Source organism: Streptomyces sp. NPDC048349, from assembly GCF_040651925.1.
GTDB lineage: Bacteria > Actinomycetota > Actinomycetes > Streptomycetales > Streptomycetaceae > Streptomyces.
The window spans coordinates 1-49,702 of the sequence record NZ_JBEZLA010000058.1; the positions used below are offsets into that span (position 1 = coordinate 1).

The 49,702-nt window shown below is 74.3% G+C and carries 40 protein-coding genes and 1 tRNA gene; 19 read left to right on the plus strand and 22 right to left on the minus strand.

Translation table 11 applies throughout. The features are described 5' to 3' along the window. Positions 1–137 precede the first annotated feature (137 nt). The 4 genes from AB0D44_RS26875 to AB0D44_RS26890 form a co-directional block, all read right to left on the minus strand. Positions 138–1,427: a hypothetical protein gene (locus AB0D44_RS26875; RefSeq protein WP_362595507.1), complete on the minus strand. Its 1,290-nt coding sequence runs from the start codon at positions 1,425–1,427 to the stop codon at positions 138–140. 199 nt (positions 1,428–1,626) lie between these two features. Then, positions 1,627–2,802, minus strand: a complete 1,176-nt coding sequence (locus tag AB0D44_RS26880; RefSeq protein ID WP_362595508.1) for a S8 family peptidase — start codon at positions 2,800–2,802, stop codon at positions 1,627–1,629. Positions 2,803–2,891: 89 nt separating this feature from the next. Beyond that, the gene (locus AB0D44_RS26885; protein WP_362595510.1) at positions 2,892–3,305 is read right to left on the minus strand and encodes a GNAT family N-acetyltransferase; all 414 of its coding nucleotides are present in this window, start codon (positions 3,303–3,305) and stop codon (positions 2,892–2,894) included. Between the two features lie 49 nt (positions 3,306–3,354). After that, positions 3,355–4,053 (minus strand): 4'-phosphopantetheinyl transferase superfamily protein, encoded by a 699-nt coding sequence (locus AB0D44_RS26890; RefSeq protein ID WP_362595512.1) that lies wholly within the window; start codon positions 4,051–4,053, stop codon positions 3,355–3,357. Positions 4,054–4,172: 119 nt separating this feature from the next. Here AB0D44_RS26890 and AB0D44_RS26895 point away from each other — a divergent pair, with 119 nt between their 5' ends. Then, positions 4,173–4,970, plus strand: a complete 798-nt coding sequence (locus AB0D44_RS26895) for an alpha/beta hydrolase (protein ID WP_362595514.1) — start codon at positions 4,173–4,175, stop codon at positions 4,968–4,970. 81 nt (positions 4,971–5,051) lie between these two features. Beyond that, complete coding sequence (locus AB0D44_RS26900) at positions 5,052–5,525, plus strand: phospholipase (protein WP_362595516.1); 474 nt, start codon at positions 5,052–5,054, stop codon at positions 5,523–5,525. Between the two features lie 99 nt (positions 5,526–5,624). Here AB0D44_RS26900 and AB0D44_RS26905 read toward each other — a convergent pair. After that, positions 5,625–5,697 (minus strand) — tRNA-Arg (locus AB0D44_RS26905). A 332-nt stretch (positions 5,698–6,029) separates the two neighbouring features. On the opposite strand from AB0D44_RS26905, the gene AB0D44_RS26910 reads away from it, so the two are divergent. The 8 genes from AB0D44_RS26910 to AB0D44_RS26945 all read left to right on the plus strand — a co-directional run bounded on the left by AB0D44_RS26910 (position 6,030) and on the right by AB0D44_RS26945 (position 16,185). Continuing rightward, on the plus strand, positions 6,030–7,640 hold the full coding sequence (locus AB0D44_RS26910) for a dynamin family protein (protein WP_362595518.1): 1,611 nt from the start codon (positions 6,030–6,032) through the stop codon (positions 7,638–7,640). A gap of 4 nt (positions 7,641–7,644) precedes the next feature. Continuing rightward, complete coding sequence (locus tag AB0D44_RS26915; protein WP_362595520.1) at positions 7,645–9,486, plus strand: GTPase; 1,842 nt, start codon at positions 7,645–7,647, stop codon at positions 9,484–9,486. Between the two features lie 99 nt (positions 9,487–9,585). Beyond that, entirely contained in the window at positions 9,586–9,993 is a 408-nt protein-coding gene (locus AB0D44_RS26920; protein ID WP_362595522.1) for a single-stranded DNA-binding protein, read from the plus strand. 257 nt (positions 9,994–10,250) lie between these two features. Further along, positions 10,251–11,399 carry a thioester domain-containing protein gene (locus AB0D44_RS26925; RefSeq protein ID WP_362595524.1) on the plus strand — a complete coding sequence of 383 codons (1,149 nt, stop codon included), beginning with the start codon at positions 10,251–10,253 and terminating at the stop codon, positions 11,397–11,399. Between the two features lie 234 nt (positions 11,400–11,633). Beyond that, positions 11,634–13,115 (plus strand): phosphatase PAP2 family protein, encoded by a 1,482-nt coding sequence (locus AB0D44_RS26930; RefSeq protein ID WP_362595526.1) that lies wholly within the window; start codon positions 11,634–11,636, stop codon positions 13,113–13,115. A 220-nt stretch (positions 13,116–13,335) separates the two neighbouring features. Next, positions 13,336–15,000, plus strand: coding sequence for an energy-dependent translational throttle protein EttA (ettA, locus tag AB0D44_RS26935; RefSeq protein WP_362595528.1), 1,665 nt, complete (start codon positions 13,336–13,338; stop codon positions 14,998–15,000). A gap of 10 nt (positions 15,001–15,010) precedes the next feature. Next, complete coding sequence (locus AB0D44_RS26940) at positions 15,011–15,478, plus strand: thioesterase family protein (protein ID WP_362595530.1); 468 nt, start codon at positions 15,011–15,013, stop codon at positions 15,476–15,478. Further along, positions 15,475–16,185 carry a hypothetical protein gene (locus AB0D44_RS26945; protein WP_362595532.1) on the plus strand — a complete coding sequence of 237 codons (711 nt, stop codon included), beginning with the start codon at positions 15,475–15,477 and terminating at the stop codon, positions 16,183–16,185. Before AB0D44_RS26940 ends, AB0D44_RS26945 begins: the two co-directional genes overlap by 4 nt. Positions 16,186–16,219: 34 nt before the next feature. On the opposite strand, the gene AB0D44_RS26950 is transcribed toward AB0D44_RS26945, so the two are convergent. Next, a complete protein-coding gene (locus tag AB0D44_RS26950; RefSeq protein ID WP_362595533.1) occupies positions 16,220–16,624 on the minus strand; it encodes a globin in 405 nt (134 codons plus the stop codon). Between the two features lie 91 nt (positions 16,625–16,715). Between AB0D44_RS26950 and AB0D44_RS26955 the strand changes: the two genes are divergently transcribed. Beyond that, positions 16,716–17,717, plus strand: coding sequence for a methyltransferase domain-containing protein (locus tag AB0D44_RS26955; protein WP_362595535.1), 1,002 nt, complete (start codon positions 16,716–16,718; stop codon positions 17,715–17,717). Between the two features lie 52 nt (positions 17,718–17,769). Here AB0D44_RS26955 and AB0D44_RS26960 read toward each other — a convergent pair whose 3' ends face one another. The 14 genes from AB0D44_RS26960 to AB0D44_RS27025 all read right to left on the minus strand — a co-directional run bounded on the left by AB0D44_RS26960 (position 17,770) and on the right by AB0D44_RS27025 (position 36,455). After that, complete coding sequence (locus AB0D44_RS26960; RefSeq protein WP_362595537.1) at positions 17,770–18,753, minus strand: FHA domain-containing protein; 984 nt, start codon at positions 18,751–18,753, stop codon at positions 17,770–17,772. Positions 18,754–18,797: 44 nt separating this feature from the next. Next, on the minus strand, positions 18,798–20,120 hold the full coding sequence (locus AB0D44_RS26965) for a VWA domain-containing protein (protein ID WP_362595539.1): 1,323 nt from the start codon (positions 20,118–20,120) through the stop codon (positions 18,798–18,800). 35 nt (positions 20,121–20,155) lie between these two features. Beyond that, the gene (locus tag AB0D44_RS26970) at positions 20,156–21,595 is read right to left on the minus strand and encodes a PP2C family serine/threonine-protein phosphatase (RefSeq protein ID WP_362595541.1); all 1,440 of its coding nucleotides are present in this window, start codon (positions 21,593–21,595) and stop codon (positions 20,156–20,158) included. A gap of 3 nt (positions 21,596–21,598) precedes the next feature. Next, complete coding sequence (locus tag AB0D44_RS26975) at positions 21,599–24,418, minus strand: tetratricopeptide repeat protein (RefSeq protein WP_362595543.1); 2,820 nt, start codon at positions 24,416–24,418, stop codon at positions 21,599–21,601. Further along, positions 24,415–25,662 carry a hypothetical protein gene (locus AB0D44_RS26980; RefSeq protein ID WP_362595545.1) on the minus strand — a complete coding sequence of 416 codons (1,248 nt, stop codon included), beginning with the start codon at positions 25,660–25,662 and terminating at the stop codon, positions 24,415–24,417. The genes AB0D44_RS26975 and AB0D44_RS26980 overlap by 4 nt, the downstream gene beginning before the upstream one ends. 71 nt (positions 25,663–25,733) lie before the next feature. Next, positions 25,734–26,687 (minus strand): glutamate ABC transporter substrate-binding protein, encoded by a 954-nt coding sequence (locus AB0D44_RS26985; RefSeq protein ID WP_362595581.1) that lies wholly within the window; start codon positions 26,685–26,687, stop codon positions 25,734–25,736. A 125-nt stretch (positions 26,688–26,812) separates the two neighbouring features. Next, positions 26,813–28,219: a hypothetical protein gene (locus AB0D44_RS26990; RefSeq protein WP_362595547.1), complete on the minus strand. Its 1,407-nt coding sequence runs from the start codon at positions 28,217–28,219 to the stop codon at positions 26,813–26,815. A 175-nt stretch (positions 28,220–28,394) separates the two neighbouring features. Then, a complete protein-coding gene (locus AB0D44_RS26995; RefSeq protein WP_362595549.1) occupies positions 28,395–29,393 on the minus strand; it encodes a BadF/BadG/BcrA/BcrD ATPase family protein in 999 nt (332 codons plus the stop codon). After that, positions 29,384–30,685, minus strand: a complete 1,302-nt coding sequence (locus tag AB0D44_RS27000) for a 6-phospho-beta-glucosidase (protein ID WP_362595551.1) — start codon at positions 30,683–30,685, stop codon at positions 29,384–29,386. Before AB0D44_RS27000 ends, AB0D44_RS26995 begins: the two co-directional genes overlap by 10 nt. Positions 30,686–30,687: 2 nt before the next feature. After that, positions 30,688–31,530, minus strand: a complete 843-nt coding sequence (locus AB0D44_RS27005) for a carbohydrate ABC transporter permease (protein WP_362595553.1) — start codon at positions 31,528–31,530, stop codon at positions 30,688–30,690. Next, positions 31,527–32,471 (minus strand): sugar ABC transporter permease, encoded by a 945-nt coding sequence (locus tag AB0D44_RS27010; RefSeq protein WP_362595555.1) that lies wholly within the window; start codon positions 32,469–32,471, stop codon positions 31,527–31,529. The genes AB0D44_RS27005 and AB0D44_RS27010 overlap by 4 nt, the downstream gene beginning before the upstream one ends. A 6-nt stretch (positions 32,472–32,477) precedes the next feature. Beyond that, positions 32,478–33,821: an ABC transporter substrate-binding protein gene (locus AB0D44_RS27015; protein ID WP_362595557.1), complete on the minus strand. Its 1,344-nt coding sequence runs from the start codon at positions 33,819–33,821 to the stop codon at positions 32,478–32,480. Between the two features lie 190 nt (positions 33,822–34,011). Further along, positions 34,012–35,229 (minus strand): ROK family transcriptional regulator, encoded by a 1,218-nt coding sequence (locus tag AB0D44_RS27020; protein ID WP_362595559.1) that lies wholly within the window; start codon positions 35,227–35,229, stop codon positions 34,012–34,014. Positions 35,230–35,366: 137 nt separating this feature from the next. Continuing rightward, positions 35,367–36,455 (minus strand): mechanosensitive ion channel family protein, encoded by a 1,089-nt coding sequence (locus AB0D44_RS27025; protein ID WP_362595561.1) that lies wholly within the window; start codon positions 36,453–36,455, stop codon positions 35,367–35,369. Positions 36,456–36,740: 285 nt separating this feature from the next. Between AB0D44_RS27025 and AB0D44_RS27030 the strand changes: the two genes are divergently transcribed. After that, positions 36,741–37,277: an HNH endonuclease gene (locus tag AB0D44_RS27030; protein WP_362595563.1), complete on the plus strand. Its 537-nt coding sequence runs from the start codon at positions 36,741–36,743 to the stop codon at positions 37,275–37,277. A 102-nt stretch (positions 37,278–37,379) separates the two neighbouring features. On the opposite strand, the gene AB0D44_RS27035 is transcribed toward AB0D44_RS27030, so the two are convergent. Next, the gene (locus AB0D44_RS27035) at positions 37,380–40,379 is read right to left on the minus strand and encodes a beta-N-acetylglucosaminidase domain-containing protein (protein WP_362595565.1); all 3,000 of its coding nucleotides are present in this window, start codon (positions 40,377–40,379) and stop codon (positions 37,380–37,382) included. 236 nt (positions 40,380–40,615) lie between these two features. On the opposite strand from AB0D44_RS27035, the gene AB0D44_RS27040 reads away from it, so the two are divergent. Both AB0D44_RS27040 and AB0D44_RS27045 read left to right on the plus strand, forming a co-directional pair. After that, on the plus strand, positions 40,616–42,586 hold the full coding sequence (locus AB0D44_RS27040; RefSeq protein WP_362595566.1) for a 4-alpha-glucanotransferase: 1,971 nt from the start codon (positions 40,616–40,618) through the stop codon (positions 42,584–42,586). Between the two features lie 56 nt (positions 42,587–42,642). Beyond that, entirely contained in the window at positions 42,643–42,879 is a 237-nt protein-coding gene (locus AB0D44_RS27045) for a hypothetical protein (protein WP_362595568.1), read from the plus strand. Between the two features lie 113 nt (positions 42,880–42,992). Here AB0D44_RS27045 and AB0D44_RS27050 read toward each other — a convergent pair whose 3' ends face one another. Further along, the gene (locus tag AB0D44_RS27050) at positions 42,993–43,592 is read right to left on the minus strand and encodes a MarR family transcriptional regulator (protein WP_362595570.1); all 600 of its coding nucleotides are present in this window, start codon (positions 43,590–43,592) and stop codon (positions 42,993–42,995) included. Positions 43,593–43,708: 116 nt separating this feature from the next. Between AB0D44_RS27050 and AB0D44_RS27055 the strand changes: the two genes are divergently transcribed. From AB0D44_RS27055 to AB0D44_RS27075, 5 genes are read left to right on the plus strand one after another with little or no spacing between them, the layout of a single operon-like run. Further along, positions 43,709–44,983 (plus strand): MFS transporter, encoded by a 1,275-nt coding sequence (locus AB0D44_RS27055; RefSeq protein WP_362595572.1) that lies wholly within the window; start codon positions 43,709–43,711, stop codon positions 44,981–44,983. Positions 44,984–45,012: 29 nt separating this feature from the next. Continuing rightward, on the plus strand, positions 45,013–45,945 hold the full coding sequence (locus AB0D44_RS27060; protein ID WP_362595573.1) for an EamA family transporter: 933 nt from the start codon (positions 45,013–45,015) through the stop codon (positions 45,943–45,945). A 52-nt stretch (positions 45,946–45,997) separates the two neighbouring features. Continuing rightward, entirely contained in the window at positions 45,998–46,915 is a 918-nt protein-coding gene (locus AB0D44_RS27065; RefSeq protein ID WP_362595575.1) for an EamA family transporter, read from the plus strand. A 10-nt stretch (positions 46,916–46,925) separates the two neighbouring features. Then, positions 46,926–47,822, plus strand: coding sequence for a LysR family transcriptional regulator (locus tag AB0D44_RS27070; RefSeq protein WP_362595577.1), 897 nt, complete (start codon positions 46,926–46,928; stop codon positions 47,820–47,822). 39 nt (positions 47,823–47,861) lie between these two features. Continuing rightward, positions 47,862–49,589, plus strand: a complete 1,728-nt coding sequence (locus AB0D44_RS27075) for an FG-GAP-like repeat-containing protein (protein ID WP_362595579.1) — start codon at positions 47,862–47,864, stop codon at positions 49,587–49,589. Positions 49,590–49,702 lie beyond the last annotated feature (113 nt).

Sequence of the window (49,702 nt, forward strand, 5' to 3'; positions counted from 1 at the left end):
CGGACCGGTCGGACCGGTCGGACCGGTCGGACCGGTCGGACCGGTCGGACCGGTCGGGCCGGTCGGGCCGGTCGGGCCGGTCGGGCCAGCCGGGCCGGTCGGGCCTGTCGGGCCGGTCGGCCCGGTGGCGGACCGGGTCAGGCGATGGAGAAGGTGACCACCGACTGGTAGGTGTCGGCGAACATGAACGGCGGGAGCTGGATCATCCCCGCGCCGCCGACGGCGAACTCACCACCGGTCAGCTCCTCCCCGCCGGGGGCCTGGGAGGCCACCTTCATCGGGGTGGCGGAGATCGCCCCGGGCGCGCCGGCGGTGCAGGTGCTCGGGCTGTCCGCGTTGGTGACGGTGCAGGTGGGCTGGATGCCGATCTGCGCCTTCGCCATGGAGTGGCCGGTCGTCTCGTTCAGGAACGGCGTACGGGTCGCCGTGACGTCCCAGCCGAGGCTGCCCCCGCGGAAGTCCTGCACGGACATCGCCGTGAACTGGCCGACGACCGACTGGGGCTTGCCGTTGATGGTCACCTTGCCGAAGTTCACGGCCGGGTTGCCGCCCTGCGGGCCGATGGCCAGCGGACCGGGCAGCACCTCGACGTCGACCGGGTTCTTCACGCCCGGCTGGTCCTCGAGGAAGACGAAGTCCTTGTACGGCGTCACCGAGCCGTCGATCCTGATCTGGTCGGCCTTTTTGGTGACGGTGAGCTCACAGGTGGCGGCGCCGCCCGCGGCCGCCGAGCCCGTCCCGGAGTCTCCGGTCGGGGTGCCCGCGAGGAGCGCGGAGCAGGTGACCGCGCCGGGGGCGAAGTTGGCGCCGGTGACGGTGACCGCGGTGCCCGCCTTGCCGCTGTTGGGCGTCAGCCGGGTGGTGATCGGGTCCTTGGGCAGGGCCTCGACGGCGACCGACCCGACGGAGCCGCTGGGGCGCGGGTCCGGCGTACAGGTCGTGGTGTAGACGGTGCCGCCGATGTCGGCGTCCGTGACGATCTGGTCGATCGTGACGTGGACGGTCCGGCCCTCGGTGCCGTCCGGGATCTTGATGGTCCCGTCGAACTTCGGCGGGTCGGCCTTCTGGCCCGCCGTCTGCTGGCTCGGGGTGGGCGGGCTGGTGACGGTCTGGGGGGCGCCGTCGACGAGCAGTTTGGCCTTGGTCGTGTTGACCGTCTCGATCGTGAACATCGGGATGACCGGAGTCAGGCCCGGGTCGATCGAGATCGGCACGGTGTCGCCCGCCTTGGCGCCGTCCGGGAGGGTGATGGTGAAGTCCTGGAGGCCCTCGGCGTCCGGCTGCGGAGCCGGGGCGTCGCACTTCACGTAGACCGCAGTGGTCTTGGTCGCGGCCTGCGCGGAGCCGGCCAGGCCGACCACACCGCCCGTCAGGGCCAGGGAAAGGGCCCCGGCCAGCACTCTTCGTCGATGCGTTCTCGTACTCACTGGGTCGCGACTCCTTCGTCATGACGAACCCCTCCTCCCACCCGCTGTGGGGGGAAGGCCGAGCCGGTGCGGTGGCCGACATTGACGCGTCGCCGTGATGAGAAGTCAATGACTTGTTTTCGCCCGAAGCACACAGAAATTGATGTGCCATCAGAGCCGGTCTGATGGCACATCGAATACCGACTGGTCGGTGGGCCCCTCAGCGCTCGACAGGCGTGTGGAGCAGGAGGTTCGGGGTGCCTGCCGGGAGTCCGGTGATCCGGTCGCGCACGGCGGCGCGCCTCAGCGCCTGCGTCACCTGCTCGGGGGTCCTGGCCGTGCCGTCGGCGCGGATCAGCGCCGCGACTCCGGCCACGTGCGGGGCGGCCATGGAGGTGCCGGAGGAGCGCGCGGTGGCGGTGGTGGAGCCCTTCCACGCCGAGACGACGGACACGCCGGGCGCCGAGAGGTCCACGCAGCGGCCGTGGTTGGAGAAGCGTGCGCGCCGGTCCCGGGAGTCGGTGGCGCCGACCGTGACCGCCTGCGGGACGGAGGCGGGGGACCCGGTGCAGGCGTCCTTGCCGTCGTTGCCGGCGGCCACCACGAAGGTGATCCCGGCGGCGACGGCCCGGGTGACCGCCGCCTCAAGGGCGCGGCTGCGCGAGCCCCCCATGCTCATGTTGGCGACGGCCGGGGTGTCGGGGGACTTCGCGGCGTGCCGCACCATCCACTCGATGCCGCCGACCATGGCCGAAAGTCGCCCGGCGCCGCGGCAGTCGGCCACCTTCACCGAGACGAGGGACACCCCCTTCGCGACCCCGTACGTCTTCCCGCCGACGGTCGCCGCGACGTGCGTGCCGTGGCCGTTGCAGTCGCCGGAGGTCTGGAGGAACATCCCGTTGTAGCCGCCCCGGGCGCGGCCGCCGAACTCGCGGTGGCGGGTGTTGATCCCGGTGTCCACGACGTAGACGGTGACGCCGTCGGCCCGGTTCGAGTACGTGTACGAGCCGTCGAGCGGGAGCTCGCGCTGGTCGATCCGGTCCAGCGGCCAGGGCGCGAGGGGCTGGGTGTCGGTGGTGTGGAACTCGGCGTCCGGCTCCACCGAGGCGACCCGGGGGTCGGTGGCCAGGGCGGCGGCCCGTGCCTCGGTGGTGCGGACGGCGAAGCCGTTCAGGGCGGTGTCGTAGACGTCCGTGACCGTGTCGCCCGCGTCCGCGGCCTCGGCGGCCAGGGTGCGGGCCGGAGCGCGCGGGGCGGTGTCCTTCAGGACGACGACGTAGGGGGCGGTTCCGGCAGCGGGGGCGGGGGCGTCGGGGTGCGGCGGCGGCAGTGCGGTTGCCGTGGTGGCGGTCGCGAGGAGGGTGGCGGCCGGGAGGAGGGCGGCGAGTGCGGTCATGTCGCCGATGCTCGGCGAACGGCGGCGGGGGCGCGCGGAGGGTGCGCCGAGTGGGGGCACGACACGCCGCCGCGGGGGCGACGGCGGAGCTACGGTGCGAGGGGCCAGCCGCGCATGGCGAAGACGCCCTCGTCGCGGGCCCCGGCGGCGGCGTAGGTGGCGAGGGCCGCCTCGTTGTCGGTGTCGACGCCCACCCACATGCCGTAGCAGCCGCGGGCCTTGGCCTCGTCGGCGAGTGCCAGGGTCAGGGCGCGGCCGATCCCGCGGCGGCGGTACCCCTCGTCCACGGAGAGCTCGTACAGGCACATCTCGGTGCCCTTGTCGGGGTGGGTCATCTCGACGCCGGAGACCATCCCGGCGGGCACGCCGTCCACGTAGGCGATGAGCAGGAGATGCCCAGGGGCGGCGAGGAAGCGCTCGGACCAGTCCTCGCGGGCGGGCCCGTCGAAGAGGGACTCGGCGGCGGTGAGCTCGGCGGAAGTGCGGGCCCGGCGGATGTCCATGGCGCTCACGATAGGGCCGGGACGGGGACGGGGAGAGGAACTTCGCCGCCTAGGCCCGCACGGCCAGGGCCGCCGCGTAGTCCGTGGGGGCCGGCAGGTCCCGCAGGGCCCAGCCCGCGACGGGGGCGGGGGCCGGGGCCGAGCCGACGTACGGGTCGGCCGCGCCGAGGGCCAGGCCCGTGCCCTCACCCTTGAGACAGGCCTCCTTGCGGCACCAGACGCGGGCCAGCGCGGCCCGCCGGTCCGCCTCGGGCAGGGCGCCCAGCTCGGCGATCTCCGCCGGGTGCAGCAGCGGCAGTACGTCGGCCAGCGCCTCCGCGCTCGGCGTCTCCTCCACGTCGATGCCGACCGGCACGCCGGCGAAGGCCAGGTAGGCCAGGTCGCCGCTGTGCGACAGGGAGAAGTGGACCGGGCCGCCGGCCACGGCGGGCCGCCCGTGCGGGCCACCGCAGCACGGGCAGGTCTCCCGGACCAGGGCGACCTCGTGCGGAGCCACGCCCAGGTAGCCGCCGAGCAGCACGCGCAGTCCCAGGTGCGAGGCGAGGTACCGGTGCCGGTCGGCGGGCTGCAAGAGCCGTCCCGCACGCTCCCGTTCCGCCGCGTCCAGTACCGCCGCGGCCTCGGCGACCGGGTACCCGCCGACCGACTCCAGCCGGGTGTCCAGGGACCAGACGGCCACGGCCGCGCCCTCGGGGGGCGGGCCCGTCCTCGGTGCGCCGTCACCGAGCCGGTTCACGTAGTCGATCACCTGATCGAGGGTAGACGAGGCCGGTGCGGCCGCGGGGCGCTGGCTATCCTCGTCCCGATCACGATGGGGGAGTACGAGTTCGCGTACGCGTTCGCGTACGCGACAACGGGGGATGGATCGTGCGAAGCGCTGCCGTCACGGCGAACGGTGACCGGATCCGCTGGGTGGAACTGCCGGGGGAGGCCTCGGGTGAGGCGCCGGCCCGGGTGTACGTGCACGGGCTCGGGGCCACCTCGCCCGCCTACTTCGCGGCGAGCGCCGTGCATCCGCTGCTCGCGGGCCGCCGTTCGCTGCTGGTCGACCTGCTGGGCCACGGGCACAGCGACCGCCCCGAGGAGTTCTCCTACACCCTCGAGGCGCATGCCGACGCGCTGGCGGCCGCCCTCACCGAGGCGGGGGCGCAGGGCGCCGAGCTGATCGCGCACAGCATGGGCGGAGCCGTCGCCATCGTGCTCGCCGACCGGCACCCCCACCTGGTCTCCCGGCTGGTGCTCGTCGACGCCAACCTGGATCCGCTGCCCCCCACCCCCGGTTCGGCCGGGAGCAGCGGGATCGCCGCCTACGAGGAGGCGGAGTTCCTGGCCGGCGGCTGGGCCGAGGTGCGCGACCGGGTCGGCGCGCACTGGTGGGCCACCATGCGGCTGGCCGGCCGGACCGCCCTGTACCGCAGCGCCGTGCACCTGGCCGCGGGTACGACGCCGACCATGCGCGAGCTGCTGATGGAGCTGAAGGTTCCGCGCTGCTTCCTGCTGCCCGAGGCGGACGGTCCGCTCCCGGGCACCGACGCCCTGGAGGCGGCCGGTGTCCGCGTGGTGTCCGTCCCCGACTGCGGGCACACCATCATGCTCGACAACCCGGAGGGCTTCGCCCGGGCCGTCGCCGCGGCCCTGGCGCCGACGGGCGGCCCTGCGCGCTGACGCGACGGAGCGGTCGTAACCCTGCGCCACCGGGGGGAGTTGGCCGGGGACGACCCCCGCCCGCTCCCCCCGAGGAACGCCATGCGCCGTCCCGCCGCCCGCCGTCCCGTCCCCGCCCTCGCATCGGCGGCCGCGGCCGCGGTCCTCACCCTCGCTCCGGCCGCCTCGGCGGCCCCCGGGGTCCCCGCCGACAAGCCCCAGGTGCTGAGCCGTTGGACGCAGCCGGACGCCGCCAGCTACGCGGCCTGGGCCGAGGCGCGCGAGAACCGGGCCGCCTGGGCCCCGTACGGCTTCGACTGGTCGACGGACTACTGCACGGGCTCCCCGGACAACCCCTTCGGGTTCCCCTTCCGGCAGGCCTGCGCACGCCATGACTTCGGCTACCGCAACCACCGGGCGGCGGGCCTGTTCCCGGCCGTCAAGCCCCGCCTCGACGAGGCCTTCCACGCGGACCTGAGGAGGGTCTGCACCCGGTACTCCGGCGCCCGCCGGGGTTCTTGCGACAGCACCGCGTGGACGTACTACCAGGCCGTCAGGGTCCTGGGCATCTCCTAGCGCCGGTGGGCTCGGGGTGGCGCTGCGCGGGTCTCGCCGGGGTGCGCCGATCTGCACAAAAGCCCTCCCGGAGGAGGGCTTGCGGCGGTGGAGAAAGAGTGCCCCCGGCAGGACTCGAACCTGCGGCCAAGTGCTTAGAAGGCACCTGCTCTATCCACTGAGCTACGGGGGCCGGAAGGTGGCCTTGGTGGGCCTGGAGCCCCTGGTGGGGGTGGGACTGCGGTCCGTGCCGGGTCAAGGATAGGGCTCCGGTTGCCTTGTCCCGGTTGCTTCACTCGCGTGCCACGATGTGGAGGTTCGGTGAAGCGGTCCCGATAATCGCAGGCAGGTGCGATTCTCGCACCGCTTTTGCGCCGCGGCGCCGTGGGTGTTGTGCACTCGTTATGCCTGCGCCCCACTCGTCCGCCGTGTCCAGGATGTCCCACTGGAGTCGCGGTCGGCGCGCAGAGGACGTATAAGCTTCAAAAATGGTCCTAAATTGGGCATTCTTCGCATGTGGTGACCTTGGATGTTCGGCCTCAGCTGCTCGATGCCCTGTCCGCCCTGCGCGACCGGGTCGCGTCCGTGCGTCTGCCGCTGCCCCTGCCCGGCGCTCCGCGTGCCCGCCAGACCAGAGCCGAGTTGCTCGCGCAGCTCGACGACTACCTCGTACCCCGGCTGAAAGCGCCGGAGGCGCCGATGCTCGCCGTCGTGGGCGGGTCCACCGGAGCGGGTAAGTCCACCCTCGTCAACTCCCTCGTCGGCCGACAGGTCAGCGAAGCCGGGGTGCTGCGCCCCACCACGCGCACACCGGTGCTCGTCTGCCATCCGGATGATCATCACTGGTTCGCCGGAATGCGCGTGCTGCCCGATCTGATGCGCGTCTGGGTGCCCCCCGGCGAAGAGGAGCCCGCCCCGGCCTCCCGGGGCCACGACCGGAGCCCGGGCCACCGGCCCGCCACCCGCGAGATGCGGATCGAGACCGTCTCCACCCTGCCCCGCGGACTCGCCATCCTCGACGCCCCCGACATCGACTCCCTCGTGGTCGAGAACCGGACACTGGCCGCCCAGCTCATCTGCGCCGCCGACGTCTGGGTGATGGTCACCACGGCCTCGCGGTACGCCGACGCCGTCCCCTGGCACCTGCTGCGCACCGCCAAGCAGTACAAGGCCACCCTCGTCACCGTCCTCGACCGGGTCCCGCACCAGGTCCTCGCCGAGGTCTCCCGCCAGTACGGTGCCCTGCTCACCCGGGCCGGGCTCGGCGACGTACCGCGCTTCACCGTGCCCGAACTCCCCGAGTCGGCAGGCGGCGGCGGGCTGCTCCCCGCCAGCGCCGTCGCCCCGCTGGCCGCCTGGCTCGCCCACCACGCCCAGGATCCCGCCGCCCGCCAGTACGCCGTCGGGCGCACCGCGCTCGGCGCGCTGGACTCCCTCGGGCGGCGGATGCCCGAACTCGCCTCCGCCGTCGCCGCCCAGTACGCCGCCGCCGTCCGGCTGACGTCGGCCGTGGAGGACGCGTACAGGAAGGAGGGCAGGCGGGTGCGCAACCGGCTCGACCAGGGCGCCGTACTGGCCGGGGACGCGCTGACGCGGTGGCGCGGCTACCCCCTCGACACGAGCGCCGACGAACTGCTCGACTCGCTGGCCGAATCCCTCGCCGCCCTGCTCCAGTGCGCCGTGGCCGCCGCCGACGAGCGGATCGCCGATGCCTGGCGGCGCGAGCCGGCCGCCGGCGCCGTGCCCCTGCCCGCGCGCGACAGGGAGGCGGGAGAGCGCATCGGCATGGCCGTACGCCGCTGGCGGCGCGTCCTGGAGGAACTCGCCGAGGAGGAGGTCGCCGCGCTCGACCGGCAGCCCTCACCCGACGCGGACGCCGTCGCGGCCCTGCTCGTCACCGCCCTCCTCGGCGGCAAGCGGGCCCGGCCCGCCGGGGAGAAGCTCGCCGAACGCATCGGGGCCCAGGCCGCGCTGCGGCTGCGCGACCGGGGCGCGGAGCTGGTCGGCGACCACCTCGACCAGGTGCTGCGCGCCGAACGCGACCGACGTCTCGCCCCGCTGGAGGCCCTCGAGGTGACCCCGGAACCACAGGCCGAACTGATTGCCGCGCTGTCCCTACTGCAGAAGGAGAGGTGACGCGGTGACTTCCCTGGCCGACCGCACCGAGGACCGCTGGGACGACGGACTCATCGCGCGCTCGCGCCCCCAGGCCGCCGCGGATGACGAGGAGGGGGCCGACGGGGCCGACGAGGGCGACGAGGCGCTCGTACGGGCCGTCTCCGGCGCCGGCGACGACGGGGGGAAGTCGGCCGCACCCCCGCTCAGCCCCGAGGGCCAGGCCCTGCGGCTGCGCCTGGACGCCCTGCGCCAGTTGGTCGGACTGTCCCGGACCAGGCTCGACGGCAAGACCCTCGCCGAGGCCGGCCGGGTCCTGGACGAGGCAGCCGCGCGCCGCGGACTGTCCCCGCAGCACACGGTCGTCGCGATCGCCGGAGCCACCGGAAGCGGCAAGTCCACGCTCTTCAATTCACTCGCGGGGGTGCAGATTTCGGAGACGGGGCTGCGCCGCCCGACCACCGCCGCCCCCATCGCGTGCAGCTGGTCGGACGGCGCGGCCGGACTGCTGGACCGGCTGGAGATCCCCGGCCGGCTGCGACGCCGGCCCCGCGAGACCCCGGAGGCCGAGGCTCTGCGCGGGATGGTCCTCGTCGACCTGCCCGACCTGGACTCGGCGGTCGGCGCGCACCGCGACCACGTGGACCGCGTCCTGGCGCTCGTCGACGCGGTGGTGTGGGTGGTCGACCCGGAGAAGTACGCGGACGCGGTGCTGCACGAGCGGTACCTGCGGCCGCTGGCCGGACACGCGGAGGTGACCTTCGTCGTGCTCAACCAGGTGGACCGGCTGCCCGGGGACGCCGCCGACCTCGTCCTGGACGACCTGCGCCGGCTCCTCGACGAGGACGGCATCGCGCTCGGCGAGCACGACGAACCCGGCGCCACGGTGCTGGGACTGTCCGCGCTGACCGGCGAAGGCGTCGGGGAACTGCGGGAGCTGCTCGGACAGTTCACCCAGGAGAAGGGGGCGGCGACCCGGCGGATCTCCGCCGACGTCGACCGGGCGGCCGTGCGCCTGCGGCCGCTGTACGTGGCCGACGGGCACGCGGGGCCGGAGATCGGGGAGTCGGCGCGCGCCGAGTTCGAGGACCGGCTGGCCGAGGCGGTCGGGGCGTACGCGGCCGGCCTCGCGGCCGAGCGGGCCTGGCGGCGCAACGCCGGGAAGGCCTGCGGGACGCCGTGGCTGCGGCTGTGGCGGTGGTACGAGAGCCGCCGCGCCCCGCGCACGCTGGCGGGGCTGGCCGCCCTCGCGGTGATCGGCGGCCGGGGCACGCCGACCGCGCAGGCCCCGGTCGAGGCGGAGGTGACCGCGCGTCAGCGCGTGGAGCAGGCGGTACGGGCGGTTGCCGACGAGGCCGTCACCGGCCTGCCCGAACCCTGGGCGCAGGCGGTACGGGAGACGGCGGCGCGCGGCGCCGAACACCTCCCGGAGGCGCTGGACGAGCTGGCGGTGACCCTCGGGGCGGCGGTCGCGGTGCCGAGCGCCAAGCCGCCGCGGCCCGCGTGGTGGCCCGCCGCGGTGCTGGCGCAGGCGGCGATGACCCTGCTCCAGATCTACGGCGGGCTGTGGCTGCTGGGGCAGATCGTCGGGATCCTGGATCCGCAGCTGCTGCCGCCGGTGCTCCTGATGGTGGCGGGCATCGTCGGCGGGCCGCTGGTGGAGTGGGCCTGCTCCCTCGCGGCGCGCGGCCCGGCGCGCAGGTACGGGCAGGACGCGGAGCGCAGGCTGCGGCAGGCGGCCGCCGGGTGCGGGCGGGCCCGGGTGCTGGAGCCGGTGGCGGCGGAGCTGCTGCGCTACCGGGAGGTGCGCGAGCAGTACGCCGCCGTCGCCGCAGGGGGGACGAAGTTGTCCACAACCCGCCAGTAATCCACAGGCCGCAGCGGGGACCGGCGGCCGGCCGCAGCATGGTGCGTACCTCGTGCGGATGGTCCGTACGGGTCCGCATCGTGGGGGAGGGCGGCCGGGATGAACGACACCCTGGTGACGCTGGTGGGGTACGTGGCCACGCAGATCGACTACAAGGAGACTCCGAACGGGCCGTCGGCGAGGTTCCGCTTCGCCGTGACGCCGAGGTACTTCGACCGGCGCAAGGAGGCCTGGACCGACGGTTCCACCAGCTTCTACACCGTGTGGGCGCGGCGTGCCCTGGCGGTGAACCTGGCCGGGTCCGTATCGGTGGGCGAGCCGCTCGTGGTGCACGGGAGGCTGAGGGTGCGCGAGGACCCGCCCGACGGGGAGGGCCACCGGTGGGTGGCGGCGGAGATCGACGCGACGGCCGTCGGGCACGATCTGAACCGCGGGACGGCGGCGTTCCGCCGGGTCGTCAAGACCGATACGCCGCTGATGGCCACTCAGAAGGTGGCGGTGGTCTGAGTGTTCGAGGCGGTTAGGATTCCCCGGTACTCACGGGCACCTGGGTCTTTGGCCCGAAGGGGAAGACTGTGTCGATTGCCGTTCCCGCATCCTCCGCTCCTGATTCCACTCCTGCTCCCGCTGCTGCTGTTCCCGCTCCTGCTCCCGTTCCGCTCTCCGTTCCTCTCTCGGCTCCTCTCTGCGTTCCTCGTTCCGGCCCGCGCTCCCTCCCGGCGCCCGCTGCGGCCGTACGGGGCTCCGCGCGCCGCCCGCTGGCCGTGGCCCTGCTGGCCGCGGCCCTCACCGCGGCGCCCGGAGCCCGGGCGGCCGCCGACGCCGACCCGCCCGTCTCCCGCGCGCCGGAGGGCGCGAGCGCCGTGCTGGACGGGCTGAAGACCTACGGACAGGCGGTCCTCCACTCCGGGGACGGGTCGGTCCGGCACATCCCGGCCGGGCTCTACGAGATGCGGGTCGACGGCGGCGGGATGCTCCAGACGTACGGGGTCGGCGTCGAGGGCCACGCACAGCCCCAGGCCCGGTACACCGAGAGCGGCTGGAGCGGCAGCCCGCTGGCCGGGAAGCGGGAGGCGGGCCGTATCCGCTGGGTCCTGGAGCACTCCTACCCGCAGCTGAACGATCTGGCAGGGCTCGCGGAGGCCGCCGGGGCCGGTGCGCTGACCGCGGAGAGCGCGGCGGCGGGGACCCAGGTGGCGATCTGGCGGCTGGCCGAGGGTGTGCGGGTCGAGGCCGCGGACCCGGCGGCGGAGAAGCTGGCCGACTACCTGCAGCGGGAGGCCGGACAGCTGCCCGAGCCGCCGGCCTCGCTCGGGCTGGACCCGGGCGGCGTGTCCGGGCCGGTCGGCACCCGGCTCGGTCCGGTCACCGTGCACACGGGGGCGCGGAGCGTGTCCGTGGTCCCGGACGCGGCGGCGGTCGCCATGGGAGTGCGGGTGGTGGACGCCGAGGGGCGGCCGCTGGACGCCGCCGCCCATGGCACCCGGCTGTACTTCGAGGTGCCCGCGGGCACCCCCGACGGCACGGCCTCGGTCACCGTCCAGGGCGCGACCAAGGTTCCCGTCGGCCGGGTGTTCACCAGCGGGGTGCCGGCCCAGGCGCAGATCGTGGCGGGCTCCAGCGAGTCCGCGGCCGCCGCCACGGCCACGGCGGTCTGGCCGGAGCCCCCGGCGGTCCGGCCGGTCACCGGGGAGGCCGGTCAGCAGCCGGGCATCCCGCCCGCCGGTCAGAGCGGCCAGAGCGCCCAGACCGGTCTGACCACCCCGGACTCCCCGGAGGAGGACCGGCTGGCCACCAGCGGCAGCTCGGCGGCCACCCCGGTGATCGCCTCCCTCGCGGTGGGCCTGGTGGTCCTGGGCGGCCTGGTGGTCCTCCTGCTCCGCAAGCGCCCCCTGGACGAGGAGGACCACTAGGACGACCAGTGACCCGAGCACTTCGGAGTTGCTCGTCTGGGGCCCGGCCCTCTGGCCGGGCCGGCCACGGCGAGACCGGTCGGGCGCCCCGAAGGCCGGTCGGGCGCGCCGAAGGCCGGTGGGGGCGCCGGAGGCCGGTCGGGCGCCCCGGGGGCGGTTCCCGGGAGCCGTCTACCCGGGGGCCGGGCCGGGGCGCGGCGGATTTCGGCGGCGTGCCCGGGGTATGCGCAAGCCATGGCCGATCAAGAGTTGACCTGGCAGGGCGCGGTCGCAAAGTGGGACCGGCAGCTGTTCGACGTGGTGGCCCGGAGGCACTGGCCCGGGGCCGACCGGGTGCTGCCCAGGCTCGGGCGCGCCGCGAACCACGGGGTGCTGTGGGGCGTTGCCGCCGCCGGGCTCGCCGCCTTCGGATCCGCCCGGGCCCGCAAGGCCGCCCTGCGCGGGGCCGCCTCGCTGGCGCTGGCCTCCGCGACCATCAACACCGTCGGGAAGTGGTCCGTACGCCGGGCGCGCCCGCTGCTGGACGGGGTGCCCGCCGTGCGTCAGCTGGCGACGCAGCCGCGGACGACCTCCTTCCCGTCCGGGCACGCGGCGTCCGCCTTCGCCTTCACCGCCGGGCTGGCCGTGGAGTCCCCGGGCTGGGCCGCCGCGGCGGCTCCGGTGGCCGCGTCCGTGGCCTTCTCGCGGGTCTACACCGGGGTCCACTACCCCTCCGACGTGCTCGCGGGGGCGGCGCTCGGCGTGGCCGCGGGCCTCGTCGTGGACCGGCTCTCCCGCGACGCGAAGGAGGCCAGGATCGTGCCGGGCGCCGAGCGGCCCGCCGTCGGCGTCCCCGCGCTGCCCGACGGGGACGGGCTCACCGTCGTGGTCAACACCACCTCCGGCACGGCCGCGACCGCGGGCCTCGACGTGCTGCGCGCCCGGCTCCCGCGGGCCGAGGTGATCGAGTGCAGCGGCCCGGAGCTCGCCGACGCACTGGATTCGGCGGCCTCCCGCGCCACCGTCCTCGGGGTCTGCGGCGGCGACGGCACCGTCAACGCGGCCGCCACCGCCGCCCTGCGCGCGGGGCTGCCGCTCGCCGTCTTCCCCGGCGGCAGCCTCAACCACTTCTCCATGGACCTCGGCCTGGAGGGAACCGAGGACACCTGCCGCGCCGTGGCCGCCGGTCACGCCGTCCACATCGGCGTCGGCCGCTTCACCCCCGGACCGGACGGCGGCCGGCCCGGCTACTTCCTGAACAACTTCAGCATCGGCGCCTACCCGGAGCTGCTGCGCCACCGCCTGCACTGGGCCCCGCGCATCGGCGGCGGCCCCGCCGCCCTGCTGGCGGCCTGGCGGGTGCTGCGCGCCGAGCGCCCCGTGCGGCTGCGGCCGGCCGGGCAGTCCCGGAGCGTCTGGCTGCTGTTCGCGGGCAACGGCACCTACCACGGGACCGGCCCCACCCCCCGCCGCCGCGACAACCTGGGCGAGGGCCTGCTCGACGTACGGCTCGTCCACGGCGGCGGCCGCCCGGGTCCCCGCCTGCTCGCCGCGGCCCTCGCCGGCCCGCTGACCCGCTCCCCGGTCCACGCGGCGACCCGGCTGCGCAGCCTGCGGATCGACGACATCCCGCCGGGCACACCGTTCGCGTACGACGGCGAATACGCCAAGGCCCCCGCCGGCCTCGTCCTGGACTCGCTCCCCGACGCCTTGACCGTCTACCGCCCCCACCCCTGACGGCCACGGCACGGACCCCGCACACGGGGCCCCGGGACGGCCCGCCCACGGGGCCCCGGGACGGCCCGCACACGGGGCCCCGGGACGGCCCCGCACACGGCGCCCCGGGGCGGCCCCGGCCGCAGGGCGGGACTACCGGGACTACCCATTCGCCCGCAGGTATGGACGGCTGGCAAGATGGGGTGTATCTGCCCACCATCGATCTGCCGGACGGTTTCTCTTGGCTGAGTACATCTACACCATGCGCAAGACGCGCAAGGCGCACGGTGACAAGGTGATCCTCGACGACGTCTTCCTGAACTTCCTGCCGGGGGCGAAGATCGGCGTCGTCGGCCCGAACGGCGCCGGCAAGTCCACCGTCCTCAAGATCATGGCGGGCCTCGAGCAGCCGTCCAACGGTGACGCCTTCCTGTCGCCCGGCTACTCCGTCGGCATCCTCATGCAGGAGCCGAAGCTCGACGAGTCCAAGACCGTCCTCGAGAACGTCGAGGACGGCGTCGGCCCGATCAAGCAGAAGCTCAACCGGTTCAACGCGATCGCCGAGGAAATGGCGACGAACTACACCGACGAGCTGATGGAGGAGATGGGCAAGCTCCAGGACGACCTGGACCACGCCAACGCGTGGGACCTCGACGCCCAGCTGGAGCAGGCCATGGACGCCCTGGGCTGCCCGCCCGGCGACTGGCCCGTCACCAACCTCTCCGGTGGTGAGAAGCGCCGCGTGGCCCTCTGCAAGCTGCTGCTGCAGGCCCCCGACCTGCTGCTCCTCGACGAGCCCACCAACCACCTCGACGCCGAGTCCGTGAACTGGCTGGAGCAGCACCTGGCCCAGTACAAGGGCGCCGTCGTGGCGGTCACCCACGACCGCTACTTCCTCGACAACGTCGCCGAGTGGATCCTCGAGCTGGACCGCGGCCGCGCCCACCCCTACGAGGGCAACTACTCCACCTACCTGGAGAAGAAGGCCGAGCGCCTCAAGGTCGAGGGCAAGAAGGACGAGAAGCGCGCCAAGCGCCTCAAGGAAGAGCTGGAGTGGGTCCGCTCCAACGCCAAGGGCCGCCAGGCCAAGTCCAAGGCCCGCCTCGCCCGGTACGAGGAGATGGCGGCCGAGGCCGACAAGATGCGCAAGCTCGACTTCGAGGAGATCCAGATCCCGCCGGGCCCGCGCCTGGGCTCGATCGTGGTCGAGGTCAACAACCTCTCGAAGGCGTTCGGCGACAAGGTCCTCATCGACGACCTGTCCTTCACCCTGCCGCGCAACGGCATCGTCGGCATCATCGGCCCGAACGGCGCCGGCAAGACCACGCTCTTCAAGATGATCCAGGGCCTGGAGAAGCCGGACTCCGGCGAGATCAAGGTCGGCGAGACCGTCAAGATCTCGTACGTCGACCAGGGCCGCGCCAACATCGACCCCAAGAAGTCCCTCTGGGCGGTCGTGTCGGACGAGCTGGACTACATCAACGTCGGCAACGTCGAGATGCCCTCGCGCGCCTACGTCAGCGCCTTCGGCTTCAAGGGCCCGGACCAGCAGAAGGCGGCCGGCGTGCTCTCCGGCGGTGAGCGCAACCGCCTGAACCTGGCGCTCACCCTCAAGCAGGGCGGCAACCTGCTGCTCCTCGACGAGCCCACCAACGACCTCGACGTCGAGACCCTGGGCTCGCTGGAGAACGCTCTGCTGGAGTTCCCCGGTGCGGCCGTGGTCGTCTCCCACGACCGCTGGTTCCTGGACCGTGTCGCCACGCACATCCTGGCGTACGAGGGCGACTCGAAGTGGTTCTGGTTCGAGGGCAACTTCGAGTCCTACGAGAAGAACAAGATCGAGCGGCTCGGCCCGGACGCCACCCGTCCGCACCGCGCCACCTACAAGAAGCTCACCCGAGGCTGAGGCCCGCACCATGGCAAGACACCACTACCGGTGCCCCCTGCGCTGGTCGGACATGGACTCCTTCGGCCACGTGAACAACGTGGTCTTCCTCCGCTACCTGGAGGAGGCGAGGATCGACTTCATGTTCCGGCTGGCGCCGGGGGAGGGCAGCGAGTCCTTCACGGGCGGGTCCGTCGTGGCCCGTCACGAGATCGACTACAAGCTGCCCCTCGTGCACCGGCACGAGCCGGTGCTCATCGAATCCTGGGTGACCCGGATAGGCGCCGCGTCCCTGACCATCGGATACGAGGTCAAGGACGAGGCGACCGAGGACGCGCCCGAGAAGGTGTACGTGCGCGCCTCGACCGTGGTCGTGCCCTACAACCTCGCCGAGGGGCGGCCGCGCCGCATCACGGCCGAGGAGAGGCACTTCCTGGAGAAGTACCTCGACGAGCCGGGTACGTCGGCGGTCCCCTCGGAAGGGCGCCTCGCGGCATGAACGAACGGCTGCACTTCGCCGACTCCGGGGAGGCGGCGGACCTCGCCGCCTTCCTGGGGCGGCTGGTGCACTACGACCGCGCCGCCGCCGTCCGGCTCCAGGCCGGCGGCGGCGCGCTCGCCGTCTTCGGCCGGCCGCCGTCCTTCGAGGTCCTGGCCGTGCGCACGGTGCGGCTCGCCGCGCCCCTCGCCACGCCGCTGGACCTGACCGTCTCGGCCGGAGAGTTCCTGGAATCGGTGGACGAGGCCGCGGCCGAGGCCACCGTGCCCGGGCCCGTCACCGGCCCGCCCTGGGCCGGGGTGCTCCCGCCCCGCGGCGGCTGGCGGCAGCTGCCCGGACTGCCCGGGCCCGAGGAGATGCGGGCGGCCGTGGCGGGCGCCGTCGCCGAGTTCCGCGCCCGTGACGAGGCCCTGCCCGCGCAGCACCGCACCCGCTCCGAGCGCGACCGCATCGGCCGTGAGATCTGGTCCCGCACGCTGGGCGACACCGAGCTCCCGCTGCGCGCCGTGCACGCCGCGCAGTCCCTGGGCTTCCTGCGGCCCGTACGGTCCACCGTGCCCGCCGCGCCGGCGCCCCAGGGCGCCGACCCGGTGGCCCTGCTCGCCGCCGGGAGCTGGCTGCGCCTGCGCACCCCGTTCGGCTCCGTCGCCACGCGCCGCCCCGGCGACAGCGCCGGCCTGGGCGCCCTCCAGGTCCGGCCGCTCTGAGGACGGGCCCCTCAGGGCCCGCGGCCCGGGGGTGTCAGCCCGCCGTGTTGATCATCGACGCGGCGGCGTAGGTCAGGTACTTCCACAGCTGGGCCTCGTGCTCCGGGGCAAGCCCCAGCTCGTCCAGCGCGACCCTCATGTGGCGCAGCCAGGCGTCGTGTGCCTCCGCGTCCACCTGGAACGGGGCGTGCCGCATCCGCAGGCGCGGATGCCCGCGGTGCTCGCTGTAGGTGGTGGGGCCGCCCCAGTACTGCATCAGGAACAGCGCGAACCGCTCCTCGGCCGGGCCCAGGTCCTCCTCCGGGTACATCGGGCGCAGCAGCGGGTCTTCCGCGACCCCCTGGTAGAAGCGCCGGACCAGGCGGCGGAAGGTCTCCTCGCCGCCCACCTGCTCGTAGAAGGTCTGCTCCTGAAGCGTGCCCCGCGGAATCTCATTCACCCGACCATCGTCTCAGACGCCCGGACGGAGGACCGGGGTCCTAGGACCCTGCGCGCTCGCCCCCGGCGGCCGCGCGCAGGACAGTGGAGGCATGGGTGCACACACCGCACGCACCACCGGGGTGCGGGACCTTCGGCAGACCGCGCACGCCGCCCAGGTGCGGGAGCTGACCGCCGCCGGGGTGCTGCAAGACCCCGCCTGGCGCGCGGCCTTCGGCGCCGTGCCCCGGCACGTGTTCGTCCCCTACTTCTGGACCGGCCGCGGAGCCGGCCACGAGCGGCTCTGGGGGCAGGACCCCGATCCCGAGGTGCGGGCCCGCTGGCTGCGCGGGGTCTACGCCGACACCCCGCTCGCGACCCGGCTGCGCGACGGCGAGCTGGTCTCCTCCAGCAGTCAGCCCTCCCTGATGGCGAAGATGCTCCACGCGCTGGACGTGCGCGACGGCGACAACGTGCTGGAGATCGGCGCGGGCACCGGCTACAACGCCGCCCTGCTCTGCCACCGGCTCGGCGAGGACCTCGTCACCACGGTGGACCTCGACGAGGAGATCACCGAGTCCGCGCGGACGCATCTGGCCGAGCTCGGCTACCACCCGCTGGTGGTCACCGGGGACGGCGCGCGCGGCTGCCCCTCCCGGGCCCCGTTCGACCGGATCCTCGTGACCTGCACCCTGCCGATGGTGCCGCACGCCTGGACGGCCCAGTGCCGGCCCGGGGCGCGGATCCTGGCGCCGCTGTCCACCGGACTGATCGCCCTCACCGTGCGCGACGCCGATTTCGCCGAGGGCCGCTTCCTGCACACCGCGGCGTACTTCGTCCCGCTGCGCGGGGCCACGGCGGCGCCGCCGAGGGATCCGGCCGCCGGGGTGCCGCACGGGCTCCCGTACGAGCTGGTGGAGAACGAGCGCTTCCAGTTCATGCTCGTGCTGACCGAGGGCGTCCTGCATCCCCGCGAGGCCCTGGACCTGTGGCGCCGCGAGGACCGGCCGGCCCGCGAGCGCTTCGGGGTCACCGTCAGCGACGAGGGGCAGTGGGCGTGGCTCGACGACCCCCAGGGTCCGTACGTATGGCCCCTGGGGGAGGCGCGCGACTGACCGGCGCGACTGACCGGCCCGACTGACCGGCACGCGACGACCGGCGGACCGGTTACTGGCCCCGGCGGACGGTGATCGTGGTCCAGGCGCCGACGTGTACGCGGTCGCCGTCGGCGAGCGGGACCGGGACGTAGGGCTGGATCGGCTCCTCGCCGCCGTTGATGGTGGTGCCGTTGGTGGAGTTCTGGTCCACCACCGCCCAGCTGAGGTCGGGCTGCTGGACGAGGACCGCGTGCTGGTGGGAGACGCCCGGGTCCTCCGGGGGCACCGACAGGTCGATGTCGGGGGACTCGCCCGTGGAGGTGCGGCGGCGGCCGATGGTGATCTGGCCGCCGACGAGCGGAAGGTGCTGCTCCGGGGAGTATGCGGGCAGGTTGAGCCCGGCCGCCTCGGGGCCGCTGCGCTGCATCATCGCCGTGAAGTACGAGCGGTCCGGGCCGATCGTCGCGGTCCAGGAGCCGCCCTGGGGCGCGAACGACGGCTGCTGCTGATGCGGCTGATGCTGCGGCTGGGGCGGCTGGTACTGCTGCGGGGGCTGGTGCTGGTACTCCTGCTGGTACTCGCGCTGGGGCGGCGGCGGGGGCTGCTGCTGGTACTGCGGCTGCTGCTCGTGCGCCGGAGGCGGCAGCAGCCAGTCGTCCTCGCGCGGGAGCGGCTCGGCCGGCCGGTTGACGCGGGAGGGCCGCGAGCCCTGGTACTCGAAGTGGTCCTGGGCGTACACGGGCGGCGCGGGCGTGGGCGGGGGCGCGGCGGCGGTCCCCGGGGCCCCGGCGTCCTGTCCGGCCGGCGCGTACGAAGTCGCCGAACGCGTCAGGAAGTTGAACCGGCACTCCTCGCAGAACGGGGCCATGGCCTCGCGCGGGGTCCGGCACTGCGGGCAGAGCTCGGCCTGGGCCGTGGGCTCACCGGTGGTCGGGGGGTAGCCGTAGCCGTAGGAAGGCGCCGCAGGGGGCGCCTCGGGGGCAGCCATGCGGTGGCCGCAGACCTCGCACCAGTCGTCGGAGGCGGACTGGTGCCCGTTCGGGCAGGTCGGCATGGCGGCGCTTCCCCCTTCTCCCTGCGTCATCGCGTCAGGTCTTCTCAGGTCTTCTTCACTCGGACGGTCTGCGTCGAACGCGTTTCGAGGGTCATCTCGTCGGCGTCGGCGACCTTCGCTTTCAGCCGCACAGTACCCGCCGCGGCGTCCACGACATCCACCACCTTCGCCAGGAGCTTCGCGGTGTCGGCGTTTCCCGAGACGCTCGCCAGCTGAACGGCGCGGCCGAGCTTGGCGGTGGCCCCGTCCACATCGCCCAGTTTGCGGGCTTCGAGGCCCTGTTGGATAGCCTGCGCCAGTTCCGCCTGACCGGTGTAGTGCGCGACCTGCGGGCTGATGGCGGTGGAGGCGGCCAGATCGTCCGTCCACACGGCCCGCACCAGGCCCTGGGCGAGGACGGTGGGGGGCTCGCCCGCCGCTGCCGGCAGGACGAGAGAGGCGCGGGCGGCGAGCATCTCCTGGCCCACGTCCGCGCTCGGGACGCGCACGCACACGTGGTATTCGCGGGACTCGTCGCCCCAGGCGCCGGTCGGATAGTCCCCGGCGCGCGGGCCCGCCCCGGTACGGCGGGCGGTCAGGTCCTGGACGGTGGGCGCGACCTGTTTGACGTACTGGACCTCCGCACCGACCGGGGTCCACAGGCGCAGCGCTACGTCCGCGACCTCCTTGCCCATGACGTTCTCCATCATGCGGGTGAAGTCCTCGGCGAGGTGGGCCGGGTCGGCCACGATGTCGGCGGAGCCCAGCAGCGCGCTCGCGATGCCGGTCACCTCCTTGACCTCCCAGTCGGTGCCCACCCCGCGGGCGTCGCAGGTGAAGCGGCCCGCGCACGCGTCGAGGGTGGCGCGCAGCTGGGCCGGCTCCTCGTGCTCGTTGCGGCCGTCGGTCAGCAGGATCCCGTGCCGTATGGCGGCGGGCGAGCGGCGCAGCAGGCCGTCGGCCAGCCGCAGCCAGGTGCCGATGGCGGTGCCGCCGCCCGAGCCGAGTCCGCGCAGCGCCTCCTTGGCCTGGGCGCGGGTCACCGGGTCGGCGACGGCGAGGCCGCCCTGGCCCGGGTACACCTCCCTGGCCACGTGCGTGCCGGCGATCACGGCGAAGGAGGTCCCGTCGCGCAGGGTGTCGACGGCCGCGGCCGTGGCCTCGCGGGCGCCGCGCATCTTCTCCGGCGGGTACTCCATCGAGCCCGAGCAGTCGACCATGATCACGACCGCCGCCGTACCCCGGTCCGCCGCCGCGCGGGCGGCGGCGCCCCCGGTGGAGGTGACCGTGACGATGGCGTGGACGTCCCGCCCGCCCTGCGGGAGGAACTCGTTCTGGTACACCTCCACGCTGAAGCGCGGGGCGCTGGGCTTGGCGAAGTTCGCCATCGGTGGGGCTCCTAGGGCTCGGACAGGCGGGCGGGTCAGGCCCGGGGAGACGCTTCCGCTTGCGGTTCCGCTTCCGGTCCCGGTCCGGGTTCCGGTTCGGGCCGGGCGGCGAACGGCACGACGGCGACGGTGACGTTGTCGTGGCCACCGCCGTCCAGGGCGTGCCCCACCAGGACCTGCGCACTGTGCAGGGGCCGGACGGCGGCGTCCGGGGGCAGCACCTGGGCCATGTCCCGGGCGGCCTCCGCGTAGTTCCACAGGCCGTCGGTGCAGACGACGACCACACCGGGGTGGTCCGGCTTGAAGACGGCGGTGTGCGGCTCGAGGTCGTAGGCATCGGCCCCGAGCCAGCCGGTGATGGCGTGGGCCCGGACGTCGGCGTAGGCCTCGGCCTCGCCCATCAGCCCGGCCGCGACCATCTGTGCGGCCCAGGAGTCGTCCTCGGTGAGCCGGCGGGGCAGGGCGGCGCGGTCGTCCGGGACCCAGTACGCACGGCTGTCGCCCACCCAGCCGATGGTGAGCAGGCCGCCGCTGACGACGGCGCCGACCAGGGTGCAGGCGGGGGCGTTCTGCGCGCCGGGGACCTCCGGGGCCAGCGCGTTGACCGCCGCGGCGGCGGCCAGGATCGCCTCGTGCATGGCTTCCTGGGGATGGGCGCCGCGCGGGAGCGCGTCGAGGAGGCACTCGTTGGCCGCGGCGGCCGCGGCGGCCGATGCCTCGTCGGGGCGGCTCGCCGAGGAGACGCCGTCGCAGACGATGGCCACGGTGGCGGCGGAGCCGTCGGGCAGGGCGGTGGCCGCGACCGCGAACGCGTCCTCGTTGCGGTGGTGGCGCAGCCCCCGGTCGCTGACGGCGGCCACGCTGCCGAGCTCCTCCTCCAGGTGGTCGCGCTCCCGGGGCTGCGCGTGCCCGCAGTGCTCGCAGTAGCCGTCGGTGTCGACGTAGCCGGCCCGGCAGGCGACGCAGGTCTTCCCGCCCGAGCCCTGCGGGGCTTCGGCGGGGACGCCTTCCGGCGTGGGGACGTCCTGGGACGTGGTGACGCCCCGGGGCGTCGTGGCGCTCTCGGACGTGGTGGCGGTGTCGCCCGCACCCCACGGGGTCCCCTCGGGGGGTGTCCCGGCGCCGGCGGGCAGGTCGTACCGGGCCGCGGCCGGTTCGTCGACCAGGGTCGGCGCGGCCGCCGCGGTGCTGCCCCACCCGGGGGCGGGGCCGGGAGCCCCGTGGCCCCCGCCGGAGCCGCTCGGCGGCATCGTCGGGAGGGGGATCGTCGGATGATCCGGCTCCGGGCCGGGGTGACCACCGGGCGCGGGGGCTCCGCTCCCGGGCACGGGCGGGGCCGGGGGACCGCCGGCCGGGGGCGCGGGGGGAGCCGGAGCGGCAGCGGAGACGGCGTAGCCGCAGACGCCGCAGAAGAGGTCACCCTCCTCGAGGGGTTCCGCGCAGCTGGGGCAGCCCGACAGTCGATGCATCGACATCAATCACACCCACGTCCGGGGACGGAAACGGTTTGCCCGCTCCACCAGTTCGATCCTCTCCTCGCCCCGCTGCGCCAGCCGAGCGAGCACGCGGTACGAGCGCTCCAGTCCGAAGCGCAGTCCCCGTTCGTCGAGTTGACTGCCGAGCAGCGAGGTGCCGCCGGGAACGGAACCCCGGCTACCCGACAGTACCCAGTCGAGGGCCGAGCCCAGAACTTCCGTCGTGAGCCGCTCGTGGCACTCCGGATCCAGCCCGAACCGCCGCAGCTCCTCCACCTGCCCGGCGGCCGCCGCCAGGTCGGCCAGCAGGGGCTCCTGCGGGGACCGGTCGCGCAGACGTGCGCGTACGGCGGCCACCCGTGCGGCCGTGTAGTGGATGGAGGCCTCGGGCACCGACTCCAGCGTGTGCACGGCGCCGGCCCGGTCACCGGCGGCGAGCTGGACCCGGGCCAGCCCGAAGGCGGCGCTGACGAACCCGGGGTCGGTGGTCCAGACGAGGCGGTAGTACTCCGCGGCGTTGTCGAGTTGGCCCAGGACCTCGGCGCACAGCGCCAGGGCCAGCTTCGGCGCGGGCTCGCCCGGGAAGGCGTCGTAGATCGCGTCGAAGGACAGGGCCGCGATCTCGTCCTCCCCGGAGGCCAGCGAAGCCACGCCGCGGGCCCACACCACCCGCCAGTCGTCCGGATGGTGCGCCTCCAGCTCCCTCAGGGTGCGGCCGGCCGCGGCCAGTTCGTCCAGCTCCAGCCGGGCCCGCAGCTCCCGCAGCCGCAGCTCGGCCGAATCGGCGGGCGCCGCGCCGAGGGCGCCCAGGAGGTCGGCGGGTGCGGAGGCCAGCAGACCGGTCAGGAAACCGGCGTTGGGGTCGGCCGGGTCCACCAGCGGTACGGGCAGCGCCAGCGCCGTGCCGCGCCGGGCCGCTCCCGCGGGGGATACGGACGCGGACACCGGTGCGGGGGCGCCTCCCGTGCTTCCGGCGGCAGCGGACGGCACCGACGGCACCGACGGCGTCGACAGCACCGGCGGGGCCACGGGCGCGTGCCGCGGTCCCGGCACCGGGGCCCCGGCCACGTGCGTGGCACTGGCCCCGATCTCGGCCGCGCCCGCGGGCAGCGGGGCGCTGCCCGGTGGGCTTCCGTCGCCGGACACCTGCGCCGAGGGACCCGGCGAGCCGAGCACGGCGGGGGCCGTCGCGGCGGCGGTGGCGGCCGGCGCGGCCCGGCGCCCGGGACCGCGCACGGCGAACGGGCCCCGCCGCGGGGCGGGCGGCCGCAGACCCAGACGGGACACCACCGGGTCCGCCGTGTCCGCGAAGAGCTGGGTGTCCGGGACCCGGGTCTCCGGGCCGAACAACGTGGACAGCTGCGGCCGCGGCCGTCCTGTCTGCAGGGCCACGACCTCCCGCAGCACGCCCGTCAGCTGGTCCGCCATCTCCTGCGCGGAGGCGAACCGCCGCCCGGGGTCCGGATCGGTGGCCCTGACGAGCAGCCGGTAGAAGGACTCGTAGCGCCGGAAGACCTCGATGTGCTCGGGGTCGGGCAGCGCGTCCGCGAACACGTTGGTGTAGCCCTGGAAGTCGAAGGTCAGCACGGCCAGGGTGCGCGCCACCGTGTAGAGGTCGGAGGCGACCGACGGGCCCAGCTCGGCGACCTCCGGGGCCTGGTAGCCCACCGTGCCGTAGATGGCCGACTCCTCGTCGTCCATCCGCCGTACCGCGCCCATGTCGATCAGCTTCAGCTGGTCCTGCTGCTGGATCGCGTTGTCGACCTTGAAGTCGCAGTACAGGAGGCCTCTGCTGTGCAGGTGACCGAGCGCTTCCAGCGCCTCGATGCCGTACGCGCAGGCCTGCTCCACCGGCAGCGGATCGCGCCGCCCGTCCGGCCGGCGCCGCTCGTTGGCGATCTCCTTCAGCGATTTTCCGCCCACGTACTCCATGACGATGTACCCGTCCAGCGAGCCCGTCCGCTGGTCCAGGTGCTCCACGAAGTTGTAGATCCGCACGATGTTGGAGTGCTCGATCTCCGCGAGGAAGCGCCGCTCCGATATCGCGGCGGCCATCGCGTCCTCGTCCCCGGTGTCGAGCAGGCCCTTGAGCACCACCCACCGGTCCGACACCGCCCGGTCCACCGCCAGGTACACCCAGCCGAGCCCGCCGTGCGCCAGACAGCCGGCCACCTCGTACTGGCGGTGCACCACCTCGCCCGCGCGCAGCTTGGGCACGAAGGAGTACGGGTGCCCGCACTTGGTGCAGAACCCTTCCGTTCGGCCGGGCCGGTCACCGCGGGCCCGCCCGACCGGCGCCCCGCAGTCGGCGCGCGAGCAGAACCGCTTGCGCTCGGGCACCTCCGGGTTCTCCAGGACCGCCGCCGACGGATCCGGACGCGGCACCTCCGGGACGTTGACCAGCCCGGCCCCGAGCCGGCCGCGCCCCGAGGCCGAGGGCGCCGAGCCCGAACTGCGCACCGACACCGAACGGGTGGAGGCGGGTCCCGACAGGGAGCGCGAGAGCCGCCCGGACACGGAGCGCCGGGACGAGGAGGAGCGGGAGGACCGCGCCGAGGCGGAGGACCGCGCCGAGCCGTGCGACCCCTGCGAGCCCATCGACCCCCGGGACCCGGCCGACCCGGCCGACCCGCCGGAGCCCCGCCCCGCGCCGCGAGCCGCGCTCGTCATCCCCGTCGGCGGCGACACCAGCTCCTGCGCACCCGCCGCGACCGCGCCGACGGGCGCCAGCCCGCAGGTGTCGCAGTAGACCTCGCCGCCGCCCATGTCCTCGTACGCCCCCGGGCAGCCGGGCCGCACGCACGCCGTTCCGATCAGGCTCATGCGCCCTCCTTTCCGGGAACCCCGGTGCCCCGCACCGCCTCCGCCGTGGCCTGCTGGTAGCGCAGGACGGCCTGCTCGGCAGCCCGCAGGTCGCAGGGCGCGCTCCACAGCATCCGCCGGGCCGTGTCGTACCGCTCGATCAGCAGCGGATCCTCCGCCAGCCCGTGCCGGGCCACCTTCGCCTTGTAGGCGTCCAGCCGCCCGCGCAGCTCGGCCCGCACTGCGAGGGGGGCCGTCACCGCGGTCAACGATTCCCGGGCCCGGCGCAGTTCCTCCTCGGCGCGTTCCTCCAGGGACTCCAGCAGCGGGGACAGCCGGTGCCAGCGGGAGTGCCGGCGGTGCTCGGCCGCCGCCGCGAGCTGCTCCTGCAGCACGGTCGGCGGACCGCTCACCGCGGGCACCTCCGACGCGGCGATCTTCGCCAGTACCTCGCCGCGCGCCGTCCGCGCCTCCGCCAGGGTCCGGTCGGCCCGCGAGAGCACGTCCCGCAGGCTGATCAGCCGCTGCTCGGCGTCCTGCCGCACATCCAGCACGGCCTCGACCTCGCGGCGTACGTCCTCCAGCGCGAGCGCGGCGCGGTCGTAGCGCCCGGTGTCCGGACGCCCGCCGCCCGGCACCGAACTCCCGGCGGCCGGAACCCAGAACGCCAGCGGATCCGAGATGACCTCCGCCCGCAGCGCCGCCAGCTCGGCGGTGATGGCCTCCAGGTCGTCGCCCGAAGGGTGCTCGCCCGGACGCACCCCCACCGAGTGCGCCAGGGAGCGGGTGCGGTGCAGCTCGGCGGCGAGCAGGTCGATCCGGGCAGGCAGTGCCGACCACACCGCGTCGGCGGCGACCACCACGTCCAGGGAGCGCGCGTACAGCGCGTTCATCCGGGACACCAGTTCGGCGAGCGAGAACCGCTCCGCCAGCCCGGCGCCCTCCACCGCGGCGCCCGCGATCAGCACCCCGGGCCCGCGCAGCCGCTCGGTCAGCTCGACCAGGTCGTCGCGGTTCGGCCAGCGCCGCCGCTCGCGGATCTCCCGGGCGGCGGCCAGCGCCCCGCTGTAGGCGTCGAAGTACGTCCACAGCCGGGTGATGTCCGCGTTGGCGGCCGCCCACCGCTCCTTGGTGACCCCCGTCAGCGAGGCACCCTCCAGCAGCCGGCGCCCGGCGTGGTCCTGGAGGGCCAGCAGCGAGGTCTCGACGGCCTCGTGCTCCGCGACCAGCCGGGCCAGGGCGCGGTCGACTCCGTCCCGGTCCATCACTGCCGACGACCACGACTCCAACGACTGTGCCTCCGCTTCCGTGTCCGACTCCGTGCCCGCCACCGGCCTCAGCCGTCCCGGTACTTGGGTGCGGGCGGCGCCGTCACGCCGGGCAGTACGGGTTGCAGGTGCTTGAGGTACGACTTCATCCACGGGCTGTCATTGCCGCCCGAACGGTACTCCTCCAGCACCTTGTTGACCCGGCGCACCAGGTCGGAGGCGTCCTTGTTCATCGCCACGCCGTAGAACTCGCGGGTGAACGGCGAGCCGACCAGCCGCACCGACGGGTCCTGCGCCGCCTGCCCGGCCGCGAGGGCGTTGTCCGTGACGATGCCGTCCACCTCGCCCAGCTGCAGGCGGACCAGGCAGTCCAGCTGGTTGGGCACGGTGACCGGCACGGAGCCGTACGACTGGGCCCTCAGGGTGGCCTCGGCCGTGGAGCCCGCGGCGAAGCAGATCCGCTTGTCCTTCAGCGAGGTGTCGTACCCGGTGATCGGCGAGCCCTTGGGGGCCAGCACCTGCTGCCCGGCCTCGAAGTAGGCCGTCGAGAAGGCGACCTCCTCCAGCCGCTTGCAGTTGATGGTCATGGTCCGCACGACGATGTCGACGCGGCCCTCCTGGAGTGCCGGGATGCGCTGGCTGGTCGGGATGGCCCGGTAGATGACCGCGTTCGGATCGCCCAGGATGTCCTGGGCTATCGCCTTCACCAGGTCGATGTCGAAGCCGTCGAGCCGGCTGCCCTCCTCGGCCTGGTTGCGGTAGCCCCAGCGGAAGCTGTTCTGGTCCACGCCCGCGACGAGCTTGCCCGCCGCCTTGATCCGCGCGATCGCCGGCCCGTCCAGACCGGACGGGCGCAGGCTCGCCTCCGGGTCCTGGCAGGTGTCGGCGGGCCCGCCGGGGGCGGCCGGGGCCGCCGCCATGGCCGCGGGCCGGCCGGCCGGCGCCGCACCCCCGCCGTCCGGAGTGGCCCGGGCCAGCGGCAGCAGCACGGTCGCGGCGGTCACCGCGCACGCCACGGCCATCGCGCTCACCCCGCCCCAGCCGCGCAGCCGGCCGGCCGGCCGCCGCGGCCCGGACGGCGCGCCCGGGTGGTTCCCGCCGCCTTCGCAGCCCTCGGAAGCCCGCATCGCTCGTGTCCGCATCGCTCTCACCTGTACTCCGAAAGCCTGCGCCCGATGCCGAGCAGCGCCGCCGCCGCGCCGGCCACGACGAGCACCGCCGTCCCGGTCAGCAGGCCGCCCAGCGCGCCCAGCCCGTCCCGGGCCGCCCGGGTGAACTCCCGCTGCTCGTGGGCCACCGCCTGCTCCAGGGAGGCGTCCACCGTGTCGAACGCGGCCCCGCTGCTGTCCTTGTGGTCCTTGTCCCCGACGACCTGGGCCAGTGCGGTCTCGTAGTCGCCCTTCAAGTCCGCCTCCCGGGCCGCCGCGTGCCGCTGCTTCCACAGGTGCACGCCGTCCGCGGCACGGACCACGGGCGCCCGGCCGGCCTCGTCGTCCGCCAGCCGCAGCGCGGTCGCCAGCCCGGCGTCCAGTTCCTTCATGTTGGTCGTGAAGTCCACGTCGTACTTGTCGGACTTGGTGTCCGCGGCCAGGACGGCGCCGCGCGCGATCAGCGTCAGGTTCTCGCCGGCCCGGGCCTGCAGGGAGGCGATCCGCGCGTCGTTGAGCACCTTCAGGGACTCCTGGCCCTGCGTGCGGGCCTCGCTCAGCGACGCCCGCGCCACCGTGTGCCCCACGGCCAGCCACAGCAGCACCACCACGGACGCGGCCGTCGCCGCCAGCAGTCCGTGGTTGAAGACCCGGTTCGTACGCCGGTAGTTGCGGCGCTGCGCCCATACCAGGGCGGCCAGCGCCACCAGGCCTGCGGCGAGCGAGGCCAGCGGCCAGGACCGGGAGTCGTCGTAGTCCGCGTAGAGCCGGCCCGTCTCCGCCTCGTAGAGCCGCTGCGCGGCGGGCAGCAGCTGGGTGGTCATCTGCTCGTTCGCATAGCGGAGGTAGGCGCCGCCCAGCGGCAGGCCCTGCCGGTTTGCGGCCCGGGCCTGCTCGATGAGCCCGGTGTACCGCGGCAGCTGCTCGCTCAGCAGGGTGATCTGGGCGCGGGAGTCCTGGTTGCCGCCGGTGTTGGCGGCCGCGCTGACCAGCAGCCGGGAAGCGTTGGCGATGTCCTTCTCGTACCGCAGGCGGACCTCGCGCTCCTCCTTGGCACCCAGCAGGAAGCCGCTGGAGGAGGCCGTGTCGGCGTCCGCGAGGGAGCGGTAGATGCTCGCCGCGTCCGCGCTCAGCGGCTGGCTGCGGCCCACGACGTCCTCGGCGGCGCTGCTCCGGCCGGAGACCTCCCAGAGCCCCACCGCGCCGAACAGCACGATCAGGGCGGCCAGGGCGGCGCCGATGATCCGCAGCCGGCCGGGCTCGGTGGTCGCCGCTCGGCGCAGCTCCTCCACGCCCTCGGCCCAGGCGGTTCTGCGCCCCGGCGGTGCACCGGGCGGCGCCGCCGGCGCCCCGGCGGGCAGCACGGAGCCGCCCCCGGGCGCGGGCGCGCGTGATGTGACGGCCACCGTGACCTCCCCCTTGGTCCTTGCTCCGCAGCAGTATGGCCGCATCGACGGCCGGCCACACCACCCGGTGCCGGATCTCGGGTGACGTGACCCGGGGCCGCCCCCGACGGCCCTTCAACGTCAATACGTCCGTACCACCGCCACGGTTCCAGGCCGGCGGCCCCCGGGGGCCGGTTCACCCGAAATGGGCACGGAGTTTTCCGTGGGCGGCCTCCGGGGTCCCGAGCGCATCCAGCCCCAGCAGTCCGGCCCCCAGGACCGGGGGAGCCGTGACCACCGACACCCGGGCGTAGGGCGCCCGCTCGGCGAGGCCCGCCGCGATCCGGTCGGCCAGCTGCGGATGCCGGGCGGCCAGCACACTGCCGCCCAGGACCACCGGGGCCTCCCGGCCGAGCAGCTCCAGGCGGGTCAGGGCCACCACGGCCATGGCCACGACCTCGTCCGCCTGGCGGTGCACCAGCGACACGGCCACCGGGTCCCCGGCGGCGGCCACCGCGAACAGCAGCGGCGCCACCTCGTGCCGCCGCTCGGCCGGGATCCGGCCCAGGTGCAGCGACTCGACCAGCGCGTACACGGAGTCCTCACCGAAGTGCGCCGGCAGGGCCCGGGCCAGCTCGGTCGGCTCGCCCCGCCCGTCCTCGGCCCGGGCCGCCCACCACAGGGCCTCCTCGGCCAGTCCGCCCCCGCCGCCCCAGTCGCCGGAGATCCGGCCGACCGCGGGGAAGCGCGCCGTCCGCCCGTCCGGGGTCATCCCGACGCAGTTGATGCCGGCCCCGCACACCACCGCGACGCCGCGCGGCTCGCTGCCCGCGGGCAGTCCGGCGCGCAGCAGCGCGAAGGTGTCGTTGTGCACCGCCGTGGAACGGCCCCAGTTCCGGCCCCGGATCTCGGCCGCCAGCACCCGCTCCTCCACCGGGAAATCGGCGTTGGCCAGACAGGCCGACACGTGCTCGGCGCACGGCCCGTCCGGCGAGCGGGGGTCCAGCCCCGCGTCGGCCAGCGCCTCGGCCAGGACGTCGACGGCCTCGGCCACCCCCGTGCGGAACGGCTGGAAGCCCCCGGCCTGACCGGAGCACAGCACCGAGCCGTCCGGGCCGACGAGGGCCACGTCCGTCTTGCTGTTCCCGGCGTCGACGGCCAGCACCGCCGCGGGCCCCGGCCGGGTCACGCCCATGCCAAGTGCTCCTTGTTGTGCGCGAGGAGCCGGTCCGTCAGCCCCTCGGCACGGTCGATCTGCCCGACCAGCGGGTGCGCCAGCAGCGCACGGAAGACGCGCTCGCGGCCGCCGCGCAGCGCCGCGTCCAGCGCGAGGTCCTCGTACGCCGTCACGTGCGAGACGAGCCCGGCGTACAGCGGGTCCAGCGCGGGCACCGCCAGCGGCCGCGGGCCCGCGCCGTCGACGCGTGCCTGTACCTCGACGACCGCGTCGTCCGGCAGGAAGGGCAGGGTGCCGTTGTTGAGGGTGTTGACCACCTGGACGGCCGGGCCGCCGCCGCCCCCGCCGCTCCCGCCCCCGCCACCGCTCCCGCCGCCCAGGAGCGAGGCCGCCAGGTCCACGGCCGCCTCCGAGTAGAAGGCCCCGCCGCGCTCGGCCAGCAGCGCGGGCTTCTCGGCCAGCGCGGGGTCCCCGTACAGCGCGAGCAGTTCGCGCTCCATCGCGGCGACCTCCGCCGCCCGCGAGGGCTTGACCGCCAGCTCGCGCACGGCCTCGTCGTGCGCGTAGAAGTAGCGCAGGTAATACGACGGTACGACGCCCAGCCGGTCCAGTACCGCCCGCGGCAGGCGGATGTCCTGCGCGACGGCCTCCCCGTGCTCGGCGAGCAGCCGCGGCAGCAGGTCCTCGCCGTCGGGGCCGCCCCGGCGCACCCCCAGCTCCCAGGTGAGGTGGTTGAGCCCCACGTGGTCCAGGTGGATGTCGGCGGGTGCCAGGTCCAGCAGGGCCGCGAACTTCCGCTGGAAGCCGATCGCGACGTTGCACAGGCCGACGGCCTTGTGACCGGCCCGCAGCAGGGCCCGGGTGACGATGCCGACCGGGTTGGTGAAGTCGATGATCCAGGCGTCGGGGCTGGCCCGGCGGACCCGCTCGGCGATGTCGAGGACGACCGGGACGGTGCGCAGCGCCTTGGCGAGCCCGCCGGCGCCCGTGGTCTCCTGCCCGACGCAGCCGCACTCCAGCGGCCAGGTCTCGTCCCGGAGCCGGGCGGCCTGGCCGCCGACGCGCAGCTGGAGCAGGACGGCGTCGGCGCCCTCCACCCCGGCGTCGAGGTCGGAGGTGGTGGTGATCAGCCCCGGGTGGCCCTGCCGGGCGAAGATGCGCCGGGCCAGGCCGCCGACCAGCTCGAGCCGTTCGGCGGCGGGGTCGATCAGCACCAGCTCGCTGACGGGCAGGGTGTCGCGCAGCCGCGCGAAGCCGTCGATCAGCTCGGGGGTGTAGGTGGAACCGCCACCCACCACTGCGAGTTTCATGCCTAGCCTTTCACTCCGGTCAGGGTGACGCCCTCGACGAACGCCTTCTGGGCGAAGAAGAAGAGGACGATCACCGGGGCCATGACCATCACGGTCGCGGCCATGGTCAGGTTCCAGTCGGTGTGGTGCGCTCCCTTGAAGGACTCCAGCCCGTAACTGAGGGTCCAGGCGCCCGGGTTGTCGGAGGCGTAGATCTGCGGGCCGAAGTAGTCGTTCCACAGGGCGAAGAACGAGAACAGGGCGACCGCGGCTATGCCCGGCTTCGCCATCGGCAGGACGACCCGCAGCAGCGCGCGCAGCTCCCCGCAGCCGTCGACCCGGGCCGCGTCCAGGTACTCGTCGGGGATGGTCAGCAGGAACTGCCGGAGCAGGAAGATGGAGAAGGCGTCGCCGAAGGCCAGCGGGATGATCAGCGGCCACAGGGTGCCGGAGAGGTCCAGCTGCCGGGCCCAGAAGAGGTACATCGGGATGATCACGACCTGGGGCGGCAGCATCATCATGGCGATGACCAGCAGCATCGCCAGCCGCTGTCCGCGGAAGCGGAACGTGGCGAGCGCGTACGCCACCGGGATCGAGGACGCCACGGTCAGCAGCGTGCCGAGTCCCGCGTACAGCAGGGTGTTGCGCCACCAGGTCAGGAAGCCCGGGGTGTTCCACACCCTCGCGTAGTTCTCCCAGACCCAGGTGCCGGGCACCAGGTCGCGGGTGAGCGCCTGCTGATCGGTCATCAGCGAGGTCAGGAAGACGAAGACGAAGGGCAGGACGAAGAACAGCGCGGCGGCGATCGCGAGCGAGTGCACGGCGATCCACTGGAGCAGGGCCGTGCGCCGGTGCGCGGGCGTCATCGGGGCCCACCTCCGATCAGGCCGCCGCGGCGGCGCATCAACAGGGCCGTGAAGGCCATGCAGAGGGTGAACAGGACGAGGGCGAGCACGCAGGCGGTGCCGTAGTCGAAGCGCTGGAAGCCGGTGTGGTAGACGATCTGGGGGAGGGTGAGCGTGGACTTGTCGGGGTAGCCCGGCTCGAACTGCTGTCCGGAGCCGCCGATCACCCCGGCCGCCACCTTCCCGGCGACCAGCGGCTGGGTGTAGTACTGCATCGCCTGGATCACGCCGGTCACCACGGCGAACAGGATGATCGGCGAGATGTTCGGCAGGGTGATGTGGCGAAACCGCTGCCATGCCCCGGCGCCGTCCAGCTCGGCCGCCTCGTACTGCTCCTTCGGTACGTCGAGCAGCGCGGCCATGAAGATCACCATCAGGTCGCCGACGCCCCACACCGCGAGCAGGGTCAGTGCGGGCTTGGACCAGTCGGCGTCGGTGAACCAGCCGGGCTGCGGCAGGCCCACTCCGTCCAGCAGGGTGTTGACCGGGCCGGTCCCGGGGTTCAGCAGGAACACGAACGACAGGGTGGCGGCGACCGGCGGGGCCAGGTAGGGCAGGTAGAAGAGGGTGCGGAAGATCCCGGTCCCCGTCTCGACCTTCGTGATGAGCATGCCGATGCCCAGCCCGAAGACGACCCGGCAGGCCACCACCACCCCGACCAGCCACAGCGTGTTCCGCATCGCCGGCCAGAACAGCGGGTACTGCGTGAACACGTACGTCCAGTTGTCCGGGCCGTTGAAGACGGGCGGCCGGAAGCCGTCGTACCGCATGAAGGAGAAGTACACGGTGGACAGGAGCGGGTAGGCGAAGAAGACGGCGAACCCGATCAGCCAGGGCGACAGGAACAACGCCGTGCGCAGCGCCGCCCTCCTGCGTTTCGTGCGCAGCGTGTGCGTGGTCATCGGCGGTTACTTCGCCTTCGCGATGTCCGTGTCGATCTGCGCGTCCGTCGCGGCGAGGGCGGCGGACAGGTCGCCGACCGCGCCCTTCTCGTGCCGGTAGGCCAGGTCGGTGAAGGTCAGCTGGTAGGTGCCGCCGTCCGCCTGCGGCGGGGTGGTGGTCGACTTCGGGTGCCGCGCGATGTCGAGGAAGGTCTTGAAGTTCTCGTCCACCTGCAGGTCCGGCGAGGCCAGCGCCTCGAGGGTGGAGGGCACGTTGTGGATGGCGTTGGCGAAGGCGACCACCGCCCCGGTGTCGGTGGTCATGTACTTCACCAGCTCCCAGGAGGCGTTCTGCTTCCTGCTGCCCGCGGCGATGCCCAGGATCGTGCCGGAGACGTAGCCCTTGCCGTAGTCGGCGAGCCGGTCGTCGGGGACGGGCAGCGGTGCGGTGCCGATGGCAAAGGGCACGCCCGCTTCCCCGGCCATGTTCGCCCGCCACTCGCCGTCGATCTGCATGGCGACCTGGCCCTTGTGGAAGGGGTGCTCGGCGCCCCATTCGTCACCGAAGGAGGCCCGGAACCTCTCCAGCTTCTCGTACCCGCCGAGCTTCTCCACCAGGTCCTTCTGCGCGGTCAGCATCTTCGCGAAGGCCGGGTCCTTGGCCAGGTTGGACTTGCCCTCGGGGGTGAAGTAGGTCGCGTCCCACTGCGCGGCCAGCCGCATCGGGGTGGTCTCGTAGCCGTGGAAGGTGGGCATGATGCCGACCTGCTCGTACGAGTCGCCCTTGCTCTTGGTGAGCTTCTGCGCGGCCTCGACGAACTCGGTCCAGGTCCGGGGCGGAGCCGTGATGCCGGCGGCCGCGAAGGCGTCCTTGTTGTAGACCAGCCCGTAGGCGTCGTTGAGCAGGGGCAGCGTGCACTGGTTGCCCTCGAACGAGGTGTAGTTCAGCAGGGGCTGCGGGAAGACCTTCGCCTTGTCGACCTTCGACTTCTCCAGGAAGGGGTTCAGGTCGGCGAAGGCGCCCGAGTTGCAGAACGTGCCCACGCTGTCGGTGGTGAAGGAGGACACCACGTCCGGGGCCTTGTCGCCGCCCGCCCGCAGCGACTGGTTGATCTTGTCGTCGGTCATGTTGCCGGTGACCTTGACCTTGATGTTCGGGTGCGCCGCCTCGAACCGCCTGATGTTGTCCTCGATGGCCTTGACCTCGCCCGGCGCGGACCAGCCGTGCCAGAAGGCGATGGTGACGTCCTTGGTGGGGTCGTCGCCCGCCGCGCTCTGGGCGGAGCCGGTACACGCGGTGGCGAGCAGGGATATGGCCGTGAGGGCGGCGGCGGTCGCGGCTGCGGTGGTCGGGCGGGAGGTTCCGGGCATGGCGATGTCACTCTCTGCGCGGGGGGACTTCCTCGGAGGTGTGCAGAAGGGGCGAACGGTGGAATGGAACGGCCGTGGGGGGCAGGGCCAGGTGCGCGGGGCGCGGCGGGGAGCGGTGGTCCGGTGGTGCGGTCCGGTGGTGCGGTCCGGTGGTGCGGTCCGGTGGTGCGAGGGGGCGGCGGAGGGCGGTTCAGCGGGTGGTGTCGAAGACCTCTTCGCGGGTGGTCGCCAGCGCGCTCTCCAGCGCGCCGCGCAGCACCGGGCGCTCCGGTACCCCGCCGGAGACCAGCCGGGGCCGGGACGGGGCCAGTTCGGCGAGCTCGGACTCCAGCAGGCCGCGCAGCGGGTCGCCGCCCGCCGCGATCACGGCCCCGGAGAGCACCACGATCTCCGGGTCCAGCACGGCGACCAGTGAGGCGAGACCGGTGGCCAGCAGGGTGGCGTACGACTGGAGGAAGCGCAGGTTCGCCCCCTCGGGCGCGGCCGCGGCCCGCCCCAGCAGGGCCACGGCGGCGGCCACCTCCTCGCTGTGCACGTGCTCGGGCGCCGTCGACGGGGCGGCCTCGACGCCCAGCTCCGCGGCGAGACCGGGCAGCACCTGGGTTCCGGCCAGCTCCTGGTAGCCGCCGGTGTTGGCCCGGGCGACCTGCCGCACCAGCGGGTGCCCCGGTACGGGCAGGAAGCCCACCTCGCCCGCCCCGCCGGTCCAGCCGCGGTGCAGCCGCCCGCCGAGCACCAGGGCGGCGCCCAGGCCCTCCTCGTTCCACAGCAGGACGAAGTCCTGGTGGCCGCGTGCCGCGCCCAGGCGCTGTTCGGCGACGGCGGCGAGGTTGACGTCGTTCTCGTACTCGACGGGCATCGGCAGGGCCGCGGCCAGTTCTTCGAGGAGCGTGGGGGAGTGCCAGCCGGGGAGGTGGCTGGCGTAGCGCAGCCGGCCGGTCTGCGGGTCGAAGGCGCCCGGCGTGGCGATCACGACCCGGTGCAGGTCGGAGCGGTGCAGGCCGGCGTCCTTGACGGCTCCGCCGAGGGCTTCGGTGACCTGCTCGACGGCGTCCTTGCCCGGGGAGTACGGGACCTCGTGGGTGCCGGTCACCGTTCCGGTGAGGTCGGCGACCGCGGCCAGTACGCGGCCCGGGGTGACGTCGAGGCCGCCGACGTACGCGGCCCGCGGGTTGACCTCGTAGAGCTGGGCGTTCGGGCCGGGACGGCCGCCGTCGGTGCCGGTGGCCACGACGAGCCCGGCGGCTTCCAGCCGGGCCAGGAGCTGGGAGGCGGTGGGCTTGGACAGCCCCGTCAGATGTCCGATCCGGGTCCGCGACAGCGGTCCGTGCGTCAGCAGCAGCTCGAGCGCGGCCCGGTCGTTCATGGCGCGCAGCAGGCTGGGTGTTCCGGGCGTGGCGGCGGGCATGATGCTGACTCTCTCTTCTGACCGAGGTGACTGTTAGGTAAGTTTCCTATTGAGGTTCCGGCCGTGTCAATGCCGCTGCCCCGCAGGCTGTGGCACGGCACGAACCTGCGGGGCAGCGGCATGGGGCGCGAAGGCGGCTACTTGGTGATGCGGGGGCCGCCGGGGGAGGCCGGCGGCGGGATCGGCGCGGTGGCCAGGGACTGCGGGGAGGCCGGGTTCGACAGCGCGGACGGTGCGGCGACCGCGGCGGCGGGGTCCGCGGCCTCCTCCTCGTCCTCGCCCGCCGGCAGGCCGCCGATGATCCGGATGCCCGCGGCGTCGAAGGCCTCCTTGATCCGCCAGCGCAGCTCGCGCTCCACGGCGAACTGCTTGCCGGGCATCGTCTTCGCCGACACCTTCACCGTCATCGAGGCGAGCAGCACCTCGTCCAGACCCAGCACCTCCACCGGGCCCCACAGGCGCTCGTCCCACGGGGACTCCTTCGCCACGGTGTCGGCGACCTCCTGGACCACCTCGCGGATCCGGGGCAGGCTCTCCGACGGCTTGACCTGGACGTCCACGGTCGCGGTGGCCCAGCCCTGGCTCAGGTTGCCGATCCGCTTGATCTCGCCGTTGCGGACGTACCAGATCTCGCCGTTGTCCCCGCGCAGCTTGGTCACCCGCAGGCCGACCTCGATCACCTCGCCCGAGGCCACCCCGGCGTCGATCTTGTCCCCGACGCCGTACTGGTCCTCCATGATCATGAACACGCCGGACAGGAAGTCCGTCACCAGGTTCCGGGCGCCGAAACCGATCGCCACACCGGCCACACCGGCACTCGCCAGCAGCGGCGCCAGGTCGATCTTCAGCGCGGCCAGCACCATCAGCGCTGCCGTTCCGAGGATCAGGAACGAGGCCACCGACCGCAGGACGGAGCCGATCGCCTCCGAACGCTGGCGGCGCCGCTCGGCGTTGACCAGCAGCCCGCCGAGCGCGGTGCCCTCCACCGCCTCGGCGCTGGTGTTCATCCGGTTTATCAGCTTGGTCAACGCCTTGCGGACCACCGACCGCAGGGCCGCCGCGATGACGCAGATCAGAAGGATGCGCAGGCCGATGCTCAGCCAGGTGGTCCAGTTCTCCTCGATGAAGCTCGCGGCCTCGGTGACGCTCTCGTGCGTCTCCTTGAGGGTCGTGGACGCGTCCGGGGTGTTGGATGCCAGGGGCAGCAGGGTGGCAGGCCAGGGCACGGCGGAAAACCTCCAGATGTAGCGGTCTGCCCGCCGGGGGTCCCCCGGACGGAGTCCCGGGGCGGATATGCGGACAGACCAACCACACTAACGGGGCATTACCTTCACCCCGACGCAGTGTTCGAGGGAGAGACCAGGCTCACCTGGGGATGACGTGGGTGTGGTTGAAAACACCTCGGACCCGTTACGGGCGCGTGGTGGCGCTTCGACCAGCCATAAGGAGAGACTGGAGAGCAGATCGTCCCGGCGCGAGCCACGCGCCGCCGACGTACAAGGAGGCAGTCCGTGCCGCACGTCCTGGTCCTCAACGCGTCGTACGAGCCCCTCGGCGTCGTACCGCTCCGCCGCGCGCTCGTCCTCGTCCTGGAGAACAAAGCGGTCTCCCTGGAGGAATCCGGCGCCTATCTGCACAGCGCGACCAGAGTCGTCCCCGCGCCCAGCGTGGTCCGGCTCAAGCGTTTCGTGCGGGTCCCCTACCGGGGGCCCGTTCCGCTCACCCGGCGCGCCCTGTTCGCCCGGGACGGCGGCCGCTGCATGTACTGCGGTGCCGTCGCCACCAGCGTCGACCACGTCATCCCGCGCAGCCGGGGCGGTCAGCACGCGTGGGACAACGTCGTCGCCGCCTGCCGCCGGTGCAACCACGTGAAGGCCGACCGGCACCTGGTCGACCTCGGCTGGCGCCTGCGCCACCAGCCGGCTCCGCCGTCCGGACTGGCCTGGCGGATCATCGGGACGGGGCACCGGGATCCGCGCTGGATGCCGTACCTCCAGCCGTACGGGGCCGAGGACGCGCTGGAGCGCATCGGGGTCGCGGCCTCCTGACCCCGCGGCCCGTCCTGCCGGGGGCTCCGCCCCCGGACCCCCGCCTCCCATGCCGGCGGGGCCGAAGGACCGGGCCGGAGCGCCGGCAGCGGCGGCGTGCGCCTACGGCGTGACCGCGTAGGCCTCCGCCGACCAGAGGGAGCAGCCGTAGCGCGTCGCGCGGCGCTCGCACGTGACGCGGACGAAGCGGGTGCCCGGACCGGCGTCCACGCGGACGGTCTCGGCGCCTCCCCGGGACGTGGGGACGGCGGCGGCCCGGTGCCAGGTCGCCCCGTCCGGCGAGGTCTCCACCCGGTACGCCGAGGGGTACGCCTCCTGCCAGTGCAGCTCCAGCCGCCCGATGCGGGCCGGGGCCGGGAGTTCGGCCTGCCACCAGGCGCCGTCCACCGCCGGTGAGGACCAGCGGGTCGTCGGGGAGCCGTCCAGGGCCGCCGAGGCGGGGAAGTCCGCCGTCTCGTTCGCCGACGAGCTCGCCCGCGCCCCGCGCAGCAGGTCCGGCCCGCCGGTACGCGGCACCGCCCGCACCGTCAGCGTGCGGGACTCCCCGCCGAAGACCACCGGCACCTGGTAGGTGCCCGGCGCGACGCCCGCACCGACCACGACCTCGAACGGGATCGACGCCCGGCCGCCGCGCGGGGCCACCGCAGCGGCCGGCAGGCGGACCTCGATGCCCTGCGGCGGCTGCGCCGACAGCGGCCCGCGGACCTCGCCGGGGCCCACGGCGGTCAGCTCCGCCGAGACCCGCCGCGGGGCCCCGCCGATCTCGGCCTCGGCCCGCCCCCCGTCCGCCAGTTCGAAACGGGCCCGGGGGCCGTCCGCCGGCCACGGGACCACCCGGTGCACGGCCGGCGCCGCCCCGGTCCCCGCCCAGGACAGCCGCACCGCGTCGGCGCGCAGCCCCGCCGTGTCCACCTGGGTCCAGCCCGAGGGCGCGGCCTCGCCGACCTTGCGCCATCCCTCGCCCGGGACGTGGGCCTCCACCGCCGCGCCGCGGACCCCCGGCGGCAGCGGTTCCGTCATCACCGTCACCGCGGCCACCGGACGCTCCGCGTCCAGCCGTACCGTCCAGGCCTGCGCGTCCTTCGTCACCTCGCCCGTCGGACGGGCGGCCCCGGTCCAGGCGTCGGCCTCCTCGACCACCTTCGCCAGGAAGGGCTCCATGACGGCCCGGTCCACCCGTGCCGCGCTCTCCTCGGCCAGCGCCTGCCGGGCGCGCGCCAGCGCCTGGGAGGCCTGCCAGGCGGCCGATCCGTCCCCGCGGGCCTGGGCCCGCAGTACGTCGACCGCCAGCTCGCCCGCCGCCCCGTAGCGCGACAGCCGCTCCAGCCACGGTCCCGCCTCGCCCGCCAGCGCCGGAAGCCGGGCGGGGGCCTCGCGCAGGACGGTGAACGCCGTGCGCAGCTCGGTCCCGGCCGCCGGGTCGCCCGCCGCGCGGGCCTTCCAGAACTGCTCGACCAGCGGCGCCAGGTACGCGGATTCCTCCTGCTTCAAACCCGACGCCGCACTGTTCCCGGCCAGCGCCGCGAGCGCCTCGCGCACGCGCGGGTCGGGGCCCGCCACCTCGCGCACCGCCGCCGCCCAGGACTCCCCGGCCCGGTAGCCGCGGGGATTCCACGCGAAGTCCGCCGCCGTGAACAGCGGGATGCGCGACAGGGTGCCCTGCGGCATGCCGTTGGCCAGCAGGGCCGCCGAGCCGCCCGCGACCGCCGGTTCGCGGCCCGTGTACGGCCCGAGGAAGACCCGGCCCGGGTCCCAGTCGTTCACCGGGTAGTTGTCCATGAGGACCAGGGGATGGCCCAGCGCCGAGCGCGCCCCGGCCAGCTCCTTGCCGGTGATCGTGCGCGGCACCACGCCCACGCCCGTCCAGGCCACCTCCACCCGCGCGTCCAACGCGCCCGCCAGGGCCGTCCGGTAGGCGGTGGCGCCCTCCTGGTAGAACTCCGTCGGCAGCAGCGACAGCGGGGCCGCCCCCGGATGCCGCGCGGCCAGGTGCGCCGCCAGCCCGCCCGCGACCTCGGCGTGCGCCCTCGCGGCCGCCTTCGGGCCCTTGCCGAACCGCTCCCGGTCCTCCTCGCAGCCCCACTCGGTGTAACTGACGTCCTGGAACTGCACCTGGAACGCCCGGAAGCCCAGCTCCCACATCGCGTCCAGCTTGCGCGCGAGCGCCGCCCGGTCGGCCGCCGAGGACAGGCACATCGACTGGCCGGGCGTCACCGCCCAGCCCAGGACGACCCGGTTGGCGCGGGCCCGTTCGGCCAGCGCCCGGAACTCCTCCTGCTGCTCGCGCGGGTACTCCTGGCGCCAGGCCGTCGTCCGGTACGGGTCGTCCCCGGGCGCGAGCAGCAGCCGGTTCTGCTTGGTGCGGCCCATGAAGTCCAGCTGCGCCAGGCGCTGTTCCCGCGTCCAGGGCTGTCCGTAGAACGCCTCCGCGATGCCCCGCACCGGCGCGGCGGGCCAGTCCCGCACCAGCACGCCGGGCACCTTCGCGCCACTTCCGGCCAGGAGCGCGCGCAGCGTCTGCGCCGCGTGGAACAGCCCGTCCTCCCCGACGCCGGCCAGCGCGGCGGTGGGCCGGCCGCCGGCCCGCCCCACGCCCAGCCGGTAGCCCCCGTCCGGCAGGTCCCCGGCCTCGGCCGCGCCCAGCGCCCGCAGCGCCTCCTGGGCGTCCGGCCCCTGGAGCCGTACGACGGTGCCGCGTTCGGGCAGCGGCGCCCCGGGGGCCCGCTCGTGCAGGGTCCGTACGCCCGCCGCGCGCAAGGCGTCCCGGACCACCTGGACCGCGTACGGATCGGCGTCGGACGGGGCCACCAGCACGGCCTCCGCGCCCAACGGCACCTCGCGCGCCGGGTCGGCAGCCATCGACTGCGGCCGGGGCCACACGGCCGGGCCCTCGGCAGGGCCGCGCACGGCCTCGGTCCGGGGGTCGAGGGCGGGCCCGGCGCCGGCCCGGGCCGCCGGATCCATGCCCGGGCCGGCCGGTACACCGGGCACGGAGGGCGCCGTGGCGGCCCCGCGCGGCGCGGCCGCCACGGCACCGCCGAGCAGCGATCCGATCACCGCGACGGCGGCGGCCGTCGCCCGCTTCCTGCCCCTGAGCTGCACAGAGCCTCCCCGTCCCGAGACGTCCCCCGCTCGTACGAATGAGCCCGAGCCCACCACCCGTGCGGCCGGAGTGTCAACGCGGGCGGGCGATCTGACCGGGATACGCCAGGAATGCGATGCCCCCGAGTGGGTAGAGCTGCGGTGTTCTGCGGTGTTCCCGGGCGGTGTCCCCCCTTTCTGCACCACGCTTCTGATTCCCCCTCATCCCTCTGCCCCTGCACGAAGGAGTGCCGTCGATGGACGACCTGGCCCGGCTCGCGGCCCTGCACGGCATCGCCACCGCCTACCAGCCCGCCGCGGACGTCACCGTCCAGGTGCCGCAGGCCACCGTCAAGGCCGTCCTCGGCGTGCTCGGGGTGGTCACCGACACCCCCGACGACATCCGGGCGCAGGCCGAGGACGCCGAGCGCGCGTCGGCCGTGCGGCTGCTGCCGCCGACCCTGGTGCACTGGCAGGGGGACCCCGACCCGCCCGCCCTGGCCGCGCTGCCGCCCGGCACCCGGGTCCGGGTGGAGCTGGAGGACACCGGGGAGTCCGTGCCGTGGAGTCCCGCCCTGCCCCTGGGGGTCCACCGGGTGCTCGCCGAGGCCCCCGACGGGCGCACCGGCGGGGCCACCCTGATCGAGGCCCCCGACCGGGCCCCCGCCGCCCCCGCGCGGTCCCACGGGCTGCTCGTCCAGCTCTACTCCCTGCTCTCCGAGCGCTCCTGGGGCATGGGCGACCTCGGCGACCTCGCGGCCCTCGCCGACTGGGCCGGGCGGACCCACGGGGCCGGCTTCATCCAGGTCAACCCGCTGCACGCGGCCGTGCCCGGCACCCCGACCGACCCCTCGCCCTACCGGCCCTCCTCCCGCCGCTTCCCCGACCCCGTCCACCTGCGCGTCGAGGACGTGCCGGAGTACGGACGGTGCCCCGAGCACGAGGCCCTCGCCGAACTCGCCTCCCGGGGCCGGGAACTGCGCCGCGAGGTCATCGAGAAGGGCGCGCTGATCGACCGGGACGCCGTGTGGGCCCTCAAGCGCCGGGCCCTGGAGCTGCTGTACGCCGTCCCGCGCACGCCCGAAAGAGAGGCCGCCTACGGACAGTTCCGCGCCGACCAGGGGCCGCCGCTGGACCGGCACGCCGCCTGGTGCGCCGCCGCGGCCGGCGAGGACCCCAAGGAGCGGCTCGACTTCCACCGCTGGCTGGTCTGGCTGACCGACACCCAGCTCGCCGCCGCCCAGCGGGCCGCCCGCGAGGCCGGGATGGCCGTGGGCATCGTGCACGACCTGGCGGTCGGGGTACATCCCGACGGCTCCGACGCCCGTACCGGCTCCTTCCACGCCCGCGGGATCTCCGTCGGGGCCCCGCCGGACGCCTTCAACGCGCGCGGCCAGGACTGGAGCCTGCCCCCGTGGCGCCCGGACCGGCTGGCCGCCACCGGCTACGCCCCCTTCCGGGACCTGCTGCGCGGGGTGTTCCGGTATGCGGGGGCCCTGCGGATCGACCACGTGATGGGCCTGTTCCGGCTCTGGTGGATTCCGGAGGGATGCCCGCCCGCCGAGGGCACGTACGTCGGCTACGACGGCGAGGCCATGCTGGCGGTCCTGGTGCTGGAGGCCCACCGGGCCGGTTCCCTCGTCATCGGCGAGGACCTCGGGACGGTGGAGCCGCGGGTCCGCGCGGCCCTCGCCCGGCGCGGGGTGCTCGGGACCTCGGTGCTGTGGTTCGAACGGGACTGGGCGGGCGACGGCAGCCCGCTGGCCCCGCGGGCCTGGCGGGCCGACTGCCTGGCCACCGCCACCACCCACGATCTGCCGCCCACGGCCGCCAAGCTGGCCGGCGCCCATGTGGAACTGCGCGACCGGCTGGGCCTGCTGACCCGCCCGGTCGAGCGGGAACGGGAGCAGGACGCCGCCGACACCGCGCAGTGGCTGGCCGTACTGGACCGCCTCGGCCTGGACACCAAGGGGGAGGAGGCCGCCGTACGGGCCCTGTACGCCTTCCTGCTGAGCACCCCCGCGCGGCTGGTCGGCGTATGGCTGCCGGACGCGGTGGGGGACCGGCGGCCGCAGAACCTGCCGGGTACGTGGGACCAGTACCCCAACTGGCGGCTGCCGGTCGCCGATGCCGCGGGCCGGCCGCTGACGCTGGAGGAGCTGACCGCCTCGCCGCGGGCCAACGCCCTGCTGGGCGCGGTGCGGGAGCGGGCCGCCGAGAGCGGGTGACCCCGTACGGCACCCCCGGGCGCGCGGGCCGTTCGGACGTTCGCTACGTTTGCACCGTGGACAAGAAGAACGCTCTGCGCGCCGGCGCCGTCACGGCCGGAACGACGCTGATGATGCTGCTGATGACGTCTCCCGCCCTGGCGGTGACCCGCGACGACGGCGACGACCCGGGTCCCGGCCTGAGCATCGGCGAGACGCTCGGTCTGTACGTGGCCGCGCCGATCGTGCTGTTCCTGGTCATCGCGGGTCTCGTGATGGTCGGCGACAAGTCGCGCAAGCAGCGGGCGAGCTGATCCGGTCCGGTCCTGGGACCGGCACCGCAGGACTTTCCGGGCGCCGGGGGTCCGCACGGCCACGACGTCGGTGACGTCGGCCGTGTGGCGACCCTCGGCGCCTTGCCGTGTCCTCAGACCCCGGCCAGCAGCTTGCGGAGCAGGCCGGTGAGGACGGCGGCCTCCTCCTCGCTCAGCCCCCGCAGCGCGGCCCGCTGCACCTCGAGGCCGGCGGTGACGGCCTCGTCGATGAGGGCGAGGCCCCGCTCGGTGATGGTGACCTGGAGGCCGCGCCGGTCGTTCGGGTCGGGCTTGCGGCGCAGCAGCCCGGCCTTCTCCAGCTTGTCCAGCCGGCCCGTCATGCCGCCGGTGGTGAGCATGAGCGTGGCCGACAGCTGCCGGGGCGAGAGCGTGTACGGGGCGCCCGAGCGGCGCAGCGTGGCGATGACGTCGAACTCCCCGCGCGAGATCCCGAAGCGGGCGTAGGCCTGCTCCATCGCGTCCCCCATGGCCTTGGCGATCCGGTAGATGCGCCCGAAGACGGCCATCGGGGCCGTGTCCAGCTCCGGGCGCACCGCGTACCACTGGTCGGTGATGGCGTCGACGGCGTCCTTCTCCGGCGTCTCCGGCCTCTCCGGCCCCTTCGTTCCCGCGGCGGCCTGTGCTGCCTTCTCCGCCTCGTCGACAGTGCCGGGCTTGGCGTCCATGTCGGCCCTCGCTTCGTCTTCCCTCATGGCTGGAGTATCCGATTCCGGTCAGTCGTTCGCAAGAAAGTTGCTTGACGAAAAGTAGCTTAGCGCTAAGCTACTTCCAAGCAAGCGAAAGCAAGAGAACTTCTCAGGGGGGCGTCATGGGGGAAGCGCGGGTGGAGGGGGAGCGGTCCCTGCTCCTCGGCATCGGGATCAGCGCGGTCGGGATCGGCATGTACGTGCCGTTCTCCCTCGTCTTCTTCCACCACGTCACCGGCCTCTCCTTCACCCTGGTCGGCCTGGTCCTGACCGTCACCGGAGTGGCCGGACTGGTCTTCATGCCGCTGGCGGGCACGGCCGTCGACCGGTTCGGCGCCAAGAAGGTCAACCTGGTGCTCTACGGGATCCGGGCGGCCGGCTTCGCCCTCTACCCCTTCGCGGGCTCCCTGCCCGCCTTCGCCGCGGTCGCCCTGGTCACCGCTCTCGCCGACCGGTCCTTCGGCGTCGTCCAGCAGTCCCTGATCGGCGAGGTCGCCCAGGGCTCCGCCCGGGACCGGCTCCAGGCCTCCACGCGGGCCCTGCAGAACGCCGGGATGGGCGCGGGCGCGCTGCTCGTCTCCGGGGTGCTGGGGCTCTGGGGAACCGGCGGGTTCACCTACACCGCCTGGGGCAACGCCCTGGCCTTCGCCCTCGCGGGACTGCTCGTCAGCCGGGTGCGCCCGGTCCGCGCCGCCGCCGGACCGCTCGGCGCGGGGCCGGCCCGGCAGTCGCCCGCCGGCTACCGGACCGTCCTGCGCGACCGCCCGTTCCTCGGGCTCACCGCCGCCAACTTCCTCACCGCGCTCGGCTACTCCGCCCTCTCCGTCCTCTTCCCCCTCTACCTCTCCACCTGGCTGGCGGCCCCCGACTCCCTCACCGGAGCGGCCTTCACCGTCAACACCGCCCTGTGCGCGGGCGTCGGCGTCCTGATCGCGAGCCGGGTCCGCCGCTCCGGCGCCCGCCGCACCCGCTCCGCGGCCCTCGGCGCGCTGCTCTTCGCCGCCGCCTTCGTCGGGCAGATCGTGCTCGGGACGCTGCGCCCCGGGCAGACCGCCACGCTCGTCGCGCTGCTGGCCATCGTCGTCGTCTACACCCTCGGCGAACTGGTGCACAGCCCCTCCGGGGGCGCCCTGTCGGTCTCGGCCGCGCCCGAAGCCGTCCGCGGCCGCTACCTGGCCACCTACCAGCTCTCGTACTCGCTGGCCACGGCGCTGGCCCCGGCCCTGTTCACCGCCCTGCTCTCCGTCGACGGCCGGCTGCCCTGGGCCGTCCTGACCGTCGCCGCCCTCGGCGCCGCCCTGGCGCTGCTCCGGCTGGAGCGGCACCTGCCCGCGGCGGCCGTTCACGCCGAGCCGCCGGCCGCGGTGCCCGGCGCGCTCGCGCCGGCCGCCGCCTGAGCCCTCCCCCTCCCCAGGAGCCACCCGCCATGAAACGCTTCGCCACCGTCGCCCTGACCGCCCTCGCCCCCGTCTCCTGGGGCTCGACCTACGCCGTGGCCACCGAGCTGCTGCCGCCCGACCGGCCCCTGTTCACCGGGGTGATGCGGGCCCTGCCCGCGGGGCTGCTGCTGACCGCCCTCGCCCGGACGCTCCCCAAGGGCGAGTGGTGGTGGAAGTCCGCCGTCCTCGGCACCCTCAACATCGGCGCGTTCTTCCCGCTGCTGTTCCTCTCCGCCTACCGGCTGCCCGGCGGCGTCGCGGCCGTACTGGGCTCCGCCGGACCGCTGTTCGTCGTGGGGCTCGCGGCCCTGGTCCTCGGGGAGCGGGCGAGCCTGCGCACCGTGCTCGCCGCCGTCGCGGGCGCGTTCGGCGTGAGCATGGTCGTCCTCACCGCCGAGGCCCGGCTCGACGCCGTCGGGATCGTCGCCGGGGTGGTCTCCTCCGCCTCCATGGGCGCGGGCACCGTCATGACCAAGCTCTGGGGCCGCCCCGAGGGAGTCGGCCCGCTGGCCGTGACCGGCTGGCAGCTCACCGCGGGCGGGCTGGTCATCATCCCCGTCGCCGCGCTCGTCGAAGGGGCCCCGCCCGCACTCGACGGCAGGGCCCTGCTCGGCTACGGCTACATGATGCTGATCAACACCGGTATCGCCTACTGGCTCTGGTTCCGCGGGATCGGACGGCTCTCCGCCGGCTCCGTCACCCTGCTCGGTCCGCTCTCGCCGCTCACCGCCGCCGTGATCGGCTGGGCCGCCCTCGGGCAGGCGCTGACCCCCGTCCAGCTCGTGGGCATGGCGATCGCCTTCGGGGCCACCGTCGCGGGCCAGCTCGCGGTCGCCCGGAGCGCTCGATCGTTCAGTTCAGCTGAACAGATCGATCAGAACATTTCGATGGACCTGAGCGATGGGCGGGTGCGACGGTAGGTCCCACGACAGACAAGTCCCGACCCCGAGGGGGAGACACACAGTGGCCGTCATGGACCGCGTCCGTACCGTTGCGCAGGGCAACCCCACCCGCACGAAAAAGAAGGGGGCCGCCGGACTCGGCGTACTCCTCGCCCTGCTCGCGACGGTCGTCTGGTCCGGCAGCTTCGTCGCCACCCGGGACATGGCCGACAGCGTCCCGCCCGTCCAGGCCGTCTTCTGGCGCTGGATCATCGCCACCCTCGCGGTCGCCCCCTTCGCGGCCCGCCAGGCCTGGCGGCAGCGGGCCCTGATCCGCAGGCACCTCGGCTTCACCGCCCTCGCCACCCTGTTCGGCGTCGCGCTCTACAACACCCTCGTGCACCAGGCCGGACTGACCACATCCGCCTCCAACATGGGCATGATCATGGCTGCTTCACCCGTCGTCATGGCGCTCTACGCCCGGCTCGGCGGCGAACGGCTCGGCAAGCGGCGGACCTTCGGGCTGCTGCTGGCCGCCTTCGGCGTGCTGCTGCTCGTCGGCGACGGCTCCCTCGGCTTCGACTTCGGCGCCGGCGACCTGTGGATGTTCGGCGCTGCCCTCTCCTTCGCCACCTACAGCGCCCTGCTCAAGCGCAAGCCCGCCGAACTGGGCGGCCTGGCCTTCCTGATCACCACCTTCGTGCTCGGCGCGCTGATGCTGGCCCCCGCCTACGCGATCTCCGTTTCCCTCCAGGGCGGCTTCGAGGTCACCGCCGCGACGGCCGTCCCGCTGCTGTACGTCGGAGTGTTCTCCTCCGCCGTCGCCTTCTTCGCCTGGAACAAGGCCGTCTCGGTCATCGGGGCGGCCCGCGCCGGAGTCGTCTACTACCTCCAGCCGGTGTGCGTCGCGGGCCTCGGCCTCCTGCTCCTGGGCGAGCGGACCGGACCGGGGCAACTGCTCTGCATGGCGCTGATCCTGGGCGGCGTCGCACTCGGGGCCCGGCGGTAGGTTCGGCCCCATGACCGAGTGGGACATCAAGAAGCTGCGGATCCTGCGGACCCTCGCCGAACAGGGGACCGTGACCAGGGCGGCCGAGGCGCTGCACATGACGCCCTCGGCCGTTTCGCAGCAGCTGACGAACCTCGCCCGGCAGCTGGGGGTGGCGCTGCTGGAGGCGCAGGGCCGCCGGGTCCGGCTCACCGACGCGGCGCACCTCGTACTGCGGCACGCGGAGGCGGTGTTCGCGGAGCTGGAGCGGGCCGACGCGGAGCTGGCCCAGTACCTCGCCGGCGACGCGGGAGAGGTGCGGATCGGGGCCTTCTCCACCGCGGTGCCGGCGCTCGTGGTGCCGGCGGTGGCGGCGCTGCGGCGGACCCACCCGGGCGTGGAGGTCCGGGTCCGCGAGACGGAGGCGGCGGAGTCGTACGAGCTGCTGGCGGCCGGGGGCGTGGACCTGGCCCTGTCGCTGGCGGCGCACGCGCCGACCGCGCGCGACCGCCGGTTCACCCGGGTGACGCTGATGGAGGACCCGCTGGACGTCGCCCTGCCGCCGGGCCACGCGCTGGCGGGCGCGCCGGACCTCAGGCTCGCGGACCTGTCCGGGGATCCGTGGATCTACGGCGGCAGCGGGCCCTGGTCGCAGATCGCCGTGGGGGCGTGCGAGGCGGCGGGCTTCGTGCCGGAGCAGGCGCACTCGGCATCCGGCTGGACCGCGATCCTGGCCATGGTGGAGGCGGGCATGGGGGTGGCCCTCGTACCCCGCATGGTGTCGAGCCGGGCCTCGGGAGTGGCGGTCCGGGTCCTCGCGCACGACCGGCCGACGCGGCACGTGATCGCGGCCGTCCGCCGGGGCGCGGAGTCCGGACCTGCGGTGTCCCACGTTCTGGCGGCCCTCCGGGCGGTGCCGGCGGGTTGATCTATGCTGGCCCCCTTTGTGATCGACGAGGGTGGGACTGTGAGAAGCAATACGACGGCGAGCCGCCCGGTGCGGGGCGGCCGGCTGGCAGCCGGACTGGCCCTGGTGGCGGGTCTCTTCGCGGTGGTACCGGGGCTGGGGGCGGCCGCCGACACCGATCCGGGGGCGCCGCCCGTGCGGACCCTCTCGTACAACGTGTGCGGGGCGTACTCCGACTGCCAGAGCACCATGGAGCCGGCCGCCTGGGCCGACGGCCTCCAAGGCCACATCACCGGCTGGGACAGCGACGTGGTGATGCTCCAGGAGGTGTGCAAGGGCCAGTACGACCGGCTGCGCGCCGTGCTCCCCGGCTACGCCGGCGTCTGGGCCAGCACCCAGACCGCCCCCGGCTGCGCCAAGTGGGGCGAGGACACCAGCTTCGGCCAGGTGCTCCTGGTCAAGGGCCCGCAGAGCGAGGTCACCGGCATGTCGGCCGTGGTGAGCCCGCCGGGCATGAACGGCGAGAAGCGGTCGGTGGTCTGCGCCCGGACGCCCGTCGACGGCCGGAACGTCCTGGCCTGCGGCACCCACCTGCGCCAGGACAAGGAAGCCAAGAATGACACTCCGGCGCTGCTGGCGCGGATCGAGGAGTGGTCGGGCGGCCTGCCCGTCATTCTGGGCGGCGACTTCAACGCCCGGCCCTACTACACGCACATGGACGAGGTCTACGCGGGCCTGCCCGGCACCCTGTCGTTCATCGAGGCCGACAGCACCGACCAGCAGCACTTCAGTGCGGCGTGCAAGACCGCCGGCGCCACCGAGTGCCGCTCCGGCGAACGCACCCTGTGGGACCCCGTGACCTCGACGTACGGGGGGAAGGCCGACTACACGTTCTTCAGCCGCCAGGACTTCACCGAGGTGCGCAGCGAGGTCGTGGAGACCGGCTACACCAAGATGCAGGACCACAAGCTGGTCCGCTCCGCCGCCCGCGTCCAGGAGCGCGCCAAGGTGGACGGCGACCTGACCGGCGACGGCCGCCCCGACCTGCTCGCCGTCCAGGCCGACGGGTCGCTGCGCCTGTACCCGGGCCTGCCCGGCGGGAGCTTCGGCACGTACAAGGTGATCGGCGCGAGCGGTTTCGCCGGTGCCGACGTCAGCCACCGCGGTGACTGGACCGGCGACGGCCGCGAGGACGTCATCGCCCGCATCGGTGACGAGCTGTGGATCTACCCCAACCTGGGCCAGGGCCGCCTCGGCGAGCGCCTTCCCATGCGCGAGCGCCCCACGGGCTGGAGCCACGCCACCCTGCTCGCGGTCGGAGACGTCGACGCGGACGGCCAGCCCGACCTCGTCGGACGCAGCGCCAACGGCCTGTACCTGCACCGCGGCTCGGCCGGCACCGTGCCGGCCCTGCCCCGCGATGCCGTGGTGCTGGGCGGACCGGAGTGGAAGGACTACGAGATCCTCGCCCCCGGTGACGTGAACAAGGACGGCCGCGCCGACCTGTGGGCCCGCGGCACCGACGGACAGCTGCGGCAGTTCCTCTCCGCAGGCGCGGCGGCACTGCCCGCGCCGACCGTGATCGCCACCGCGCCCGCGGCCTCGTACCCGCTGGCCGGCACGGTCGGCGACCTCGACGGCAAGGGCCACGCCGACCTGCTGCTCACCACGGCCCCGGTGGACCCGGGCACCGGCGACCTCATGTTCCTCGGCGGCACCGGCACCGGCTTCGGACAGCCCGTCCGCATCGGCGAGAACGGCTGGCGCTGGATCCAGTCCATCCGCTGACACCCCCCCATGGCGCGGGGGGCCCCCCCCCCCCACGGGCCGGGGGGCCCCCCCCCGGGGCGGGCGCCCCGCGCAAACCCCGGCCCCCCCGCCCCCACGGCCGACCGGCGGGG

Coding starts and splice junctions, on each gene's coding strand:
- AB0D44_RS26945 (WP_362595532.1), top strand. CDS start 15,475: ATGAACGAACGGCTGCACTTCGCCGACTCCGGGGAGGCGGCGGACCTC.
- AB0D44_RS27055 (WP_362595572.1), top strand. CDS start 43,709: ATGGGGGAAGCGCGGGTGGAGGGGGAGCGGTCCCTGCTCCTCGGCATC.
- AB0D44_RS27010 (WP_362595555.1), bottom strand. CDS start 32,471: ATGACCACGCACACGCTGCGCACGAAACGCAGGAGGGCGGCGCTGCGC.
- AB0D44_RS26975 (WP_362595543.1), bottom strand. CDS start 24,418: ATGAGCCTGATCGGAACGGCGTGCGTGCGGCCCGGCTGCCCGGGGGCG.
- AB0D44_RS26995 (WP_362595549.1), bottom strand. CDS start 29,393: ATGGGCGTGACCCGGCCGGGGCCCGCGGCGGTGCTGGCCGTCGACGCC.
- AB0D44_RS26930 (WP_362595526.1), top strand. CDS start 11,634: ATGGCCGATCAAGAGTTGACCTGGCAGGGCGCGGTCGCAAAGTGGGAC.
- AB0D44_RS27005 (WP_362595553.1), bottom strand. CDS start 31,530: ATGACGCCCGCGCACCGGCGCACGGCCCTGCTCCAGTGGATCGCCGTG.
- AB0D44_RS26960 (WP_362595537.1), bottom strand. CDS start 18,753: ATGCCGACCTGCCCGAACGGGCACCAGTCCGCCTCCGACGACTGGTGC.
- AB0D44_RS26955 (WP_362595535.1), top strand. CDS start 16,716: ATGGGTGCACACACCGCACGCACCACCGGGGTGCGGGACCTTCGGCAG.
- AB0D44_RS27020 (WP_362595559.1), bottom strand. CDS start 35,229: ATGCCCGCCGCCACGCCCGGAACACCCAGCCTGCTGCGCGCCATGAAC.
- AB0D44_RS27040 (WP_362595566.1), top strand. CDS start 40,616: ATGGACGACCTGGCCCGGCTCGCGGCCCTGCACGGCATCGCCACCGCC.
- AB0D44_RS27065 (WP_362595575.1), top strand. CDS start 45,998: ATGGACCGCGTCCGTACCGTTGCGCAGGGCAACCCCACCCGCACGAAA.
- AB0D44_RS26880 (WP_362595508.1), bottom strand. CDS start 2,802: ATGACCGCACTCGCCGCCCTCCTCCCGGCCGCCACCCTCCTCGCGACC.
- AB0D44_RS26900 (WP_362595516.1), top strand. CDS start 5,052: ATGCGCCGTCCCGCCGCCCGCCGTCCCGTCCCCGCCCTCGCATCGGCG.
- AB0D44_RS26940 (WP_362595530.1), top strand. CDS start 15,011: ATGGCAAGACACCACTACCGGTGCCCCCTGCGCTGGTCGGACATGGAC.
- AB0D44_RS27000 (WP_362595551.1), bottom strand. CDS start 30,685: ATGAAACTCGCAGTGGTGGGTGGCGGTTCCACCTACACCCCCGAGCTG.
- AB0D44_RS27015 (WP_362595557.1), bottom strand. CDS start 33,821: ATGCCCGGAACCTCCCGCCCGACCACCGCAGCCGCGACCGCCGCCGCC.
- AB0D44_RS27060 (WP_362595573.1), top strand. CDS start 45,013: ATGAAACGCTTCGCCACCGTCGCCCTGACCGCCCTCGCCCCCGTCTCC.
- AB0D44_RS26980 (WP_362595545.1), bottom strand. CDS start 25,662: ATGGACCGGGACGGAGTCGACCGCGCCCTGGCCCGGCTGGTCGCGGAG.
- AB0D44_RS26970 (WP_362595541.1), bottom strand. CDS start 21,595: ATGTCGATGCATCGACTGTCGGGCTGCCCCAGCTGCGCGGAACCCCTC.
- AB0D44_RS26885 (WP_362595510.1), bottom strand. CDS start 3,305: ATGGACATCCGCCGGGCCCGCACTTCCGCCGAGCTCACCGCCGCCGAG.
- AB0D44_RS26985 (WP_362595581.1), bottom strand. CDS start 26,687: ATGGCCGTGGCGTGCGCGGTGACCGCCGCGACCGTGCTGCTGCCGCTG.
- AB0D44_RS27050 (WP_362595570.1), bottom strand. CDS start 43,592: ATGAGGGAAGACGAAGCGAGGGCCGACATGGACGCCAAGCCCGGCACT.
- AB0D44_RS26965 (WP_362595539.1), bottom strand. CDS start 20,120: ATGGCGAACTTCGCCAAGCCCAGCGCCCCGCGCTTCAGCGTGGAGGTG.
- AB0D44_RS26920 (WP_362595522.1), top strand. CDS start 9,586: ATGAACGACACCCTGGTGACGCTGGTGGGGTACGTGGCCACGCAGATC.
- AB0D44_RS27070 (WP_362595577.1), top strand. CDS start 46,926: ATGACCGAGTGGGACATCAAGAAGCTGCGGATCCTGCGGACCCTCGCC.